Source organism: Roseobacter sp. AzwK-3b (assembly GCF_000170875.1).
GTDB lineage: Bacteria > Pseudomonadota > Alphaproteobacteria > Rhodobacterales > Rhodobacteraceae > Roseovarius > Roseovarius litoreus.
The window spans coordinates 165,377-221,550 of sequence record NZ_ABCR01000003.1; the positions used below are offsets into that span (position 1 = coordinate 165,377).

Annotated in this window: 53 protein-coding genes and 2 pseudogenes (1 of these 55 cut by a window edge); 20 read left to right on the plus strand and 35 right to left on the minus strand. The window is 63.5% G+C overall.

Annotated elements, in window-relative coordinates:
• Positions 1-139: 139 nt before the first annotated feature.
• The 3 genes from RAZWK3B_RS07110 (at position 140) to RAZWK3B_RS07120 (ending at position 2,736) form a co-directional block, all read left to right on the plus strand.
• Entirely contained in the window at positions 140-940 is an 801-nt protein-coding gene (locus RAZWK3B_RS07110) for a hypothetical protein (RefSeq protein WP_157132187.1), read from the plus strand.
• 128 nt (positions 941-1,068) lie between these two features.
• The gene (locus RAZWK3B_RS07115; RefSeq protein ID WP_007813606.1) at positions 1,069-1,875 is read left to right on the plus strand and encodes a lytic murein transglycosylase; all 807 of its coding nucleotides are present in this window, start codon (positions 1,069-1,071) and stop codon (positions 1,873-1,875) included.
• Between the two features lie 114 nt (positions 1,876-1,989).
• The gene (locus RAZWK3B_RS07120) at positions 1,990-2,736 is read left to right on the plus strand and encodes a hypothetical protein (protein WP_007813607.1); all 747 of its coding nucleotides are present in this window, start codon (positions 1,990-1,992) and stop codon (positions 2,734-2,736) included.
• Positions 2,737-2,745: 9 nt separating this feature from the next.
• Here RAZWK3B_RS07120 and RAZWK3B_RS07125 read toward each other — a convergent pair whose 3' ends face one another.
• Together RAZWK3B_RS07125 and RAZWK3B_RS07130 are read right to left on the minus strand one after the other, a co-directional pair.
• Positions 2,746-3,495: a heme-dependent oxidative N-demethylase family protein gene (locus tag RAZWK3B_RS07125; RefSeq protein ID WP_007813608.1), complete on the minus strand. Its 750-nt coding sequence runs from the start codon at positions 3,493-3,495 to the stop codon at positions 2,746-2,748.
• 85 nt (positions 3,496-3,580) lie between these two features.
• Complete coding sequence (locus RAZWK3B_RS07130) at positions 3,581-4,045, minus strand: DUF6314 family protein (RefSeq protein ID WP_007813609.1); 465 nt, start codon at positions 4,043-4,045, stop codon at positions 3,581-3,583.
• A gap of 70 nt (positions 4,046-4,115) precedes the next feature.
• Between RAZWK3B_RS07130 and purB the strand changes: the two genes are divergently transcribed.
• The 8 genes from purB to RAZWK3B_RS07165 all read left to right on the plus strand — a co-directional run bounded on the left by purB (position 4,116) and on the right by RAZWK3B_RS07165 (position 9,906).
• The gene (gene purB, locus RAZWK3B_RS07135; protein ID WP_007813610.1) at positions 4,116-5,423 is read left to right on the plus strand and encodes an adenylosuccinate lyase; all 1,308 of its coding nucleotides are present in this window, start codon (positions 4,116-4,118) and stop codon (positions 5,421-5,423) included.
• A 138-nt stretch (positions 5,424-5,561) separates the two neighbouring features.
• A complete protein-coding gene (locus tag RAZWK3B_RS21415) occupies positions 5,562-5,723 on the plus strand; it encodes a hypothetical protein (RefSeq protein WP_007813611.1) in 162 nt (53 codons plus the stop codon).
• 149 nt (positions 5,724-5,872) lie between these two features.
• A complete protein-coding gene (locus RAZWK3B_RS07140; protein ID WP_007813612.1) occupies positions 5,873-6,958 on the plus strand; it encodes a flagellar motor switch protein FliG in 1,086 nt (361 codons plus the stop codon).
• 55 nt (positions 6,959-7,013) lie between these two features.
• The gene (locus RAZWK3B_RS07145) at positions 7,014-7,535 is read left to right on the plus strand and encodes a CIA30 family protein (protein ID WP_037295325.1); all 522 of its coding nucleotides are present in this window, start codon (positions 7,014-7,016) and stop codon (positions 7,533-7,535) included.
• A gap of 49 nt (positions 7,536-7,584) precedes the next feature.
• Entirely contained in the window at positions 7,585-7,950 is a 366-nt protein-coding gene (locus tag RAZWK3B_RS21795) for an SH3-like domain-containing protein (protein ID WP_286131800.1), read from the plus strand.
• Positions 7,943-8,206, plus strand: coding sequence for an SH3-like domain-containing protein (locus tag RAZWK3B_RS21800; RefSeq protein ID WP_007813618.1), 264 nt, complete (start codon positions 7,943-7,945; stop codon positions 8,204-8,206). The genes RAZWK3B_RS21795 and RAZWK3B_RS21800 overlap by 8 nt, the downstream gene beginning before the upstream one ends.
• A gap of 4 nt (positions 8,207-8,210) precedes the next feature.
• Positions 8,211-8,876, plus strand: a complete 666-nt coding sequence (nthA, locus tag RAZWK3B_RS07160; protein WP_007813619.1) for a nitrile hydratase subunit alpha — start codon at positions 8,211-8,213, stop codon at positions 8,874-8,876.
• 67 nt (positions 8,877-8,943) lie between these two features.
• Positions 8,944-9,906, plus strand: a complete 963-nt coding sequence (locus tag RAZWK3B_RS07165; protein WP_007813621.1) for a lysophospholipid acyltransferase family protein — start codon at positions 8,944-8,946, stop codon at positions 9,904-9,906.
• Between the two features lie 87 nt (positions 9,907-9,993).
• On the opposite strand, the gene hemF is transcribed toward RAZWK3B_RS07165, so the two are convergent.
• The 5 genes from hemF to RAZWK3B_RS07190 all read right to left on the minus strand — a co-directional run bounded on the left by hemF (position 9,994) and on the right by RAZWK3B_RS07190 (position 14,006).
• Positions 9,994-10,884 carry an oxygen-dependent coproporphyrinogen oxidase gene (hemF, locus tag RAZWK3B_RS07170; RefSeq protein ID WP_007813624.1) on the minus strand — a complete coding sequence of 297 codons (891 nt, stop codon included), beginning with the start codon at positions 10,882-10,884 and terminating at the stop codon, positions 9,994-9,996.
• A gap of 28 nt (positions 10,885-10,912) precedes the next feature.
• Positions 10,913-11,713, minus strand: a complete 801-nt coding sequence (locus RAZWK3B_RS07175; protein ID WP_007813626.1) for an SDR family NAD(P)-dependent oxidoreductase — start codon at positions 11,711-11,713, stop codon at positions 10,913-10,915.
• A gap of 45 nt (positions 11,714-11,758) precedes the next feature.
• Positions 11,759-12,754: a class I SAM-dependent methyltransferase gene (locus RAZWK3B_RS07180; RefSeq protein ID WP_037295327.1), complete on the minus strand. Its 996-nt coding sequence runs from the start codon at positions 12,752-12,754 to the stop codon at positions 11,759-11,761.
• Between the two features lie 10 nt (positions 12,755-12,764).
• Positions 12,765-13,088 (minus strand): ATP-dependent Clp protease adapter ClpS, encoded by a 324-nt coding sequence (clpS, locus tag RAZWK3B_RS07185; protein WP_007813631.1) that lies wholly within the window; start codon positions 13,086-13,088, stop codon positions 12,765-12,767.
• Between the two features lie 207 nt (positions 13,089-13,295).
• On the minus strand, positions 13,296-14,006 hold the full coding sequence (locus tag RAZWK3B_RS07190; protein WP_007813633.1) for a DUF1223 domain-containing protein: 711 nt from the start codon (positions 14,004-14,006) through the stop codon (positions 13,296-13,298).
• A gap of 221 nt (positions 14,007-14,227) precedes the next feature.
• Here RAZWK3B_RS07190 and acnA point away from each other — a divergent pair, with 221 nt between their 5' ends.
• On the plus strand, positions 14,228-16,981 hold the full coding sequence (acnA, locus tag RAZWK3B_RS07195) for an aconitate hydratase AcnA (RefSeq protein WP_007813635.1): 2,754 nt from the start codon (positions 14,228-14,230) through the stop codon (positions 16,979-16,981).
• 189 nt (positions 16,982-17,170) lie between these two features.
• Here acnA and RAZWK3B_RS07200 read toward each other — a convergent pair whose 3' ends face one another.
• The 9 genes from RAZWK3B_RS07200 to yajC form a co-directional block, all read right to left on the minus strand.
• The gene (locus tag RAZWK3B_RS07200; RefSeq protein WP_157132188.1) at positions 17,171-17,710 is read right to left on the minus strand and encodes a DsbE family thiol:disulfide interchange protein; all 540 of its coding nucleotides are present in this window, start codon (positions 17,708-17,710) and stop codon (positions 17,171-17,173) included.
• Positions 17,703-17,861 carry a heme exporter protein CcmD gene (ccmD, locus tag RAZWK3B_RS07205; RefSeq protein WP_007813638.1) on the minus strand — a complete coding sequence of 53 codons (159 nt, stop codon included), beginning with the start codon at positions 17,859-17,861 and terminating at the stop codon, positions 17,703-17,705. The genes RAZWK3B_RS07200 and ccmD overlap by 8 nt, the downstream gene beginning before the upstream one ends.
• Positions 17,858-18,595, minus strand: coding sequence for a heme ABC transporter permease (locus tag RAZWK3B_RS07210; protein WP_007813640.1), 738 nt, complete (start codon positions 18,593-18,595; stop codon positions 17,858-17,860). The genes ccmD and RAZWK3B_RS07210 overlap by 4 nt, the downstream gene beginning before the upstream one ends.
• A gap of 16 nt (positions 18,596-18,611) precedes the next feature.
• Positions 18,612-19,268: a heme exporter protein CcmB gene (ccmB, locus tag RAZWK3B_RS07215; protein ID WP_007813642.1), complete on the minus strand. Its 657-nt coding sequence runs from the start codon at positions 19,266-19,268 to the stop codon at positions 18,612-18,614.
• Positions 19,265-19,882 carry a heme ABC exporter ATP-binding protein CcmA gene (gene ccmA, locus RAZWK3B_RS07220; RefSeq protein ID WP_007813644.1) on the minus strand — a complete coding sequence of 206 codons (618 nt, stop codon included), beginning with the start codon at positions 19,880-19,882 and terminating at the stop codon, positions 19,265-19,267. The genes ccmB and ccmA overlap by 4 nt, the downstream gene beginning before the upstream one ends.
• A gap of 66 nt (positions 19,883-19,948) precedes the next feature.
• A complete protein-coding gene (locus RAZWK3B_RS07225) occupies positions 19,949-20,302 on the minus strand; it encodes an Mth938-like domain-containing protein (protein ID WP_007813647.1) in 354 nt (117 codons plus the stop codon).
• A 13-nt stretch (positions 20,303-20,315) separates the two neighbouring features.
• A complete protein-coding gene (locus tag RAZWK3B_RS07230) occupies positions 20,316-21,068 on the minus strand; it encodes a sulfite exporter TauE/SafE family protein (RefSeq protein ID WP_007813649.1) in 753 nt (250 codons plus the stop codon).
• Positions 21,061-23,694: a protein translocase subunit SecD gene (secD, locus tag RAZWK3B_RS07235; protein ID WP_007813651.1), complete on the minus strand. Its 2,634-nt coding sequence runs from the start codon at positions 23,692-23,694 to the stop codon at positions 21,061-21,063. Before secD ends, RAZWK3B_RS07230 begins: the two co-directional genes overlap by 8 nt.
• A gap of 40 nt (positions 23,695-23,734) precedes the next feature.
• Positions 23,735-24,016 (minus strand): preprotein translocase subunit YajC, encoded by a 282-nt coding sequence (gene yajC / locus RAZWK3B_RS07240; RefSeq protein WP_007813654.1) that lies wholly within the window; start codon positions 24,014-24,016, stop codon positions 23,735-23,737.
• Positions 24,017-24,245: 229 nt separating this feature from the next.
• Between yajC and serS the strand changes: the two genes are divergently transcribed.
• Positions 24,246-25,538 carry a serine--tRNA ligase gene (gene serS, locus RAZWK3B_RS07245; RefSeq protein ID WP_007813656.1) on the plus strand — a complete coding sequence of 431 codons (1,293 nt, stop codon included), beginning with the start codon at positions 24,246-24,248 and terminating at the stop codon, positions 25,536-25,538.
• A 103-nt stretch (positions 25,539-25,641) separates the two neighbouring features.
• Here serS and RAZWK3B_RS07250 read toward each other — a convergent pair whose 3' ends face one another.
• Entirely contained in the window at positions 25,642-26,637 is a 996-nt protein-coding gene (locus tag RAZWK3B_RS07250; RefSeq protein WP_007813657.1) for a fatty acid desaturase, read from the minus strand.
• Positions 26,638-26,817: 180 nt separating this feature from the next.
• Here RAZWK3B_RS07250 and RAZWK3B_RS07255 point away from each other — a divergent pair, with 180 nt between their 5' ends.
• Positions 26,818-27,528: a TspO-related membrane protein gene (locus RAZWK3B_RS07255; protein WP_037295332.1), complete on the plus strand. Its 711-nt coding sequence runs from the start codon at positions 26,818-26,820 to the stop codon at positions 27,526-27,528.
• On the opposite strand, the gene der is transcribed toward RAZWK3B_RS07255, so the two are convergent.
• The 3 genes from der to RAZWK3B_RS07270 form a co-directional block, all read right to left on the minus strand.
• Positions 27,525-29,012 (minus strand): ribosome biogenesis GTPase Der, encoded by a 1,488-nt coding sequence (gene der, locus RAZWK3B_RS07260; RefSeq protein WP_007813661.1) that lies wholly within the window; start codon positions 29,010-29,012, stop codon positions 27,525-27,527. The two genes, RAZWK3B_RS07255 and der, sit on opposite strands and share 4 nt — an antisense overlap.
• A gap of 49 nt (positions 29,013-29,061) precedes the next feature.
• Entirely contained in the window at positions 29,062-30,372 is a 1,311-nt protein-coding gene (locus RAZWK3B_RS07265) for a PQQ-like beta-propeller repeat protein (RefSeq protein ID WP_007813663.1), read from the minus strand.
• 79 nt (positions 30,373-30,451) lie between these two features.
• The gene (locus RAZWK3B_RS07270; RefSeq protein ID WP_037295333.1) at positions 30,452-31,117 is read right to left on the minus strand and encodes a tetratricopeptide repeat protein; all 666 of its coding nucleotides are present in this window, start codon (positions 31,115-31,117) and stop codon (positions 30,452-30,454) included.
• A gap of 207 nt (positions 31,118-31,324) precedes the next feature.
• Between RAZWK3B_RS07270 and RAZWK3B_RS07275 the strand changes: the two genes are divergently transcribed.
• Positions 31,325-32,569, plus strand: coding sequence for an efflux RND transporter periplasmic adaptor subunit (locus tag RAZWK3B_RS07275; RefSeq protein WP_007813667.1), 1,245 nt, complete (start codon positions 31,325-31,327; stop codon positions 32,567-32,569).
• A complete protein-coding gene (locus RAZWK3B_RS07280; RefSeq protein WP_007813669.1) occupies positions 32,566-36,357 on the plus strand; it encodes an efflux RND transporter permease subunit in 3,792 nt (1,263 codons plus the stop codon). Before RAZWK3B_RS07275 ends, RAZWK3B_RS07280 begins: the two co-directional genes overlap by 4 nt.
• A gap of 3 nt (positions 36,358-36,360) precedes the next feature.
• Here RAZWK3B_RS07280 and RAZWK3B_RS07285 read toward each other — a convergent pair whose 3' ends face one another.
• The 3 genes from RAZWK3B_RS07285 to RAZWK3B_RS20150 form a co-directional block, all read right to left on the minus strand.
• Complete coding sequence (locus RAZWK3B_RS07285) at positions 36,361-36,717, minus strand: hypothetical protein (protein ID WP_007813671.1); 357 nt, start codon at positions 36,715-36,717, stop codon at positions 36,361-36,363.
• The gene (locus RAZWK3B_RS07290; RefSeq protein WP_007813673.1) at positions 36,714-38,525 is read right to left on the minus strand and encodes an ABCB family ABC transporter ATP-binding protein/permease; all 1,812 of its coding nucleotides are present in this window, start codon (positions 38,523-38,525) and stop codon (positions 36,714-36,716) included. Before RAZWK3B_RS07290 ends, RAZWK3B_RS07285 begins: the two co-directional genes overlap by 4 nt.
• 115 nt (positions 38,526-38,640) lie before the next feature.
• Positions 38,641-40,119 (minus strand): LysM peptidoglycan-binding domain-containing protein, encoded by a 1,479-nt coding sequence (locus RAZWK3B_RS20150; RefSeq protein WP_007813675.1) that lies wholly within the window; start codon positions 40,117-40,119, stop codon positions 38,641-38,643.
• Positions 40,120-40,221: 102 nt separating this feature from the next.
• Here RAZWK3B_RS20150 and RAZWK3B_RS07300 point away from each other — a divergent pair, with 102 nt between their 5' ends.
• The gene (locus tag RAZWK3B_RS07300; RefSeq protein WP_007813677.1) at positions 40,222-40,773 is read left to right on the plus strand and encodes an LOG family protein; all 552 of its coding nucleotides are present in this window, start codon (positions 40,222-40,224) and stop codon (positions 40,771-40,773) included.
• Here the strand turns inward: RAZWK3B_RS07300 and rarD are convergent.
• From rarD to RAZWK3B_RS07335, 7 genes are all read right to left on the minus strand, one after another.
• A complete protein-coding gene (rarD, locus tag RAZWK3B_RS07305; RefSeq protein ID WP_007813679.1) occupies positions 40,734-41,630 on the minus strand; it encodes an EamA family transporter RarD in 897 nt (298 codons plus the stop codon). The two genes, RAZWK3B_RS07300 and rarD, sit on opposite strands and share 40 nt — an antisense overlap.
• Before the next feature lie 87 nt (positions 41,631-41,717).
• Positions 41,718-42,173 carry a host attachment family protein gene (locus RAZWK3B_RS07310; RefSeq protein WP_007813681.1) on the minus strand — a complete coding sequence of 152 codons (456 nt, stop codon included), beginning with the start codon at positions 42,171-42,173 and terminating at the stop codon, positions 41,718-41,720.
• A 145-nt stretch (positions 42,174-42,318) separates the two neighbouring features.
• On the minus strand, positions 42,319-42,918 hold the full coding sequence (locus tag RAZWK3B_RS07315; protein ID WP_007813684.1) for a superoxide dismutase: 600 nt from the start codon (positions 42,916-42,918) through the stop codon (positions 42,319-42,321).
• 99 nt (positions 42,919-43,017) lie between these two features.
• Entirely contained in the window at positions 43,018-43,590 is a 573-nt protein-coding gene (locus tag RAZWK3B_RS07320) for a sarcosine oxidase subunit gamma (RefSeq protein WP_007813685.1), read from the minus strand.
• Positions 43,583-46,594 carry a sarcosine oxidase subunit alpha family protein gene (locus tag RAZWK3B_RS07325; protein WP_007813686.1) on the minus strand — a complete coding sequence of 1,004 codons (3,012 nt, stop codon included), beginning with the start codon at positions 46,592-46,594 and terminating at the stop codon, positions 43,583-43,585. Before RAZWK3B_RS07325 ends, RAZWK3B_RS07320 begins: the two co-directional genes overlap by 8 nt.
• Positions 46,591-46,920 (minus strand): sarcosine oxidase subunit delta, encoded by a 330-nt coding sequence (locus RAZWK3B_RS07330; protein WP_007813687.1) that lies wholly within the window; start codon positions 46,918-46,920, stop codon positions 46,591-46,593. Before RAZWK3B_RS07330 ends, RAZWK3B_RS07325 begins: the two co-directional genes overlap by 4 nt.
• Before the next feature lie 85 nt (positions 46,921-47,005).
• Positions 47,006-48,250: a sarcosine oxidase subunit beta family protein gene (locus tag RAZWK3B_RS07335; protein ID WP_007813688.1), complete on the minus strand. Its 1,245-nt coding sequence runs from the start codon at positions 48,248-48,250 to the stop codon at positions 47,006-47,008.
• 217 nt (positions 48,251-48,467) lie between these two features.
• Between RAZWK3B_RS07335 and ccmI the strand changes: the two genes are divergently transcribed.
• The 3 genes from ccmI to RAZWK3B_RS07350 are packed head-to-tail and all read left to right on the plus strand — an operon-like array spanning position 48,468 to position 50,412.
• Entirely contained in the window at positions 48,468-49,700 is a 1,233-nt protein-coding gene (gene ccmI, locus RAZWK3B_RS07340; protein ID WP_007813689.1) for a c-type cytochrome biogenesis protein CcmI, read from the plus strand.
• Positions 49,697-50,173: a Holliday junction resolvase RuvX gene (gene ruvX / locus RAZWK3B_RS07345; protein ID WP_007813690.1), complete on the plus strand. Its 477-nt coding sequence runs from the start codon at positions 49,697-49,699 to the stop codon at positions 50,171-50,173. Before ccmI ends, ruvX begins: the two co-directional genes overlap by 4 nt.
• A complete protein-coding gene (locus RAZWK3B_RS07350; RefSeq protein WP_007813691.1) occupies positions 50,170-50,412 on the plus strand; it encodes a DUF1289 domain-containing protein in 243 nt (80 codons plus the stop codon). The genes ruvX and RAZWK3B_RS07350 overlap by 4 nt, the downstream gene beginning before the upstream one ends.
• A 30-nt stretch (positions 50,413-50,442) precedes the next feature.
• Here RAZWK3B_RS07350 and RAZWK3B_RS07355 read toward each other — a convergent pair whose 3' ends face one another.
• The 5 genes and pseudogenes from RAZWK3B_RS07355 to RAZWK3B_RS07380 form a co-directional block, all read right to left on the minus strand.
• Positions 50,443-51,231 (minus strand): hypothetical protein, encoded by a 789-nt coding sequence (locus RAZWK3B_RS07355; protein ID WP_007813692.1) that lies wholly within the window; start codon positions 51,229-51,231, stop codon positions 50,443-50,445.
• On the minus strand, positions 51,225-52,049 hold the full coding sequence (locus tag RAZWK3B_RS07360; protein WP_007813693.1) for a sulfite exporter TauE/SafE family protein: 825 nt from the start codon (positions 52,047-52,049) through the stop codon (positions 51,225-51,227). Before RAZWK3B_RS07360 ends, RAZWK3B_RS07355 begins: the two co-directional genes overlap by 7 nt.
• 132 nt (positions 52,050-52,181) lie before the next feature.
• On the minus strand, positions 52,182-53,195 hold the full coding sequence (gene dusA, locus RAZWK3B_RS07365; protein WP_007813696.1) for a tRNA dihydrouridine(20/20a) synthase DusA: 1,014 nt from the start codon (positions 53,193-53,195) through the stop codon (positions 52,182-52,184).
• Positions 53,196-53,610: 415 nt separating this feature from the next.
• A pseudogene (locus tag RAZWK3B_RS07375) lies at positions 53,611-54,927 on the minus strand (FAD-dependent oxidoreductase).
• 2 nt (positions 54,928-54,929) lie between these two features.
• Positions 54,930-56,174 (minus strand): annotated as a pseudogene (locus tag RAZWK3B_RS07380) (FAD-dependent oxidoreductase); it runs 116 nt beyond the window's last position.

Genomic DNA, 56,174 nt, shown 5'->3' on the forward strand with positions numbered 1-56,174 from the left:
CGTGGTGACAATCCCCGGATCGGAAACAATACACGCAAAAAGTGTGCATTGCCCCAATCTCATCCCATTTGAAACAAAACATATCCAATATCGACCTTTAAGAAAGCCTGTGGTGCGCGATGCAAAGATAGGCGATGACATGACGAAGCAGATTTCCCGGCTGACGGCGGGGCTGGTGTTTTCCAGCGATCGCGAGATCGACATGACGCGCAGCGCGCGGCATGCCGCCGCGACGCTCGACAGCCTGGGGCACAAACCCTCCGGCCTGCGCATCCTGCGTGACCGAACGGCGCAAATTGCCACATCCCGGCACGTGATGCGTCTGCGGACAAGGGCCGAAACCGCCCCAGATCAGGCATCCCGGCAGCCGGGCATCTGCCTCGAGCTTTCGTTGACCGCGTCTTGCGCGCCTCTCGGCACCGATCCCTCCGGCTTGAGCCCCGATATGGTGGTGACCCATGTGCTCAAGGCGCTGCACAGCCTGCTTCATGCCGATCACATCCGGTGGGTCGGCGACACCCGCCTGATGTCGCGCGGTGATTTCGATCTCATCACCGCCAATCTGCCCCGGATCAGCACCACCGCCCCGCGCCTCGACCCCGGCCTTCCCCCGCTCGTCACACCGCCCGCGCCCGAGGCGACCCGGCAGGACTTGCGCGATTTCCTGTGCCGCATCGACGCCGAGGACAATGCCCCCGAGGCCCAGCAGGTGATACGACCCATCAGCGACCTGCAACGCCTTTCTGCGTGGCTGATGACCTATGCCGTGGTCCTTCTGGCGCTGCCCGTGGGGCTGGCGCTTCTGCTGATTACCGTCATCAAGGGCGAAAATCCGCGCCTCGCCTCCCAGACAGCGGCTCTCACCGGGACCTTCCTCGCCTTTCAGACCTATGGCACCGCGGCCCAAGCCATGAGCGCGGTGCAATCGCTTCTGTTCTGAAGCGTTTTTGCGTCCGGGCTTCACCACCCTGCGCGCCCCTTCATTTTGGCTTTGTGGACAGCCGATGCTCCGCTAAGCTTTCACTTGGTCCGTTTTGTTCCGAGGATGTCATGCCAACCCGCCCTCTGATGATCCGCCTTCTGGCGCCGCTCGGTCTGTGCAGCCTTGCGCTCTTGCCTCCCCTGCCCGCTCACGCCGCCGCTTGCGGCAATGACGGCGCGGGCTTCGCCGCCTGGAAATCCGCCTTCGCCGCCGAAGCCGCGCGCGCCGGGGTGGGCCAGCCCGGCCTTCGCGCCCTTGCCAATGCCCAATACGCCAGCCGCACCATCGCCGCCGACCGCAACCAGAAAAGCTTTCGCTACACGCTCGAGAAGTTCATGCAGGTCCGCGGCGCCGAGACGATCATCGCCCAAGGGCGCAAACGCAAGGCCCGCGACGCCGCGTTCTATGACGCGCTGGAGCGTCAATACGGCGTGCCTGCGGGCGTGCTGATCGCCATTCACGGCATGGAAACCGGCTTTGGCGGCTTCATGGGCGACAGCGCCGTGGTCTCGGCGATTACCACGCTGGCCTATGATTGCCGCCGCTCCGACTTCTTCATCCCCCATGCCATCGGCGCGCTCAAACTGGTGGATCGCGGCACGATCACCGCCGACACCCGCGGCGCCAAACACGGCGAGCTCGGCCACACCCAGTTCCTGCCCGGCAACGCGCTCACCTACGGGGTCGATGCCAATGGCGACGGGCGTGTTGACCTCTACACTCTTTCCGATGCACTCGCCTCGACCGCCAATTTCCTGCGCCAGAAAGGCTGGCAACCGGGTGCTGGCTATCAGGAGGGCGAACCCAATTTCCGCGTGATCCAGCAATGGAACGCCGCAGGCGTCTACCAGAAGGCGATCGCGATCATGGCCGAGCGGATCGACAGGCCCTGACCCTTCTCCCCCGAAAATCACCTTTCTGCCGCATTTAGATCAATTTAGCAGCATGATTGAGCGCTTAACTCGTAGGTGAACCAATACATCAACGGGCAGGTCGGGGGGATCCTCATGCAGACCCAAGGGTATGTTGTCGGTTTCGAGTATGGCGCATGTCCGCGCATGGACTTCCACGATATCGTCGAGGAGTTCGACCTCGCATTCCACCTCGTCGACGCCCAGACACGGGCTCTGATCTGGGATTGCGACGATATCGCGGTGATCGAACGCGACTACCTGCGCGTGGCCCTTGGCTGGCTGCCGCCCGACGAGGAGGATGGCGCCTGGCACGTGATCGCAGCCGTCGGTCCGACCGATCCGCACCGCCAGCCGCCCTTCATCATCTCGTCCTTCCGCCAGATCGCCGATCAGATCGCCGAGCGGATGCAGGAGGTGCTGCCGCCCCGATCCGTTATACGCGGCGAGGCCCATGCGCAGGTCGGTCCGGACCTGATCGACTCGCTCTTCGATCTGCTGCGCGACACCGCGCACACGCCCTGTGACACCGCGCCTCCGGTCAAGCCCACATCCACCACGGTGCCGGACTGCGACAAGCTGCTGGACACACGGGACATATCGGGACGGGACGACACGATGTACGAATACGACGAGCGCGGGATCGACACGCTGCCCATGCTGCCCATGCTGCCCCCCGCCGCCGCCCTGACGCGCTGGCTGGGCCAGCGTGCGGAGCCCACGAAACCGATGCGCCTGACCATTCATGCGCTGGCGCTCACCATGATGCTCTACGTGCCGCCCGTGGGAGCCTTCATGTTCGTCTACACGATGCTGCGCGACATGGCGCCCCTGTCGGCCTGACCCCTCGGATCAGCCCGGTTCCTCCCCAACCTGCAGCATGTAGGTATGGATCGAGAACACGCAGGCCCGCGTCTCGGGCAGGCGCAACACGCATTGCCGCTCCGAGCGCAGATAGGGATAGCGCGCATCCGCCTCGGCCAGATCCTTTGGCGCGATGCGCGAGCGTGGCTGAAACAGATCGGGCCGCGCATAGCGCAGCGCATTGAACCGCCACAAGGGCCGATCCACCTGCACCCCGTCGAACAGGCGCTGCACCCGCCGCGCGAGACCCTCGTCATATTCCGGCACCGGCACGTGGATGGCGGTGAGCGCCCGGCCGATCTTGTCCGCCAGCCGCCAGCTTGCCGGAAAACACAGCACCGCCGCGGTCAGCACATGCTCATCGCCCCGCTTTTCCATCAGGCACAGATCTTCCTGCACCAGATGCCCCAGCGTACCCATCGGATCATACCGGTCCAGCGGGATCCGCGCGCCATCCGGTCGCGTCACGTCTTTTGCAGAAATACTGTAACCCTCGCCATGTTTTGCCAACCAGTCCAGTACATATTGCAAAAGCTCATCCACCGCCGCGCGCCCCTCGGGGCGCACGGCCAGCACATCATCGCGCCGCTCGCGCAACAGCCGCGCACGCTCGGCCATCTGCGCGGCAAAGGCGTCATCCACCTGCAACCATGTCGCTGAATCAAGCGGCTGGATCCCCGGCAAGGGGCGCGGTGCCATGGCATCATAGGGCAGTCGGGTCTGGAATATGCCTGTCATGCCCGCATGTTTAGAAACACCACCCCCCAAAAGACCAGCCGATTTTTCGCAGAAAAATCGCCCCCCACGAAAATTCGCGAATTTTCTAGCCACCCGTTGCGCGGCGATACTCGGTGCGCATCCGGTAATCCTTGCGCGGGCCTTTCACCTGCCAGACCACCTGCCAGACGGGCCAGGCGTCGAACGCGTAACACCCGTCATACTGATCGGGATCGCACCAATGCCCGGTCTCGCCGCCCCAAAGCGGCACCTGGTGAAAGAACCGCCCATCCTCGAACCACACCGTGAGATCGTCGCGCCACAGATAGCTGCGCCGCGCCTCGACCGCCGGCTGGTCACCGATCTGCAGCCGTCCCGCCTCCTCGCACAAGAGCCCTTCGGGCACCGCGCGCCATGTGGCCATGCCCTCCAGCCGGGCCTCCGGCCCATCCGCCTGCACGATATGGCGCGTCATGTGCCAGCGGCCCTCGAAATCGGCCAGCCTACGCGCGCGGCCCTTCGGCGCTTGATCCGTCATCTGCCCGATCAATCGCTTGCCATCCTCCGCCATCTGCTTGCCGCGTGGCGCCCATCCGTCTAAACCCGCGCCAACCGTTACAGGATACGCAAAGGCCCGTCACATGATTCCCCGCTATTCCCGCCCCGACATGGTCGCCATCTGGTCGCCCGAAACCAAGTTCCGGATCTGGTTCGAGATCGAGGCCCATGCCTGCGACGCCATGGCCGATCTGGGCGTGATCCCCCGTGCCAATGCCGACGCGGTGTGGAAAGCCAAGGACGTGGACTTGGACGTGGCCCGCATCGACGAGATCGAGGCCGAAACCAAGCATGACGTCATCGCCTTCCTGACCCATCTAGCCGAACATGTCGGCAGCGACGAGGCGCGTTTCGTCCATCAGGGCATGACCTCCTCCGATGTGCTCGACACCTGCTTCAACGTGCAGCTCACCCGCGCCGCCGATATCCTGCTGGCCGATATGGACGGGCTTCTGGCCGCCCTCAAGCGCCGCGCGTTCGAGCACAAGGATACCGTGCGCATCGGCCGAAGCCACGGCATCCATGCCGAGCCCACCACCATGGGCCTGACCTTCGCGCGCTTTTACGCCGAGATGGACCGCAACAAGCGCCGCCTGCAACAGGCCCGCGCCGAGATCGCCACCGGCGCCATCTCGGGGGCGGTCGGCACCTTCGCCAATATCGACCCCCGCGTAGAAGAGCATGTCTGCGCCAAGCTCGGGCTCGAGCCCGAACCCATCTCGACGCAAGTGATCCCCCGTGACCGCCACGCCGCCTTCTTCGCCACGCTCGGCGTCATCGCCTCGTCGATCGAGAATGTCGCCACCGAGATTCGCCACATGCAGCGCACCGAAGTGCTCGAAGCGGCGGAATTCTTTTCCATGGGGCAAAAAGGCTCCTCGGCGATGCCGCACAAGAAAAACCCCGTCCTGACCGAAAATCTCACCGGTCTGGCGCGGCTCGTGCGCATGGCGGTGGTGCCCGCGATGGAAAACGTGGCCCTCTGGCACGAGCGCGACATCTCCCATTCCTCGGTCGAGCGCAATATCGGCCCCGACACCACGATCACGCTGGATTTCGCCCTGCACCGCCTGACATCGGTGATCGACAAGCTGCTGGTCTATCCGCAGAACATGCTGGACAACATGAATAAATTCCCCGGCCTCGTGATGTCGCAGCGGGTGCTTCTGGCGCTCACCCAGGCCGGTGTCAGCCGCGAGGATGCCTACCGCCTCGTGCAGCGCAACGCGATGAAGGTCTGGGATCACCGCACCGATTTCCGCGAGGAACTGCTGGCCGACGACGAGGTGCGCGCCGCCCTCTCCGAGGACGAGATCAACGAGAAATTCGACCTTGGATACCACACCAAGCATGTCGACACGATCTTCGCGCGCGTCTTCGGCGAAAGCTGACGATCCCATCCCGTTTGCCCGATTTTCAGGCAGGGCGGCCCGCTTGGGCCGCTCTTGGCGCATCCGGCGCGATTCCGGATTTTGCCGAACGGCAAACCCGTGCTATCCTCTGGTTGAGTGCAACAGGAGAGATGTAAGATGAAAGCGAAGATCGTTCTGACCACCGCCGCCCTCACGCTTGCCTCGGCCATGTCCGTACAGGCCGGATGCGGCAAGCATGAGCAGCAGGCCATGTCCTGCGCCGATGGCGCGACCTGGGACAGCGCAACCAAAACCTGCGTGCCCCAGACCACAAGCTGACCGGCAATCATCAGTTCCGAACCTGTCCGGGGCGCCCTGCGGCGCCCCGTGTCATCTGAGCACATCCTCCCTCGAATTCGGCCTGCCTTAGCCCTTTCTTCATCCCTTGTGTCTAGGCTTCAGCCATTGACCTGAACGGGGACAGGCGGATGACCCAGACACAGCTTGCGCGCCTCTCGCCGCCGCGTGCGACGCGGCCCGCCGCCGCGCGCCTGACCAAGGCGCAGAAGGCCGCGATCATCGTGCGATTCCTGCTCAATGAAGGCGCCGATGTGCCGCTCACCGATCTGCCCGATGCGCTGCAGGCCACATTGACCACCCAGATGGGCACCATGCGCTATGTCGACCGCAGCACGCTCGCCGATGTGGTCGCCGAATTCGCGGCCGAGCTTGAGGCGATGGGCCTGACCTTTCCGCGCGGCGTGGCCGGGGCGCTCTCGGCGCTCGATGGCCGGATCAGCCCGCAAACCGCCGCCCGCCTCAGAAAGGAAGCCGGCGTGCGGCAATTCGGCGACCCTTGGGAACAGGTCCGCGCCGCCAGCCCCGATGATCTGCTGGCCATTCTCGCCCGCGAAAGCACCGAGGTGGCCGCCGTCATGCTGTCGAAACTCGATGTCGAACGCGCCGCCGATCTCTTGGGGCGCCTGCCCGGCGATCAGGCCCGTCGCATCACCTGTGCCGTGTCGCGCACCGGCGCCGTGACGCCCGCCGCCGTGGACCGGATCGGCCTTGCGCTGGCCGCGCAACTGCATGACGTGCCAGAAACCGCCTTCGATGACGGGCCGGTGGAACGGGTCGGCGCGATCCTCAACGTCTCGGCCGCCGCCACGCGCGACAACCTGCTGACCGGGCTGGACGAAACCGATCAGGATTTCGCCCGGCTGGTGCGCAAGGCGATCTTCACCTTCGTGCATATCCCCGAACGGGTCGCCCCGATGGATATCCCCCGCGTCACCCGCGAGGTGGATCAGAAACTGCTGGTCACCGCCCTTTCGGGCGCGCTCAAGGGCGATATGGCCGCCGATCTCTCGGGCGTCGCGGATTTCATCCTCGACAACATGTCCAAACGCATGGCTGACGCCCTGCGCGACGAGATCGAGGAATTGGGCAGCGTCAAACCCCGCGATGCCGAAGCCGCGATGACCCAGGTCATCAACGCCATCCGCCGGCTCGAGGCGGCGGGCGAGCTGACCCTTATCAAACCCTCCGACACCGACGAGGATGCCACCGCCTGACACCGCAGATGATCCGAAGATGGACAGGGGCGCGCCCGGGCCCTACCTTGCCGGCATGACCGCGCACCCCCTTGTTCTCGACGATCTCTCCTGCCCCGCACCCCGCACCCCGCTCGGCACCACATGGGAGCTGGTGTCGGACCGCGTGATGGGCGGCGTCTCGGACGGGACCCTCACCCGCACCACCCTGGCCGGGCGCATGGCCTTGCGCCTCAGCGGATCGGTCAGCCTTGAAAACAACGGCGGCTTTCTGCAAATGGCGCTCGATCTGCGCCCTGATGGCTCTGCGCTCGATGCGCGCGCCTTCACCGGGGTCGAGCTTGATGTTTTCGGCAATGACCAAAGCTACAACCTGCATCTGCGCACCGCCGATGTGATCCGCCCCTGGCAATCCTACCGCCTTGCCTTCACCGCCCCTGCGCAATGGAGCACGCTGCGCCTGCCCTTCTCGGATGTCACCCCCCACCGCGTCGATGCGCCCTTCGATCCCGCCACGCTGCGCCGGATCGGCATCGTCGCCATCGGGCGCGCGTTTCGGGCCGATATCGCCATCGCCCGGATCGCGCTTTATCCCTGACCCAAGCAGCCACTGGACAGCGCCCGCATCCGCGCTTACGCTGCCGCTCATGAGCGATACAACTGGCAAACGCTGGCACGACATGGGCGGTCAATCCGCAGGCCCGATCTGTGCCGATCAACATGATTTCGCCCTTTGGGAAAAGCGCGTCGATGCGCTGATGGTGCTGTGCTCAGGCGCGGGTTTCTTCACCGTCGACGGTCTTCGCCGCGCGCTCGAGGACATGGGCGAAGAGGCCTTCGAAACCATGAGCTATTACGAACGGTGGATTGCCGCCATCAACCAGAACCTGGTTGAAACCGGCGCCTATACACTGGCCGAGCTTGGCCAGCGCATGGACGAGATCGCCGCGCGCGGCCCCACCTATGCCGCCGCCCAGAAAGAGGCCGGCACTGATGGGGCCAGCCATGGCTGAGCGTGTCCGCGTCAAGGCAATGATGCCGCCGGGCCATGTGCGCGCACCCTCTTACCTGCGCGGCAAGACCGGCGTGATCGAACGCGCGCTCGGCCCCTTCCCCAACCCCGAGCAACTGGCCTATGGCCTGCCCGCCCCCGAACAGCCGCTCTACCGCGTGCGCTTCACCATGTCCGAGATCTGGGGCGACGCCGCCGAACGCCCCTCCGATACGCTCGACGCCGAAATCTACGCCCATTGGCTGGAAAGGGTCTGACGCGATGCCGCATGACCATCACGACCACGACCATACCCACGATCACGATCACGGCGGGCTCAGCCCCTCGGGCCATCCCTACCGCGCCGACAACGACGCACCGCTCAGCTATTGGCAGCGCATGGAAATCGCCGTGCGTGAGTTGATGATCGAAAAGGGTCACCTGACCGCCGATCAGGTCTCGGCCCAGATCGACAGGATGGATGCCCGCAGCCCCGCCAATGGCGCCGCCGTCGTGGCCCGTGCATGGGTCGATCCGGACTTTCGCGCGCGCCTTCTGGCCGATGCCGGCGCCGCCAGCCGCGAGATGGGCTTCGATATCGGCCCGCTGCACCTGATCGCCGTCGAAAACACCACCGACGTGCATAACCTCATCGTCTGCACGCTGTGTTCATGCTATCCGCGCAACCTTCTGGGCCTGCCGCCCGACTGGTATAAGACCCGCGAATACCGCTCGCGCGCCGTGCGCGAGCCGCGCGCCGTGCTGCGCGAATTTGGCCTCGACCTGCCCGACAGCACCACCATCCGCGTGCATGACAGCACCGCCGACATGCGCTATATCGTGCTGCCCGCGCGCCCCTCGGGCACGGACGGGCTGGACGAGGACGCCCTCGCCGCCCTCGTCACCCGCGATTCGATGATCGGCACCGGCCTGCCGCGTACACCCTGACCGCCCGAGCGCCTTGTGATTGCGGGGCACTCGGCATATGTCTGCGGCCCGAGGACTTGCCGTGCACATGGACCCGATGACAGATACGCCCCCTCCCCCGTCCCTTGTCAGCCGCTGGCGCGACACCGGGCTTGGCCTCGCGATCTACGCGCCCATCGCCCTGGCCCGGGTGCTGCCCTATCGCTGGCGCGTGCCGGTGATGGGCTGGGTGACCTCCAGGATCATCGCGCCCATTGCGGGCTATGACCGACGGGTGCGCGAAAATCTCGACCATGTGCTGCCCGACCTTCCCGAGGCCGAGGTCAAGCGCCTCGCCCGCGCCGTGGCCGACAATGCCGGGCGCAACATGGTCGAGCTGCATTCCACGCCCGAATTCATCGCCCGCACCCGCGACATTTCCCTCGAAGGCCCCGGCCTTGCGGCGATCCGCGCCGCCCGCGCCGAAGGCCGCCCCGTGATCTTCGTGACCGGGCATTTCGGCAATTTTCACGCGGCCCGCGTGGCGCTGGTGGCGCAGGGCTTCGACATGGGGATCTTCTACCGCCCCATGGCCAATGCCTTCTACAACCGGCGCTACACGCAGTGCATGGAAATGCTCAGCACGCCGATGTTCCAGCAGGGCCGCGGCGGCATGCGCCAGATGGTGCAGCATCTGCGCTCCGGCGGGGTTCTGGCGATCCTGACCGATCTCAACGCGCTGGACGGTGTCCCGCTCAGCTTTTTCGGCAAGCCCGCCCTCTCCTCGCTGGCCACCGCCGAGCTTGCCCTGAAATTCGACGCGCCGCTGGTGCCGGTCTGGGCGATCCGCAATCCCGACGGGCTGAGTTTCCGGGTCATCGTCGAAGAGCCGATCCGCGCCACCGACGCCGTGACCATGACCCAAGAGGTCAATGACCGGCTCGAGGCGCAGGTCCGCCAGAACATGGATCAGTGGTTCTGGATTCACCGCCGCTGGAAAAACGGCACCGGCCCGCTGGCCGATCGGGCCGCCAAACAGCTCGAACGCCAGCAAGGCCGCGACCAACCCTGAGCCTGAACCAGAACCTGGAGCCTCCCGCCCGCGCGCCAGCCCGTCAGGGCTGACAAGCCCTGCCTGTCAGATCCGACAAGCCCGTGCTCAGGTCCACTTCGCCAAGGGCGGCAGGCTCATCAACACCGCATTCGCGTCATGCCCCGTGGCCAGCCCGAACTTGGTGCCCCTGTCATAGACCAGGTTGTATTCCGCATAGAGCCCGCGATGCACAAGCTGCGCGTCCTTATCGGCCTCGCTCCAGTCCTGCACCCGGCGCTGTTCCACCAACGGCACATAGGCCGGCAGGAAGGCCCGCCCGATATCCTGCGTCAGCGCGAAATCCGCCTCCCAGTCGCCGGTGTTGCGGTCATCCATGAAGATGCCGCCGACACCACGCGCCCGGTTGCGATGCGGCACATAGAAATACTCGTCCGCCCAGGCCTTGAGCGCGGGGTAAAGCGCCTCGTCATGCGGGTCCAGATGGGCCTTTTGCGTCGCATGGAAATGCGCCGTGTCCTCGTCATATTCCAGACAGGGGTTCAGGTCGGAGCCGCCACCGAACCACCACGCACCCGGCGTCCAGAACATCCGCGTGTTCATATGCACCGCCGGGCAATGCGGGTTCTGCATATGCGCCACAAGGCTGATGCCGCTGGCCCAGAACCTCGGATCGCTCTCCATCCCCGGCACGCCGCGCGCGGCCATCGCCTGCTGGGCCGCCGCACCAAGGCTGCCATAAACCTCCGAGACGTTCACGCCCACCTTCTCGAACACCCGGCCGCCGCGCATCACGCTCATCAGCCCGCCGCCCGCATCCGATCCATCGTCGCTGCTGCGCTTGGTCTCGGTCACCTCGAAGCGCGCCGCCGGCGCGTCGCTCATCGGACCGGTCGCGTGGCTGTCCTCCAGCCCCTCGAAGGCCGCCACGATCTCGTCGCGCAGCTGGCGAAACCATGCCGCCGCGCGCTGTTTTTCCTCCAGCATCTCGCCACTCATCCCCGTTCCTCCCGCTCTGTCCCTGATCTCAATGCGCCGGCGCCGCCACCGGGTCCAGCAGGCAGCGCCCGCCATCCACCGTCATGATCTGCCCGGTCATGAAACATGACCCGTCGCTTGCCAGATATTGCACCGTCTCGGCAAGCTCCGTCGGCGCCGCGATGCGCCCAAGCGGCGTGTGATCCTCGATATCCGCGCGATAATCGCGATTGTCCCGCAACGTGTCCTGCAGCGAGGCGCTCATCACCGATCCGAAGGCCACCGCATTGACCCGGATGCGGTGCGGCGCCAGCGCCACCGCCAGACTGCGCGTCATCTGATCCAGCGCCGCGGTCGACACCGAATAGGCCAGCAAATTGGGATGCGTGCGCCGCGCGGCAATCGACGACAGGTTGACGATCGTGCCCGCCACGCCCTCGTCCTGCCCTTCGGCCTGCTTTATCATGCGCTTGGCGACCATCTGGCTCAGCCGAAGCGAGATCATCAGGTTTTGCTGCAACAGCACCTCGATCGCCTCGTCATCGGGGTCCAGCGCATCCGAGGGCATGATCTGCCGCGAGGCGTTGATGAGAATATCCACCTGATCGAAGGCATCTATCGTGGCCGACAAAAGATTGGCCAGCGTCAGCCTCTCGCGCAGATCACCGGCGAAATAGCGGATATTGCTGTCCTCGTCATTCTCGCCCAGTTCCTTGATGAGATGCGCCTCGTCGATATCGGCGAACATCACATTGGCGCCCTTGTCCGCGAAATGCCGACCGATCGCCAGCCCGATCCCGTTGGCGCCGCCGGTCACGATGGCGGTCTTGCCGGAGATGGAAAAAGACATCTGCAGACCTTCCCTGATGATTCTGCCCGGCCAATTTAGGCCACATCACGCCCCTTTGCGAGACGACCCTTTCGGCCCTTTCCCATGCAGGATCTTGAACCGCGCATCGCCGGCGATTTCCTCGACACGGGCGAAATGCCTTGCCATCGCGGTCTCGTAGGGCAAATGGCGATTGGCCACCAGCCATAATTGCCCCCCGGGCTTGAGCATCGCCGCCGCCGCCGCGATGAAGGCGCGGCCCAGATCGGGGTCGGCGGCGCGCCCTGCGTGAAACGGCGGGTTGGTGACCACCGCATCCAGTGCCGTCTCGGGCCGCCAGCGGGTCGCGTCCTCCCAATGCAGCACCGCGCGCGCATCCGCGATATTGCGCCGCGCACAGTCCAGCGCGGCGTGATCGGCCTCCACCAGATGCAGCACCCGGATATCGGCCCGTTCCAACAGGCGCGCACTCAGATAGCCCCAGCCGCCCCCCAGATCGGCAATCGACTTGCCCAGCTTCGCAGGCAGGTGATCCGCCAGAAACCGCGAGGCCGGATCGATCCCATCCGCCGAAAACACCCCCGGCGCGGTAACGTACCCGCCCTCGATGGTCTGCGGTCCGGTCTCTGCCCAATCCTCCAGCCCCGGCCCCGCTTGGAGCCAGAACAGCTTGCCATGCGCCTTGGACAGCGGCGCCGAGACCGCCATCCGCTTGCGGCACTCTTTGAGAATGGATTCGACCCCGTCGGTCTTTACCCCGTCCACGATGACCACGCCATCGGTCACCGCCACCGCCTGCGCCACCAGCGCGCGGGCCAGCGCCTTGGCGCGCGGCACAAACACCACCGCCGCGCCATAGCGCCCCTCGGGCGTCACCGCGCAGCGATAGCCTTGTGCGGCGAAATGGTCATGATCGGGCCGGAACCCTGTCAGGATGTCACAGCGCTCGCCGGGCACCGCCGAGAGGTCGTGATCCGCGCGTGGACCGAACACCGCGATCCGGCCCGCGTCCGGCAGGGCGACATCTCCGGCCTCCAAGGCCAGTGCCAGGCGCGATTGCAGACCTGCCACGTTATTCTTTTTCCATGGTGCATTGCAGCGGATGCTGATGACGGCGAGCGAAATCCATCACTTGCGCCACCTTGGTCTCGGCGATCTCGTGGCTGAACACGCCCACAACGGCGACCCCCTTCTTGTGCACCGTCAGCATCACCTCGAAGGCCTGCGCGTGGTTCATGCCGAAGAACCGCTCCAGCACCGCGACCACGAATTCCATCGGGGTGTAGTCGTCATTCAACAAAAGAACCTTGTAGAGCGGCGGTCGCTTGGTCTTGGCGCGCGTCTTGACAACGACCGAGGTATCCCCCTCGTCGCCATTCTCATCGTCGCCGGTCATCCATACTCTGTGCTCGTTCATGATCTTCTTTGCGGTTTGTGACGTGGCATCCCGTGACCCCGCAATATAACCTGTGTGGCGCCCGAGAAAAGGGGCCGTGAACGACAGTCTTGCGTTCATCTGCGTTCATCTGCGTTCATCTGCGCTTGTCCGATCCCTATGGCACGCGCCTGCGCGCCGCAAGGCGGGATCGCGCGGCGCCGCGCGTTACTTCAGCTCGGCCACTGCAAGGATCGGGCCATGCCCGCCGCGCTGCACCATGACAACGACCGGGGCATCGCCTTCGACCGGCATCTGCAGCGCCAGACGCTCGGCAGGGTCCCATTCTCCGGCCACCTGCCAGTCGGTCACGATATTGGAATATTCCAGCATCTTTCCCGCATTCTCGCCGCGGCGCACCTCGACCACATCCATGGGGCGATAGCGCACCACATGCACCACAAGCGGCCCTTCCAGCGATGCATCCGGCGCCTGCGCCGAAATCCGCAGCATGCCCGCCTCGCGCGTCGCGACCAGCACCACCTGTGCAGGCATGGCGCGATGCGCGGCAATCAGATCGACCACCTTCATTTCCTTGGTGCCCATGACCTGATCGCGCCCGCTCACGATCATCTGCGGCGTATAGACCATCGGATTGCCCTGCGCCTTGGCATAGGCTTTCTGCCGCGCGGTGAAGGCCGGATTTGCGAAACTGTCCTTCCAGCCGATGTAATCCCAGTAATCCACATGCAGCGCCAAGGCCACCACATCGCCGCGCTTGGCCAGTTCCCGCATCAGCTCATCCGCCGGCGGACAGGCCGAACAGCCCTGCGAGGTGAACAACTCCACCACCACGCGCCGCTCCTCGCCCGCATGCGCAGCGGGCGCGACGAACGCCGTCACGGCGATCAGGATGAGGCTGAGAACGGATCGGATCATGGGGGGAATCCATGTGCTGTTGGCGGGATATCGCTGATCACCTGTACCTAGTCCAACCTGTAATGACCAATCAAGGTTTCGAGAGACACAAGTGAAGCGTGACTTTCGCATTTTTTTGTGCACAACAGTATACAAATTGCTCCAGACCCCTTGATCGCTCTGTGCAAATGGGTCAGAAGCGAGCCAGCGAATTCCTGCCTTGAGAGTGAAAGGAAGGCCAAATGCCCATCACCGTCGGACACGACACCGCCAAGACACGCCAGACACTCCGCGTGAACGGCAAGTCCTATGCCTATTATTCCATCAAGGCGGCCGAAGCCGCCGGACTCGGCGATTTCTCCCGCCTGCCCGCGTCGCTGCGCGTGGTGCTCGAAAACATGCTGCGCTTCGAGGATGGCAAGACCGTCTCGACCGACGATATCAAGGCCTTCTCCGACTGGGCCAACAATGGCGGCAAGGGCAACCGCGAACTGGCCTACCGCCCGGCCCGCGTGCTGATGCAGGATTTCACCGGCGTTCCCGCCGTCGTGGACCTCGCCGCGATGCGTGACGGGATCAAGGCGCTCGGCGGCGATCCCCAGCAGATCAACCCGCTCAACCCCGTCGATCTGGTGATCGACCACTCGGTGATGATCGACGAATTCGGCAATCCCCGCGCCTTCCAGATGAACGTGGACCGCGAATACGAACGCAACATGGAGCGCTACCAGTTCCTCAAATGGGGTCAGGGCGCGTTCGACAATTTCCGCGTCGTGCCCCCCGGCACCGGCATCTGCCATCAGGTGAACCTCGAATACCTGGCCCAGACCGTCTGGACCGACGTGGATCAGAATGGCGACCAAGTCGCCTATCCCGACACGCTCGTGGGCACCGACAGCCACACCACCATGGTCAACGGCGCAGCCGTTTTGGGCTGGGGTGTCGGCGGGATCGAAGCCGAGGCCGCGATGCTCGGTCAGCCGATCTCCATGCTCATCCCCGAGGTTGTCGGCTTCGAACTGACCGGCGCCATGATGGAAGGCACCACCGGCACCGATCTGGTGCTCAAGGTGGTCGAGCTGCTGCGCGCCAAGGGCGTCGTCGGCAAATTCGTCGAATTCTACGGCACCGGCCTTGATAACCTGCCCCTCGCGGATCGGGCGACCATCGCCAACATGGCCCCCGAATACGGCGCCACCTGCGGCTTCTTCCCGATCGACGACGAAACCCTGCGCTACCTGCGCAACACCGGCCGCGACGAAGACCGCGTGGCGCTTGTCGAAGCCTATGCCAAGGAAAACGGCTTCTGGCGCGACGCCTCCTATGCGCCGGTCTATACCGACACGCTCAGCCTCGACATGGGCACCATCGTTCCGGCCATCTCCGGCCCCAAGCGCCCGCAGGATTACGTCTCGCTCGATCAGGCAGCCACGAAATTCTTCGACGTGGTCGCCGAATACCGTGGCGAGGATGAAACCGCCGCCGCCACCGCCATGGCCAGCGAAGGCCCCGCCCCCGACGCGCTGATCGACCCGCGCAAGACGGTTCAGGTGCCGGGACAGGACTACACCCTGCGTGACGGCTCGGTGGTGATCGCCTCGATCACCTCCTGCACCAACACCTCGAACCCTTACGTGATGATCGGCGCCGGGCTTGTCGCCCGCAAGGCGCGTGCCCTGGGCCTTGATCGCAAGCCTTGGGTCAAGACATCGCTCGCCCCCGGCAGTCAGGTGGTCTCGCACTATCTCGAAGCCGCCGGCCTGCAAGAGGATCTGGACGCCATCGGCTTCAACCTCGTGGGCTACGGCTGCACCACCTGCATCGGCAATTCAGGCCCTCTTCAGGACGAGATTTCCAAGGCAATCAACGACAATGACCTGATCGCCACCTCGGTCCTTTCGGGCAACCGCAACTTCGAGGGGCGCATTTCCCCCGATGTGCGCGCCAACTATCTGGCCTCCCCGCCGCTCGTGGTGGTCTATGCCATCGCGGGCGACATGAATGTCGATCTGGTCAACGACCCCATCGGCACCGACAAGGACGGCAACGATGTCTACATGAAAGACATCTGGCCCACACAGGCCGAAATCGCCGAGCTCGTCGAACGCACCGTCACCCGCGAAGCGTTCCAGTCGAAATATGCCGACGTCTTCAAGGGCGACGAGAAGTGGCAAGAGGTCGAAACCTCCGAGGGCGAGACCTATGACTGGCCCCCGCAATCCACCTATGTGCAGAACCCGCCCTATTTCCGTGGCATGGCCAAAGAGGCCGGGACCATCTCGGACATCAAGGGCGCGCGGATGCTGGCGCTTCTGGGCGACATGGTCACCACCGACCACATCTCGCCCGCAGGCTCCTTCAAGCCCACAACCCCCGCAGGCGAATACCTCACCGAACGTCAGGTGCCGGTGCGGGAATTCAACTCCTACGGCTCGCGGCGCGGCAATCACGAAGTGATGATGCGCGGCACCTTCGCCAATATCCGCATCCGCAACGAGATGCTGGACGGCGTAGAAGGCGGCTACACGCTCGGGCCGGACGGCGCACAGACCTCGATCTTCGACGCCGCGATGGCGTGGCAGGACAAGGACGTGCCGCTGGTCATCGTCGCGGGCGAACAATACGGCGCAGGCTCCAGCCGCGACTGGGCCGCCAAGGGCACCAGCCTTCTGGGCGTCAAGGCCGTGATCGCCGAAAGCTACGAGCGCATCCACCGCTCGAACCTCGTGGGCATGGGCGTCATCCCGTTCGAATTCACCGGCGACGACACCCGCAAGTCCCTCGGCCTCAAGGGCGATGAGAGCTTCGACATCACCGGCCTCGAAGGCGACATGAAACCACAGGCCGAAGTGCCCTGCACCATCACCTATGGCGACGGCACGACCAAAGAGATCACGCTCAAGTCGCGCATCGATACCGCGGTGGAAAAAGAATATGTCGAAAACGGCGGTGTGCTGCATTACGTGCTGCGCAACCTCGCCCGCTCCGCCGCCTGATTTCAGGCTCGGATGCAACGATCAGGGGCGGCCTTCAGGCCGCCCTTTTTCATGTCTGGCTGTCGGGGAAAAGGCGCGCGCCTCGGGGGTGAAAAAGCCATTTGCGTACGGGATGGACACAAATCCCGGGATTGGCTCCGGCTTTCGTCCCAAACGCGTGTAGGTTTCGTACGAACCCTACACAAATCCTCAGCGTGACCGGGCCTCTTCGATGGCTGGCAGGATCGTGCTTTCCAGCACTTTTTCGGTGATCGGCCCGGCAAAGCGCAGCACGATTTGTCCTTTGCCATCAATGACATAGGTTTCCGGCACGCCATAAAGACCCCAATCCAGCGCCATCCGCCCATTGGCATCGGCCCCAAGCGCCGTATACGGATCACCCAATTCATCAAGGAATTTCAAAGCGTTATCCGGCTTGTCCTTGTAATTGACTCCGTAAATCGTGATCCCCTGATCGGCCAAAGTCTCCAGATGCGGATGCTCCGCCCGGCACGGCGCGCACCAGCTGGCCCAGTAGTTGACCAGCTTCACATCACCACTGCGCAAGTCGCTGTCTTTAAACGGATTTTTGTCCGCCAATTGTGTCACCTGGACGGCGGGCGCAGGCCGTCCCTCAAGTGCCGACGGCAGCGCATCGGGGTTTTCCCGCTGCATCCCGAAAAAGAACAGCGCCGCCAGACCGGCGAACAGCACCGGTGGCAGGATCATCAAAGGCGATACTTTAGCCATTGTTTTTTGCTTTCGTTTCAATATCTTCCAGCTGTTTCTTCACCTTGCGCGCACGCCAGATGCTGAGCCAGACAATCGCCGCCAGAAAGACGATCGACACCGCATAGGACGACAAAACCGCATCCGCGTATTTCCCAAGATCCGGCATCATCCCATCCGCTCCCTCGCCAACAGCGCGCGGGTGCGCCGCGCCCGAATTTCTGTCTGCGTCCGAAGAAAGACCAAGGCTATGAAAAGAAACACAAATCCGGCGATACAGACCAGCAGCGGATACCAGAAAACATCCGCCACATTCTCTTCCTTATCAAGGCTCAGCGACGCCCCCTGATGCAATCCTTGGTTCCAGAAATTCACCGCATAGCGGCTCAGAAGCGCAAAAACCGACCCCACCAGACACAGGATCGAGGTCAGATCCGCCGCCGTGTCGTCATTCTCGATCGCCTCCCACAGGGCTATGTACCCGAGATAAAAGAGAAAAAGGATGAGGAAGCTGGTCAGTCGCGGATCCCACGCCCACCAGGTGCCCCACATCGGCTGGCCCCAGATCGCCCCCGTGGCCAGCGCAATCACCGTCATAACCGCCCCCACCGGCGCCGCCGCCCGCGCCGCCAAAGCACTGACATGATGCCGCCGCACGATCCAGATCAGCGACGCCACGAGCATCATCAGCCATGCATTGATCGCCATAAGGGCGCTAGGCACATGAAGATAAATGATTTTTACGGTCGAGCCTTGCCGGAAGTCATCCGGCGTGAAGAAAAATCCCCAGATCAGCCCACCCACCAAGGACACCACAGCCAGCACCGCGACCCATGGCAAGACGCGATCCGTCGTCTGGATGAATTTCTTGGGATTTGCATATTCCCAAAGTGATTTGCCGCTCATTCCCGTTCCCATTTGCTCAGCGCAGGTTGACCTTCAATACCGCAGCAGAGGCGAAAGGCAAAAGCGCGATGGTGCCGCAGGTGATGCCAGCCAGCATCAAAAGCGGCGTCATGATGTCCAGCCCCTCAACCCCACGGCGCGCCATCTCGGCGCCAAAGATCAATGTGGGGACATAAAGCGGCAAGACAAGAAGGCTCAACAAAAGCCCGCCCCGTTTCAGCCCGACAGTCAGCGCCGCCCCGAACGTGCCAATCACGCTAAGCGCGGGGGTGCCGAGAAAAAGGGATAATATCAAGGGTTTGTACCCCGCCTCGGGCAGGCTGAGAAGCAGCGCGAAAAGCGGTGCCGCCAAGATCAGGGGCAAGCCGGTGGTCAGCCAATGCGCCAGAGCCTTGATGGTGACGATCGCCTCCATCGGCAGCGGGGACGTGGCCAGCAGATCAAGGCTGCCATCCTCCCAGTCCAGCGCAAAGATCCTGTCCAGCGAAAGCAGGCATGACAGCAACGCCCCCAACCACAGGATTCCCGCCGCGATCCGCGCCAGCAACTCGCTCTGCGGGCCAACACCGAAAGGCACAAGCGTCACCACGATCAGGAAAAACGCAAGCCCCAGCCCGAAGCCGCCCCCGGCCCGCATCGCCAGCCGCAAATCCCTTGTGAGCAGCGCGATCACAGAAATGCCTCGTCGAAATTATCCAACGCCGCAGCGCGGGCGCGGAACTGTCCGGCATCCAACAGCTCGGCCTCGGGCAGACCCAGATCGATATGCGTGGCGATGAGCGCCGATCCCCCCGTTGCCAGATGCGCGCGCACCGCCGTCGCGAACATCCCCACCGCCTCGACATCCAGAGACACGGTCGGCTCGTCCAGCACCCAGATCGGGCGCCCCGTGACCAGAAGCCGCGCCAGCCCCAGACGGCGTTTCTGCCCCGCCGACAGGGCGCCTGCGGGACGTGATGCCAGTCGCTCCAACTGGAACGCCTTGATTGCATTGGTAATATCTACCTGCCCAAACACCTGCGCCCAGAAGGTCAGGTTTTCGGTAACGGTCAGCGTGGCCTTTATCCCGTCGGCATGCCCGGAATAGACAAGGCTTTCGGGATCCGCCTCGATCCGTCCATCCACGGGCGGCTGCAGCCCGGCCACGGTGCGCAAGAGCGTCGTCTTGCCGATCCCGTTGGGGCCACGCAAAACAATGGCGCTACCGGCACGGAGCGTAAAGCCCACGCCTTCGAGCACCTTTATGCCACCGCGGGCGATCGTGAGGTCGGACACATTCAATCCCATGAACCTGTCCCTACCCCAAAGCAAGGTCCACGGAAAGTGACCTTCATCAAACGGCCTCCGGAAAATTCAGACCGGCAAAAGAGCCGCGGCCACACGCCGCCCCTCGGACAACAGGACATTATATGTCCGGCAGGCGGCGGCGGAATGCATCACCTCGACGCCAAGCCCCGCCTCTTCCAGTTTGCTGCGCAAATCGCGCGGCATATGGGCCGTCTCGGCCCCGGTGCCGATAAAGAGCACATCGACATCGCCCGCGAGGGCCAGGAGGGGCGCTGCGTCATCATACCCGCCCCAGCCCTGTGCGCGGCTGGACGTAACCAGCACCGCGCCCTGCAGGACATCATCGCCGACGCGAAAGAACCCCGGTCCATAGCCGGCGATCGGCGTCGCATCCTTGAAGGTGACTTCGTGCATCTGCATGGGCGTTCCCCCCTCAATTCCAGATCGGCAATCCCGAGATGACCGCAATCGCGATCACCCCATAGGCGGCCCATCGGTAAAGCTGTTCGTGACGCGGGTCAAACAGCGACTGCCCGATCAGCGTGGTGATGAAATAGGGCACCGCCAGCACCAGAGCCAGAACAAGGGTGGACCAGGCGATGCTGTCTTGCCACAGAAGATTGGCCACAATCACCACATCCAGCGCCGCAAGAAACAGGATGGTATTGGCCCTGACCGATGCCACCGCAGCCTGACCGGCCAGATAAAACAGGATGACCGCCGGGCCTGTCAGTCCGGTCAGCCCGCCGATCACCCCGGCAACGCCACCGATTGCAGCCAGCCCGGGGCGGGACATGCGGCCAGAAAACCGCCACCCCGAGACCAGCGATGTCAGAGTGATGACCGCGACAATCGCCACGATCCAGCGCACCATGGACGTATCCAGCCTCGTCAGCAGCCACAGCCCCACCGGAACCGTCACCAGCGCCGCAAGCGCCAGAACCCCCACCTCGCGCCGGTCGGCCTGCCCCCAGGCCTTGGGCAGCAATGCGCTGGTGCTGGCGATGCCTGTAAGGGTGATGACGCCGATTACCGTGGCGGGCGGCAGGAAGATACCCGCCACCGGCACAAAGATCAGTGCCGTGCCGAACCCGGTGAAGCCGCGCACAAGCCCCGCGGCCCCGATGGTCAGCGCAAGCCACAGAATGCCCGGCGTGGCCCAGACCTGGGCCAGCGCATCAGGCATCCACGTTGGCGAACTGATTGCCCTGATTGGCGTCCGGCTTGGACCAATCGCGCTTGACCCCCAGCCAGAGCAACATCGTGCTGGCCACGAAAACCGACGAATAAGTGCCCACGATCACGCCCCAGATCATCGCGAAGACGAAACCACGGATCACATCGCCACCCAGAATGAACAGGGCGATCAACGCAAGAAGCGTGGTCACCGAGGTAATCAACGTACGGCTCAGTGTCTCGTTGATAGAAATGTTCAGCACCTCCGCGAGAGGCTTTTTCTTGTATTTCCGAAGGTTTTCGCGCACCCGATCGAAGACCACGACCGTATCGTTCAACGAATAGCCCACGATGGTCAGCAGCGCCGCGATGATCGCCAGATCGAACTGGATCTGAAGCTCGGAGAAGATACCGATGGTCAGCACAACGTCATGCACGAGCGCGATCACTGCCCCAAGGGCAAACTGCCATTCGAACCGCAGCCAGATATAGATCAGCACCGCTCCGATCGCGAGGGCGACGGCGATCATGGCCGTCGTTATCAGCTCTCCCGAGACTTTGGGGCCGACGCTTTCCACCGACGTGAATTTGAGATCCGGCGACACGGCCTGCAGCGCGGTCTCCACCTGGGCGATGACATCGGAGGACACGGCCTCTTCGCCTTCCTGCGCCTGCACGCGGATCATGGCCACGTTCTGATCCTCTGCGAAAGTCGGATCGAAGACTTCCGTGATGCTCACATCGCCCAGTTGCAGCGGCTGAATCGCATCCCGGTACAGGCCTATATCCACGGGTTGCGGCGCCTCGGTGCGGATCGTGGTGCCCCCTCGGAAGTCGATCCCGTAATTGAGCCCCTGCAGCAGGAAAGACCCCCCTGCGATCACGATGAGAACGGCCGAGAGGCCAAGCGACAAACGCCAGCGTTTGAAGAAATCCCAGTTGGTGATTTGCGGCACAAGCCGGATAGAGCGGCCTTGCAGCACCGATTTGGGGCGCTTGCGCTCGAACCAGATGATCACGATCAGACGCGTCACGAAGAGCGCGGTAAAGACCGACGTGATGATCCCCAGACCAAGCGTGATGGCAAACCCACGCACCGGTCCGGACCCCATCGCATAAAGGATCAGCGCCGTGATGAAGGTGGTGATGTTGGCGTCGGTGATTGCACTCAGCGCCTTTTCATAACCCAGTTCAATGGCCCGCGCCGGGCCCTTGGCGGATTTCATTTCCTCGCGGATACGCTCGAACACCAGCACGTTGGCATCGACCGCCATACCGATGGTGAGCACGATCCCGGCAATGCCCGGCAGCGTCAGCGTGGCACCGATCAAGCTCAGAAGACCGAAAATCAGGCCAACATTGATAATCAGCGCGATATTGGCGAAAATCCCGAATGTGCCATAGGCCATGAACATGAACACAAGCACCATGACAAAGGCCACGATACAGGCAATCTGCCCTGCCTCGATACTGTCTGCGCCCAGTTCCGGACCGATGGTCCGTTCTTCGAGGAATTCCAGCCCCGCCGGCAAGGCGCCCGCACGCAGGAGAACCGCAAGACTGGTGCTCTCCTCGACCGTGAAATTGCCCGTGATGATGCCGGATCCGCCGGGAATATGGCTTTGGATGACCGGCGCGCTGATCACCTCACCATCCAGCACGATGGCAAAGGGGCTGCCGATATTCTCGGCGGTGTAGTCGCCGAATTTCCGCGCCCCCGTCGGATCGAAGCGGAAGGACACGGCGGGACGACCGTTCTGATCGAAATCAGGCTGGGCATCGACAAGCTCATCGCCCGTGACCACCGGGGCCCGTTCAAGGATGTAGAACGTCCCCTCCTGATCCATCGAGGGCAGGATTTCGTTGCCGGCACCGAGGGTGTCATCGGCGTTCTGCGTGCGGCTGACCACCGGCTGGAAGGTCAACTGCGCGGTCGTTCCGATGATCTCCTTGAGTTCCGCAGCGCTCCCGACGCCCGGCACCTGGATCAGGATCCTGTCCGCGCCCTGCCGCTGGATCGTCGGCTCACGCGGGCCCACTTCGTCGATACGACGGCGAATGATTTCAAGGGCTTGGCGAACGGTCCTGTCATCCGTGGCACGCTGTTCCGCCTCGCTCAGGCGCACGACAATCTCATCGCCCTCGGTGCTGACCTCGATATCCGAGGCCCCCGCGCCGGTCAGGCTGGTGACCGGCCGCGCCAGCCCTCGCACCAGTCCCGCAGCATACTCGACCTCGTCGGGCCGGTCCATCAGACGCACCCGCAGTTCGGCCGCCTGCGTCGGCTGCAGCCGGATCGGCCCCACGCGGTCGCGTTCTTCGCGCAGCAGGTCCCGGATTTCCGGCCACATGCTTTCGATGCGCGACTGGTAGACATCCGCCACCTGCACTTCAGCCAGCAAATGCGCGCCGCCTCTCAGGTCCAGCCCCAGATTGACCAGCCCAGAGGGTAGAAAATCGGGCCAAAGCCCTGCATCTTCAACAAGTTGCGGGGTCGGTGACCCTGCTTCGATCGCCTTGACCGCGTCGTTATGCGTCTCCACCCTGCTGTAGAAGGCATTGGGAAGGGCCAGCAGCAAACCAAGGGCCACCAAAGCCCATATCACCGCGCGTTTCCACAGATCGATTTGCAGCATTATCCCGCCTTTTCAGAAGGTTGCAGGGTGGTCTTGACGCTCAGCTTTCGGCGGGTTCGGTCTTGCTCAGCACTTGCGCGATCGTGGATTTGACAACCCGCACCCGGACCGTATCGGACAGATCAAGCTCGATCTCATCCCCATCCTTGACCTTGGCCACCTTGCCGATCAGCCCGCCTTGCGTGACCACCTGATCGCCGCGGCGCAGGGCGTCGACCATCGCCCTGTGTTCTTTGAGTTTTTTCTGCTGCGGACGGATCAGCAAAAGATACATGATCGCAAAGATAAGGATGAGCGGAATGAACTGTCCTATGGCTTCCATCGGGGGTTTTTCCTCTGTTTCAAGGGCCCGAGGGCCCGGCCGAATTGCGCCGGAACCTATGACCGGCGCAGGGCTTTTGCAAGGCGACAAATCCGCGTCGGTATCACGTCGGCATCGCGTCGGTATCATGTCGGTGCGCGCAGAGAGCCATTCGCACCCTACACCCCGGCCCAATTCTGGTGCATAACCGCGCCCAGACCGATTCAACCACGTCCAAGGACCCCAGCCCATGCACGACATCCGCGCGATCCGTGAAAACCCCGCCGCTTTCGACGCCGCCATGGCGCGCCGCGGACTGGAGCAGGCCTCGGACGAGATCCTGGCCCTCGACGAGGCGCGCCGCGCCTGCATCCATGCCGCCGAAACCGCCCAGGCCGAGCAGAACAGCGCCAGCAAGGATGTCGGTGCCGCCAAGGCCCGGGGCGACGAGGCGGAATTCGACCGACTGCGCGCTCTGGTCAGCGACAAGAAATCTGAAGTCGCCCGGATGCAGGCCGAAGCCAAGGACCTCGACCAGCGCCTGACCGACCTGCTGATGGGCCTGCCCAACCTGCCGCTGGACGAGATCCCCGACGGTCAGGACGAGGCCGACAATGTGGAAATCCACCGCTGGGGCACGCCCGCCAGCTTCGATTTCCCCCCGAAAGAGCATTTCGAGATCCCCGGCGTCATTCCGGGGATGGATTTCGAAGCCGGCGCCAAACTGTCTGGCGCGCGCTTTGTCGTCATGCAGGGGGCTGTCGCGCGCATCCACCGGGCGCTGGCGCAGTTCATGCTCGACACCCATATCGAGGAGAACGGCCTGCTTGAGACCTGGACGCCCGTGCTGGTGCGCGAGGACATGATGTATGGCACCGGCAATCTGCCGAAATTCGGCGAAGACAGCTACCAGACCACGAATGGCTGGTGGCTGGTCCCCACCGCCGAGGTGACGCTGACCAATCTCGTGCATGGCGACACCGTCGAAGAGGCCACATTGCCGCGCCGCTATGCCGCACATACCCAGTGCTTCCGCTCCGAGGCCGGCAGCGCCGGCAAGGACACCGCGGGCATGTTGCGCCAGCACCAGTTCGAAAAGGTCGAGATGGTCTCGATCACCCATCCCGACCACTCCCGCGCCGAGCTCGACCGCATGACCGGCTGCGCGCAGGGCATCCTGGAACGTCTCGGCCTGCCCTATCGCACGGTCGTGCTCTGTACGGGCGACATGGGGTTCGGCGCGCGCCGCACCCATGACATCGAAGTGTGGCTGCCCGGACAGAACACCTATCGCGAGATCAGCTCGGTCTCGCTCTGCGGCGAATTTCAGGCCCGCCGGATGACTGCCCGCTTCCGCCCTGCGGGCGGCGGCAAGCCGCAATTCGTGCACACGCTCAATGGCTCGGGGCTGGCGGTCGGGCGCTGCCTGATCGCGGTTCTGGAAAACGGCCAGCAGGCGGATGGCTCGGTGGCGCTGCCTGCCGTGCTGCACCCCTATCTCGGGGGCCGCTCGGTGCTGCAAGCCGACGGCACCCTCGTCTGATCCGGTGCTTTCTTCTGGCTGATAATATCCTCGGGGGGCGTTGAAAATCCATGATTTTCAACGAAGGGGGGCAGACAGCCCCCCTGCCCGGCCCGTCACGGGGTCACTCTGCCGGAACAGTGTCCTGCGCCAGGGCCGCCCGCGGAAACGGCACCAGCTTTTCCTGGCGCTCGTCCCACAGCTTGAGCCGGAAACTGGCGATCGCCTCGGGCCAGCGGATCACGTCATGGCATTTCAGCGCCTCGGGCAGCTCGCGCTGGCAGCGCCGCAGCCGGTAGGACGGAATGCCGGGATTGAAGTGATGCAGATCGTGATAGGCGATATTGCCGGTCCCCAGATCCCACAGCCAGCCCAGATCGAGCGAGCTTGATCCTTCGAGCGTGGCGCGGCGGAAATCAAGATCGGGTTTGCGATCCCAATAGGTGTCCTCGAAATTATGCTGCAGATAGACCAGAAACACCCCGATCACGCCCGCCAGCACGGCGCTCAGCGTCCAGACCAGCAGCCCGTCCCAGCCCAATCCCCACCAGATTATCGTCAGGAAGCCCGCCAGCGCGATGTTATGCGCGACCACGCCCCAAGGCCCCACCTTCATCGTGTTGCGCGGCCAGCGATAGGCGATGAAATAGGCATAGATCCCGCCAAGCGTCAGCATGATCGCGGGGTTGCGATAGAGCCGGTACCACGCCCGCTTCCAGACGGGTGCCGCGTGCCACTCGGCCAGGGTCATGGTGTAGACCTCGGTGGTTTCGCGGTGATCGAGATTGCCCAGATAGGCGTGGTGCAGGTTGTGATTGTACTGCATCACCCGGTAGGGCGTGAGTGACGGCACAGACAGGACATACCCGGCCAGATCGTTGAGCCTGCGCGCGCGAAACAGCGCATGATGCCCGCAATCATGCTGCAGCACGTAAAGCCGCACCGAGGCGAAGGCGAGGATCACCACCAGCCCCGCACAGATCAGCGGCGCCTCAAGGCTTGCCGAGGCAAGCCAGAGCGATGCGGCATAGACCGCGAAGCTGGCGAGGAAGGAGAGGGCTCCCAGAAGATCGCTCTTGCCGCAATAGGCGCGCGTATGGTCCCGAATCGTCATTGCCATGGACAGTCCCCCTAATTGAGACAGTGTCAGATGATCTTGAAAACAAGCGTTTCGCAATGACGCATGATGTGAAATTTCCATGACACTTGGCAAGCCCGAGATGGGCGCCGGACGCGACCCTCGGCCAGAACCTGCCCGCACCCCATTGACCATAGCCGCACACCGGGTCACATGAAGGGCATGGAACGTATGAAAGCCATTCTGACCCTGACCGCCGCGCTGGCCTTTGCGCTCTCGCCGCTGGTCAGTGAAGGGTTCAACGGGTTTCGGCCCGATCAGTTTCCCGTTCCGCAGATCGATCCGCCCGGCCAGCCCGCAGGATATGCCTTTGCCATCTGGGGGCTGATCTATCTGTGGTTGGTGGCGGGGGCGCTGTTCGGGTTGCTCAGGCGCGATGTGGCGCCGGGGTGGGACCGGGCGCGCTGGCCGCTGATCGCGAGCCTCGTGATCGGGGCGGCGTGGATTCCGGTGGCGCAGGTTTCGCCGTTCTGGGCCACGGTGCTGATCTGGGCGATGCTGCTCAGCGCGGTTTGGGCGCTGCTGGTGGCGGGCAGCGCGGATCGTGCGTGGCTCCGCACACCGATCGCCCTTTATGCCGGCTGGCTGACGGCGGCCAGTTGCGTGGCCTTGGCGCTGATGCTGGCGGGGCATGGGATCATGGGCGCGCAGGCGGCGGCACTGGCGATGATCGCGCTGGCGCTGGTGATTGCGTTGATCGTTCTCAGGCTGCGGCCCGACAGTCCGGAATATGCCGGAGCGGTGATCTGGGCGCTGGTCGGGATCGTCGTGGCCAATGCGACCCCGCCCAACCTGCCGGTTCTGGCGCTGGCGGGCACAGGGATCGCGGCCTTGGCCGTGAGCGCCTTGCGCGGCCGCGCAGGACGGGTTTAGCCCGGCTGCGAGCCGCGCCCGTGGATATGCTTGCGCAGACGCGACGGCGTTGATTTCTTCTTGGATTTATAGGGGTTACGGTCGGATTGCGAGCGCATGTGCAGGCGGATCGGCGTGCCCGGCATGTCGAAATCCTGACGCAAGGCATTGACCAGATAGCGCGAATAGCTTTCCGGCAGCTTGTCGGGATGCGAGCACATCACCACGAAATGCGGCGGGCGCGTCTTGGCTTGCGTCATGTAGCGCAGCTTGATCCGGCGGCCGCCCGGCGCGGGGGGCGGATGCGCCTCGACCATGCCGGCCAGCCAGCGGTTCAGTTGGGCGGTGGGCACACGGCGGTTCCAAACGTCATAGGCTTTGGCCACGGCGTCGCGCAGCCGGTCCAGCCCCTTGCCGGTCTTGGCCGACACGGTGACCAGGGGTGCGCCCCGAAGCTGCGGCAGGAGCCGTTCGAACGATTCGCGCAGGTCACGCAGCTTTTGCTGCTTGTCGTCCTCGATATCCCATTTGTTCACCGCCACCACGACCGCGCGGCCCTCGCGCTCGGCCAGATCGGCGATCCGCAGATCCTGTTGCTCGAAGGGAATCGCGGCATCGAGCAGAACCACCACCACTTCGGCGAATTTCACCGCGCGCAGACCGTCGGAGACCGAGAGTTTCTCGACCTTGTCCTGAACACGGGCCTTCTTGCGCATCCCGGCGGTGTCGAAGATCCGCACCGGCAGCCCGTCCCAGTCGATCTGCAGCGAAATGGCGTCGCGGGTGATCCCGGCCTCGGGACCGGTCAACAGGCGGTCTTCACCCAGAATGGTGTTGATCAGCGTGGATTTGCCCGCATTGGGGCGTCCGACAACGGCCACCTGCATCGGGCGTTCAGGCGTCGGAATGCGGGCGGCGGTGGGACCGGCCACATCATCGGGTTCATCTTCGATATCTTCGTCAAGGATCACGTCGGTTTCGGGCGCATCGGCGCGGGCGCGGTCCTCGAATTCGTCGGAAATCGGCTGGAGCAGCGAATACAGCTCGTTCATCCCCTCGCCATGTTCCGCCGACAGGCGCACAGGTTCGCCCAGTCCCAGACCATAGGCCTCGTATATTCCGGCATCGGCGGCCGAGCCTTCGGCCTTGTTCGCGCCCAGGATCACCCGGTCGGCGCGCTTGCGCAGGATCTCGGCGAGCACCTCGTCGGTGGGGGTCACGCCGGCGCGCGCGTCGATCAGGAAGAGACAGACGTCGGCCATGTCCACGGCGCGTTCCGTGAGCTTGCGCATCCGGCCTTGCAGCGACTCGTCGGTGGCTTCTTCGAGACCGGCGGTGTCGATCACCGTAAAGCGCAGATCGCCAAGCTTGGCCTCGCCCTCGCGCAGGTCGCGCGTCACGCCCGGCTGGTCATCGACCAGCGCAAGGCGCTTGCCCACAAGGCGGTTGAACAGCGTGGACTTGCCCACATTCGGGCGGCCCACGATGGCTAGGGTGAAACTCATGTCTCAGGCTCCGGGACGGATCAAGCCGCCGTATTACAGTATCGCGGGCCTAACGGAAAGCGTGCAATTGTCCATTGGTCGACACGACATAAAGCACGCCTCCCGCCACCACGGGGTTGGTCGTGGCACCGCCCGGCAGATCGACCGTGCGGATCAGCGTGCCGTCCCGCGGATCGAAAAACCGCAGCAAACCGTCGCCCGAGGCCACAACCAGCTGTCCACCGGCCATGACCGGGCCGTGATGCGCCACGATCTCGGACTGGCGCCGGGGGCGGTCCTTGGTGAAGAGCTGCAGCTTGACCGACCAGACCTGCGCGCCATCTTCGGCCTGCAGGCGGACCAGTTCGTTGCGATCCGAGATCATGTAGACCGAATCGCCCGAAGGCCATACCCGGTTCAGCGGGCCTTGATTGGCCGTCCAAAGCCGCTCGCCATTGGCCAGACCAAGCGCGACCATCCGCCCCGAGTGGCTGCCGACAAAGACCCGGTCACCGTAGATCACCGGATCGCCGGTGATATCGGCGACGCGCGCACCGGCATAGCCCTCGCGCTGACCGGCGATCTGGGCATCCCAGAGCCGCAATCCACCCTGACGAAACGCGCCCTGAACCTCGGCGGCACCGAAGGCGAAGACCACGTATTTGTCTGACACGGCAGGCGCCGGACCGCCCATCACGTTGTTGATATCGGGTGTCCCTGTAAGCTGCCAACGGATGCGCCCATTCTGCGTATCGAGCGCCCAGGCGACATCGTCACCGGCGACCAGATACACCAGATCGCCCATAACGGTCGGGTTGCCCGTTCCGGTAGCGCGCAGGTTCTGTTGCCAGAGCTCTGCGCCGGTTTCGGCATCAAGCGCCGTCATCAGCCCAAAGCCCGAGGACACGAAGAGTTGCCCGTCGCCAAACGCGAGACCTCCGCCCGACGCATCGCTTGCGGAATCGTTGGGAGGCACGAGATCGCGACGCCACAGCACCTCGCCGGAGGTGGAGACCGCGCTGACCTGGGATTGCGCATCGAGCGTGAAGATGCGCCCGCCCGCCACGACGGGATCGGCGGTGATGCGCACCTTGCGACCATCGCCCGCGCCGATCGAGGTCGACCACATGCGCTGAGGGGCCGCCGACAGGGCGGGGTGATCGGTGCGGGTGGATGGTGTGCCGATGGCCTGCATCCAGTTTGCATTGGACACGGCTGCCGGCAGGGTTACCGGCTGCGACCTGTTGACCTGAGCGCTTTCATCCACGGGTGCGGGCGACTCTGTCAGGATATTGCGGATGCCTTCACGCTCTCCCTGAAGAAGCGCTTCTTCTCTGGAACAGGCCGTGACGGCCAGCAAGGCCGCAAGCCCCAGAAACATCGCGTTTGGTTTCAAAGCCGAAGCCCCCTCACTTGTCGCGCCCCTCTGGGCCGTAAAGACCCGGCGGCGGCGTGTTGCTCTACTCGCCCTGACCGGGACCAGGCAGGTCGCCCCCCAGTGCCACAATCACTTGTGATGCGCGGCGACGCAAGCCCGGCGTGGACTGCGCATCGCCGACGATCGCGACGAGACGCTCGAGCGCCGCCCCGGTGTCACCGGTTTCGATGTCGATCATGGCCAATTGTTCTTCGGCAAGAAGCCGCGTCAGCCCCTCGGCCAGCGCCAGCCCTTCGAGACGGGTGCGGCGATCCTCGACCGACAGGCCCGAGTCCGGCATCGCCACGGCCTTGAGCGTTGCGATCTGGCGATAAACCGGTTCGATCCCGCTGCTTTCGGCAAGCGCCATCAGGCGGCTTGCCGCTTCTTGCGGGGTTGCGTCCGAGGCTTCGGCTGCGGCCAGAAGATCGCGCATGACGGCGGCACCGGGATTTGGCGCCTCGACCCCTGAGAGGGCCGCGGCGCGGGCATCGCGGCTGTCGGCCTCGAGCGCGGCGAGCACGGCATCGCCGAACACTTGGGCTGTCTGACGCTCCTGCGCCTTGCGCCATTCGTTCCAGGCTGTGCCGCCGACCAGAAGCAACACAAGCAAGACAGCAATCCAGCCATAGCGCCGCATCAGCCCGAACAGCCGGTCGCGGCGGACCTCTTCGGAGACTTCGTCGATGAAACTGTCTGTGTCGCTCACGCCCTGCACCCCTTGCGTTTGCGCCCCTCTTAGCGCGTAGACCCGGCCCTGCCAAGGGGCCGGAGATCCGGGACATATCGGCCATCTTGCGACGACACACGGAAACGTTTAATCTGAACAGGATAGTTTAGCGTATCTTCACCATGTCCGGCGATTCCGTGCTGGTGTATGCGACATGTGCTGTCGACCGTTGATAGGGTATCAAAGATGCGACTGTTTCCGATTATCGCCGCGATTGTGGTCACAGCGCTCGTTTACGCTTTCGTGTTCGAGCGTGACAAGCTTGTGGCGGTGCTCACGGGTGGCGTGGAGTCGCAGACATCCCAGACCGCCGAGGCCCCCGCTGAGGAGATGGCCGACGATACCGACAGCACGGCAGACCCGGTGCGTGTGGTGGCGGTAAAGTCAACGGCGCGCATGATCGACAGCGCGGTGATCTTGCGCGGCCAGACCGAGGCGTTCCGGCAGGTCGACCTGCGGGCCGAGACCACGGGACAGGTCGTTTCGGAGCCGCTGCGCAAGGGTGCCTTTGTCGACACCGGCCAGACGCTGTGCGAACTCGATCCCGGAACCCGAGAGGCGGCCCTTGCCGAGACGCGCGCACGGCTGGCGGCGGCCCGCGCCCGTGTGCCCGAAACACAGGCCCGCGTGGCCGAGGCGCGCTCGCGGCTGGATGAGGCGCGGATCAACGACAATGCCGCGCGGCAATTGCAGGTCGAGGGCTTCGCCTCGCAGAGCCGGGCGGCCTCGACCAATGCGGCGTTGAGATCAGCGGAGGCGGCTGTCGAGTCGGCCACCAGCGGGCTGGAAACCGCCCGCGCCGAGATCGAATCGGCTCAAGCTGCCGTGGCGGCGGCGCAGAAGGAAATCGAGCGCCTGACGATCAGCGCGCCATTTGCGGGGTTGCTGGAAAGCGACACGGCCGAATTGGGCAGCCTGCTGCAGCCCGGTGCGCTGTGTGCGACGGTGATCCAGCTCGATCCGATCATGCTGGTGGGGTTCGTGCCCGAAACGGATGTCGAGCGTGTGCAGCCGGGGGCGCTGGCGGTGGCGAAGTTGGCCTCGGGCGGGCAAGTCGAGGGCGAGGTGACGTTCCTGTCGCGGCGAGCCGATGAGACGACCCGCACCTTTCGCGTGGAAATACGGGTGGAGAACCCGGACCTGACGTTGCGCGATGGCCAGACCGCCGAGATCGTGATTTCGGCCGATGGCAAGACGGCGCATCTTCTGCCGCAATCGGCGCTGACCTTGAATGACGAAGGCACCTTGGGCGTGCGTCTGGTCACCGCGGAGAACACGGCCGAATTCGCGGCGGTCAGCCTGCTGCGCGACACGACGACCGGCGTCTGGCTGGCCGGGTTGCCCGAGACCGCCAACGTTATCGTGATCGGACAGGAATATGTCACAGACGGCGTTCCGGTGGCCCCCAGCTATCAGGAGCTTGGTCAATGACCGGCATCGTCGACTGGGCCGCAGAACGGGCGCGGATGGTCCTGACCTTCATCGTCGTGTCCATTCTTGCGGGGGCGGTGGCCTATGTCGGCCTGCCCAAGGAGGGCGAGCCGGATATCGAGATCCCTGCGCTCTTCGTGTCGGTGGCGTTCCCGGGCATTTCCGCCGAAGACAGCGAAAAGCTGCTGGTCAAGGTCATGGAAACCGAGCTGAGCGATCTGGACGGGCTCAAGACGATGACCGGCACCGCCGCCGAGAATTATGCCGGCGTGGCGCTGGAGTTCGAATTCGGCTGGGACAAGACCAAGATCATGGCCGATGTGCGCGACGCGATGAGCGCCGCCGAGGCCAAATTTCCCGATGGCGCCGAGAAATACTCGATCAACGAGATCAATTTCAGCGAATTTCCCATCATCATCGTCAACCTGACGGGCGATGTGCCCGAACGCATGATGGCGCAGCTGGCCAAGGACCTGCAGGACCGGCTGGAGGGGCTGGAGCCAATTCTGGAGGCCGGGATCGCGGGCAATCGCGACGAGATGGTCGAGGTGGTTCTCGATCCGCTGCGGCTTGAGGCTTATAATGTCACGGCTGGCGAGTTGATCAATGTGGTGCGCAACAACAACCTGCTGATCGCCGCGGGCGAGGTGGAAACGGCCAGCGGCACCTTCTCGGTCAAGATACCGTCTTCGTTCGATGAGACGCGCGACATCTATGATCTGCCGGTCAAGACCAATGGCGACCGGGTCATCACGCTTGGCGATCTGGCCGAGATCAACCTGACCTTCGAGGACCGGATCGGCACCGCACGGTTCAACGCCGAGAAGACCGTCGCTTTGCAGGTCATCAAGCGCAAGGGCTACAACATCATCGAGACATCGGACCTTGTGCGCCAGACCGTCGCCGAGGCCGAGACAGAATGGCCCGACCAGCTGCGGGCGGTTGTCGAAGTCGGCACCTCGAACGATCAGTCGAGCACGGTGGAGTCGATGGTCAAGCAGCTGGAAGGTTCGGTTCTGACGGCCATCGCGCTGGTGATGATCGTGACGCTGGCCGCCCTTGGCATCCGCCCTGCCCTGCTGGTGGGATTTGCCATTCCCACCTCCTTCCTGCTGTGTTTCGCGCTGCTGGCGATGATGGGGATCGCAATTTCGAATATCGTGATGTTCGGGCTGATCCTCGCGGTGGGTATGCTGGTGGACGGCGCGATCGTGGTTGTCGAATACGCCGACAAGCGCATCGCCGAAGGCGAAGGCCCGATGCATGCCTATGTCGCCTCGGCAAAGCGGATGTTCTGGCCTGTGGTCAGTTCCACCGCGACAACGCTCTGCGCCTTTCTGCCGATGCTGTTCTGGCCGGGCGTGCCGGGGCAGTTCATGGGCATGTTGCCTGTCACGCTGATTTTCGTGCTGTCGGCATCGCTTCTGGTGGCGCTGGTCTATCTGCCGGTGATGGGCGGTGTCACGGGGCGGACGGAGCGGTGGTTCGACCAGCGGATCGCACAGATTGCGGGAGGGCACTGGCTGTGGCACCTGCTGCTTTTCCCGGTGGCTCTTGCCGGGCTGGCGCTGGCAGGCTGGTTGGCGCCGGTGCTGCTGAATGATGTCAGCGCGCAATTCGCCATGATGGAGTCGAGCCGCATCTTTGCCTCGGTCATTCCGGTTCTGGCCTCGGTCTTTGTGCTGTGCCTTGGCGTGGTGGTTCTGGCGGCGGTCGGAATAACGGGGATCATTGCCGCGATGCTTGGTGCCATGGCGATCACACGGCGCATCCGCAACGGCACCGGACGCCTGAAGTCAAAACTCTGGCCGCAACGCGACAAGCCGATCAAGGCGGGATATCAAAGATCGCCCTTTGGCCGGGTGATCCATTTCATCGCCGGAAACCCGATCATGCCGATCGTCAGTTTCGGGATGGTCTTCGTGCTCGTCGGCTCAGTGCTGATCTTTTATGTCAACAACAACAAGGGCACGGAATTCTTCGTCGAATCCGAGCCTGAACAGGCCATCGTCTATGTGCGGGCGCGCGGCAACCTTTCGATCGAACAAAAAGATGAGCTGGTGGCGACGGTCGAGGACATCGTGCTGCAGCATCCCGGTGTGCAAACCGCCTTTGCCTTTGCCGGCGAGGGCGGGCTGAACAACAATACCGGCGGGGCGGAGGCGCCTTTGGACACGATCGGTCAGGTCCAGCTTGAGACAATTCCCTGGGACGAGCGCCCGCAAACCCGTGAGACATGGTTCACCATTCCGCTGCTGGACATCGATGTGCACCGCTCGGTCAGTGCCGAGGCGTTCGACGGTGACACGATCATCAACGAGCTCACGGCCCAGTTGCAGCAGCTTCCCGGCATCCAGATCGAGATATTGGCGCAGGCGCGCGGGCCGGCCTCGGCCAAGCCGGTGCAGCTTCGTCTCAAGGGTGACAATTGGACCGAATTGCAGGAGGCGACGCGCCTCGCGCGGCAGAAATTCGAAGAGACCCAGGGCCTGCAGCAAATCGAGGATACGCTGCCGCTGCCGGGGATCGACTGGCAGATCGACGTCGATGTGGAAAAGGCGGGCCGTTATGGCGCGGATGTGGCCACGGTGGGCGCGATGGTGCAGCTGGTCACACGGGGTATCCTGTTGGATACGATGCGCGTGCCGTCCTCGGACGAGGAGATCGACATTCGCGTGCGCCTGCCCGAACAGGACCGGGTGCTGAGCACGCTCGACACGCTGAAAGTGCGCACCGAGGATGGGCTGGTGCCGCTGTCGAATTTCATCACGCGCAAGCCGGTGCAGAAACTGGCGCAGATCGACCGGGTCGATCAGACGCGGTATTTCGATATCAAGGCCGGTGTCGCGGATGGCCTCACCCGCACCGTACGAGCTGAAGATGGCCGCGAAACCGTCGTGCCGATCACCGCCAACGAGCGGATCGCAGTGCTGACCGAGTGGCTGGACAGCGACGTTCTGCCGAACAGCGTGGCGTATGAATGGACCGGCGATCAGGAGGATCAGGCGGAATCCGGTGCCTTCCTGCAAAAGGCCTTTGCGGGGGCGCTGGCGCTGATGTTCATCATCCTGCTGGCGCAGTTCAACAGCGTCTATAACGCCATTCTGGTGCTGCTGGCGGTGGTTCTGTCGACCACGGGCGTGCTGATCGGCATGCTGGTTATGAACCAGCCGTTTTCGATCATCATGACCGGCACCGGGATCGTCGCCTTGGCGGGGATCGTGGTGAACAACAATATCGTGCTGATCGACACCTATCAGGAATACAGCCGCTACATGCCCCGGGTCGAGGCGATCACCCGCACCGCCGAGGCGCGCATCCGGCCCGTGCTGCTGACGACGATCACGACCATGGCGGGGCTTGCGCCGATGATGTTCGGGCTGAGCCTTGATTTTGTGAATGGCGGCTATGCGTTCAACTCGCCGACCGCGCTGTGGTGGAAACAGCTGGCCACGGCGGTGGTCTTCGGTCTGGGGATCGCGACCGTGCTGACACTGATCTTTACCCCATCGATGCTGGCGCTGCGGATCTGGGCGGGCACCTATGTGAACTGGGGTGCACAGGGGCTGGCGGCGCTGTCATTGGGCCGCGCCAGCCGCGCGGCAAAGGATTGGGCGCTCGAGGCCAGCGCACGGCAAGTGCGGGCGCCCGAGCTTCTTTGGCCCGAAGAGCATCCCGGCGATAAGGGCTATGTCGACGAGGATGCCGCACGCCCGGTCGTCGAGGATATCAAGCGGGTGATCGAGGCGCGCGACGCCGAGGGAAATCCGCTGAGGGCAGCGGAATAAGCCTCAGTCGCCGCGCGGATCATGCTCGCCGCGGGCACGGGCCGCGGCATCGAGCGAGAACCACCAGTCACGATAACGGCTGTCGGCGGGGTGCTGACCGCTCTCGTCGGGGGCGCCATCGTCCCACCAGACGGGGCCGGCTTCGCCCAAATGGCGCTTGGCCGCCTGAATCGCATCACGCGCCGCGCGGCGTTCCGCGTCATCCCCGGCCCGCCGTTCGGCAAGGCGCGCCTGCATGAGCGCCTTGATCGCCGCGCGGCGGGCCGTGTCGCAAAGAGAGGGATCACCCTTGCGCCAGAGACGTCCGCGCGCCACGAAATAGCGCCCATCGGGTGTTTCGGGACCCGCCTTGCGGCTCATGCGGCCTCTTCGGATTGCTGGCGCTGCCACAGGCTGGCATAGCGGCCCTGCTGCGCGAGAAGCTCGGTATGGGTGCCCTCTTCGACGATCTGGCCGTCTTCCAGCACCACGATCAGGTCGGCATCAGCCACGGTGGACAGACGATGCGCGATGGTGATGACCGTGCGCCCCTGCCCTGCCCGTTGCAACGCGCCCTGAATGTCGCGCTCGGTTTCGGTGTCGAGCGCGCTCGTCGCCTCATCCAGAAGAAGGATCGGCGGGTTCTTGAGAAGGGTGCGCGCGATGCCGACCCGCTGCTTTTCACCGCCCGAGAGTTTCAGACCGCGTTCGCCCACCTGCGTGTCATACCCATCGGGCAGGCTCATGATGAAATCGTGGATCTGCGCGGCCCGGGCGGCCTCTTCGATCTCGTCACGGGTGGCGCCATCGCGCCCATAGGCGATGTTGTAGCCCACTGTGTCGTTGAACAGCACTGTGTCCTGCGGCACGACGCCGATCGCCGCATGAAGGCTTTCCAGCGTCAGATCGCGCAGGTCCTGCCCGTCGATCTTTACCGCGCCCTTCTGCACATCATAGAAGCGAAAGAGCAGCCGCCCGATCGTGGATTTGCCCGAGCCAGAGGGGCCGACAACGGCGAGTGTCTGACCGGGCTTCACATGCAGGCTCACGCCCTTGAGGATCGGTCTTGCCGGGTCGTAGCCGAAGAAAACCGCGTCGAAGGTCACTTCGCCGCCTTGCACATTCAGAACCTTTGCATCTGTTTTTTCGGTTATATCCGGCGCCTGCTCCAACAATCCGAACATTTCGCCCATGTCCACGAGGGACTGCCTGATCTCGCGATAGACGGTGCCGAGAAAGTTCAAAGGCATGGTGATCTGGATCATGTAGGCGTTGACCATGACGAAATCACCCACCGTCATGGCGCCGTTCTGAACGCCGATCGCGGCCATCACCATGACCGCCACCAACCCGCCCGTAATCAGAAGCGATTGCCCGAAATTCAAGAAGGCCAATGAATAGGAAGTCTGCAGCGCGGCCTTTTCATAGCCGGCCATCGCCGCGTCATAGCGGGCCGCTTCGCGGCGTTCGGCGCCGAAATACTTGACCGTCTCGAAATTCAACAGGCTGTCGATCGCTTTCTGGTTGGCGTCGGTGTCCTGATCGTTCATTTCCTTGCGCAGCTTCACCCGCCATTCGGTGACCTTGAAGGTGAAGGCGACATAGGCCGCGATGACCCCCACCACCACGACGAGATACCAGAAATCGAAAAGCGTCCAGAGGACCAGCCCGATCATAACAAGTTCGAGCACCAGCGGCCCAATGGAGAACAGCAGGAAGCGGAGCAGGAATTCGACACCCTTGACCCCGCGTTCGATGATCCGGCTCAGGCCACCTGTCTTGCGGGTGATGTGATAGCGCAGCGACATCTGGTGGATATGGGTGAAGGTCTCGAGCGCAAGCTGGCGCAGGGCGCGCTGCGCGACACGCGCGAAGATCACATCGCGCAGCTGCTGAAAGCCCACATTCATCAGCCTTGCCATGCCATAGGCCACGGTCAGGCCCACGGCGCCGTACCCCAGCATCCAGGCCGCATTGTCGCTCTCGCCCGCCAGCGCATCGACCGCCGCCTTGTAGAAAAACGGCGTGCCCACCGCGACCAGCTTGGCCACGAAGAGCGCGATCAGCGCAAAGACGACCCGGCGTTTGACCCATCCCTGCCCCTCGGGCCAGAGATAAGGTGCAACACGGCGGATCGTGGACCAGCCGTCGGCAGGAATCTCGGTTGAGGTGTGGGTGGAGTGGCGCATCTGACAAGCAGTCCTTTGTTCTTTCAGGCAAACCTAGAGCGACGCGCAACCGAAGGCCAGCCGGTGTTTCACGGCGGCACGACTGACGAGATCGGATGCTCGGATGCCTGTGGTCTCACTCGTCCACAGGCACGGTGAAGACCTGACCGGGATAGATCAGGTCGGGGTCGCGGATGCGGTCGCGGTTGGCTTCGAAGATGCGGACATACATCGTGCCCTCGCCGTAATTGCTTCGCGAGATCGCCCATAGCGTATTGCCGGGCTGCACCGTTATGGCGCGCACGGTAGGGCGATCATTCTCGGGTTCTGCGACCAATTGTTGCTCTTCGCGCTGGAACGGGGTTTCAAGCCGCGAGGTGACGTTCCCTTCACTGTCGGTTTCGTCGATCCGCAGCGTGTAGACGCCGCTTTCCACCCGAGGCAATCCGGTGCGCCATGTTCCATCCGAGGCGATGCGCGACGATGTCACCGGCTGATTATCGATATAAATCCGCACAAAGCCATCCATGCGGCCACGACCGGACAGCGACACCTCGCCCGCATCAGAATAGGTGATCGCATCCAGAGCCACGCTGGACATGACCTCGGGCGCGGTGCTGGCGGGTTCTGGAGGCTGCAGGACACGCACGCCGCTTTCGTCTGACAGAAGCACGGCCTGAGGTGTGGGCGCATCTTGGGTCGTCTGATCGGCTTGGGTCGAGGCGGTTTGCGGCGCGACAGGCTCGGGTGCGGCGGCTTCCGCGACAGGAGCGTCGGATGCACCGGTCGTGTCGGCAGAGGCGCCGCTCGGGTCGGCAGCGGCGGTCGAGTCGCTGGAGGCTTCCGGCGCGTTGGCAGAGGCTTCGGGCGTGTCGGCAGAGGCGGTCGCGGTCTCCGTCTCGGCAAGGGCCTGGACCGTCGGCTCGGGTGCGGTCTCCGGGGCTGGCGCCGGTTCGGCAACCGGGGCGGCTGCGATCGTCTCGGGGTCGGCACTCTCGTCAAGGGGCTCATCCCGTGGCGCGGTTTGGATTTCGGCCAGCGCCTTGGGTTGCGGCTCGGGACGCTGCATCGGCGCGATGATGATTTCATCCCGCGAGGCGATCTGATCGCCGGTTTCGGGCGAGCGCATGGTCAGCGACAGAACGCGGGGCTGGTCACTGCTTTCGACCGACAGGAATTCGACGAAATCCCCACGCCCTTCGGGGCGCAGAACTCGCAGCGGCTCTCCATCCAGCAGGATCGACGTCTCCCATCCCGGCTGCGCGCGGCCTGCGACGAGCATTGTGCCATCGGGCTCGAGCCGGAAGGTGCTGATACGCGGCGGGTCGGGTGTGACTGCAGGTGTGGCGGGCTGCTGATCTTCGGTGGCGGTGACGGTTTCTGGCGCTGTTTCAGGGGCTTGGGCCGGCTCGGGCGATGTCTGCACCTCGGGCGCCTGCGCGGATTCCTCGGCTGCGGGGGCTGGGGTGGCGGGCTGCGGAGCTTGGGCCACGGGCTGCGGCACCTCCTCGGGGGTATCGGCATCCGACAGGACGAGCGCGACACCGGCAACCACCACGGCCACAACCGCACCGGCGATGAAGGACGTCTTTGGTGTCCCCAGTGAACTGCTCATGCCATCTCCTTTTGGCGGAACACCGCCTTGAGGCGGTTGTGGGACCATAGCAACGCCGGTATCACTGGTCAAAGCAACCCTTTGATGAGCGGAGATAAAGTGATGGCGGCAAGATCCGTGTGTGTCTTTTGCGGCTCACGCAAGGGCGCGCGCCCGGCTTATGAGGCCGCAGCGACGGAATTGGGGCGGGCCCTGGCCGAGGGCGGGTGGCGGCTGGTTTATGGCGCGGGCGATGTGGGGCTGATGGGCGCCACGGCCCGCGCCGCCCAAGCCGCGGGCGGCGACACCTTCGGCGTGATCCCGGTGCATCTGATGCAGCTCGAGGTCGGCAAGAGCGATCTCACGCGCTTTGTGGTGACCGAGACCATGCATGAGCGCAAGAAGGTGATGTTCATGAATTGCGACGCGATCGTCGTGCTGCCGGGCGGGGCGGGATCGCTGGACGAGTTCTTCGAGGTGCTGACATGGCGTCAGCTCGGTTTGCATGGCAAGCCGATTTACCTTTTGAACACGGAAGGTTACTGGGATCCGTTGACCGGGCTGATCGAGCATGTGATCGCCGAGGGCTTCGCCGATGCCAGCCTGCGCGGCTTCATCGAGGTCGTGGCCGATGTTCAGGAACTTTCGAGCGCCCTGCGGGCGGCCCTGTCCTGACGCCACGCGGCAGTGGTATAGAGTGCAAGCGCCGTCCAGATCATTGCGAAAGCGATGGCATGCCAGAAGCTGAACGCCTCGCGGAAAATAAACGTGGCGACAAGGAATTGCAGTGTCGGGTTGAGATACTGCACCAGACCCACCGTGGCATAGGTGATGCGGCGCGTGGCGTAGCTGAAGAGGATCAGCGGCGTCGCGGTCAACGGGCCTGAAAAGGCCAGAAGCGCGCTGTCGCGCCATGTCGTGCCGAACGCTCCCTGCCCCCCTGAATGCACCACCCAGAGCACCACCAGAGCGATCGGCGACAGGATCAGCACCTCGGTCGTCACTGACACCACGGGGCCGACGCTGAGACCTTTCTTGGCCAATCCGTAAAGACCGAATGAGCTTGCAAGGACCAAGGCGATCCACGGCGCCACACCAAGCCCCACGGTCAGGGTGATCACCGCCGCAGCCGCCAGCGCGACCGCAAGCTGCTGCGCCCGCACAAGGCGTTCGCGAAACACAATGGCCCCCAGAAGAACCGCGACCAGAGGAAAGGTGTAATAGCCAAGCGAGGCCTCCATCGCCTTTTCGATCTGGATCGAGGTGATGAAAACGAACCAGTTGAGCGATATCATGAACGCCGCAAAAACGATGACCCACGCGGAACGGCGATTGCCGAGGGCTTGACCGACGAGCGCAATCCGTCCCTGAATCAACAGCACTGCCGCGAAGAAGATCAGTGACCACAGCGTGCGGTGCGCAAGGATTTCGATGGGCGGGATATGCGACAAGAGCTTGTAGTAAATGCCCGACAGCCCCCAGACCGTACAGACGGCCACCATTGCCGTCACGCCCTTCACTGCCTCGCTCATGCCTGCCTCGTCCTGCTGGTTTGGGCACAAGTGCTGGCGCAGCCTGCGCGGGAAGGCAAGCAGGAAATCCCGCGCGCCGGGCAGGCATCAGCCCTTGGCCAGTTCGGCCTTGAGCAGGGTTTCGATCCGGTCGACGGGATGGTTGGTCATGTCCTTGGGCACCTCGGCCACGACGCGCGCCGCGACCTGCTTGTGTAATTTGTCACGCAATGTGCCAAGCGTGCGCGGCGGTGCCACCAGAACGATCTGTTCGAACGCGTTGCGATGCGCCAGCCTATAGAGAATGTCGGACATGTCTGAGGCGAAACGCTCCTTGGCGATCATATGCCAGTCCACCTCTTCCATCGCAGAACGTTGCCCCACACTGTCATCCGGCATCCGACCGGGCCTGTCGCTGACCTGTTGGCCATGCGGCGGGTTGTCCTGACTTTCGATGCGGACAACCTTGAGATAAGGGTCCTGCCCGTCGGTCATGTTTTCCAGAAACAGGGCTTTTTCACCATCGGCCACCAAGACCCAAGCGCCATGTGCCAGTTCCGTCATTCTGCAACTCCTTTTCTCATGGTCCATCCCTGACCTAAGCATGACCTCTGCCATGGAAAAGGCGATGACCGGCATCAATCGGCGCAAATGAAAACCCCGCGCCGGAGACCGGCACGGGGTTGAAGCGGTTCGGGGTTGGCGCGGTTTACATGCGCGACGCGACGTTTTCCCAGTTCACCAGATTGTCGAGGAAGTTCTGGATATAGGCAGGACGCTTGTTGCGGAAGTCGATGTAGTAGGAATGCTCCCAGACATCGCAACCCAGCAAGGCGGTCTGTCCGAAGCACAGCGGGTTTACGCCGTTTTCGGTCTTGGTGACCTTGAGGCTGCCATCGGTATCCTTGACCAGCCACGCCCAGCCCGAGCCGAACTGACCTGCACCCGCCGCGGCGAACTGTTCTTTGAACGTGTCGACCGAGCCGAAGCTTTCGACCAATGCCTTTTCCAGCTCACCCGGCATGCCCGTGCCGCCCGGCGCCATCATTTCCCAAAACTGGTTGTGGTTCCAGAACTGAGAGGCGTTGTTGAAGATGCCGTTCTGGGCAACGGCCTTGGGGTCGTAGGTGCCCTTGATGATCTCTTCGACAGATTTGCCTTCCCACTCGGTGCCGGCAACAGCCTTGTTGCCGTTGTCGACATAGGCCTTGTGGTGGATGTCGTGGTGGTATTCCAGCGTTTCGCGCGACATGCCGTGATCGGCCAGCGCGTCATGCGAATAGGGAAGATCGGGAAGTTCAAAAGCCATTTCGGGCCCCCTGTTCGTTATCAGAAGTCATGTGGCACTACATGGTAACCTCTGCGCCACGAGGTCAAGGGGCAGACCGGCTTTTTCCCGGCAAAACGCTCAGGAAAAGAGGCCCACCTCACTGCCCGGCGTTGCGGCGTTTTTCAGCAGATCGAACGCATATTGCGCCACCGAGCGGAAGCAGACGACCTGCATCACCCCCTCTTCGGGCATCCAGATCGCCGCCGGAATTTGCGCCAGCCGGGTGCGCCGGAACTGACCGGGACCGAATGCAGAAGCGGTCATGTCGACCGGACAGAGCTTGGCGATTACCTCGCGGACAGCGTCACCGCCCGAGAGACGGAACACGGCCCGGGCATCCGAGACATTGACCGCAAGGGCGTGTTCGCCCGCCAGAGCCTGATCGAGATTGGCACAAAGGTCATCGGCCTGCGCATAAGGCACCATCAGCAACAATTCGTCCGGCGACATCCACGCGACCGCCGTATCACCCGCCATAGCGACATGCCCACGGGCCGGCGGCTCGACGCCGCACAGCGCCTTGACGGCCTTCTGGAGCTTGGCCGCGCCAAGATCGCCGCGCAGCGTGATCATTCCGGTCAGGCCCCATTCCGCGACCCGCACGAAGCCTTCATCGGTTGCGCCATTGAGCGCGCTGACTGCTTCAGACATTCTGCTTTTCCCCGTCCTTGTCATAGAAGATGGGATCGACGATCTTCGCCTTGATCACCGTGCCGTCCACCTTTGGAAAATCCAGCACATCGCCCATCCGAGCCGGTCCGTTCAGAACCACCCCCATGGCGATGCCCCGGCCAAGCGTCGGCGAATGATAGCTCGAGGTGACGCGCCCCTGCACATTGCGCTGGCCATTGGCATTGGTGCCATCTGCCGTGGCATATGCGCCGTCCGGCAGCGTGCTGCCATCCAGCGTCTGCAGGCCGACCAGCTTCCAACGGGTGGGATCGGTCATGTGGCTGCGCTCTTGCGCGCGCTTGCCCAGGTAATCCTCTTTCTTCTTCGAGATCGCCCAGTCGAGACCCAGATCCTGCGGGATAACCGTCCCGTCGGTCTCGTCCCCGATCATGATGAAGCCCTTTTCGGCGCGCATGATGTGCAACGCCTCGGTTCCATAGGGGGTCACGCCGAACTCTTTGCCTTCGGCCAGTAGCGCATCCCAAAGGGCGCGCCCCTGACTGGCGGGCACCGCGACCTCGTAGCTCAGCTCACCCGAGAACGAAATACGGTACGCCCGCGCCTTGATGCCATGAAGCGTGATGTCCTTCCATCCCATGAAACTCAGCGCATCGGCGCTGATGTCATCATCGGTCAGCTTTTCCAGAACCTTGCGCGCCTTGGGGCCGACCACGGCGATCTGGGCATATTGCTCGGTCACGTTGGCGGTATAGACCTTCCAGTCCCACCATTCCGTCTGCAGCCACTCTTCCATATGGGCATGGATCGAATCCGCGCCGCCGGTTGTGGTGTGGCACAGGAACGTATCGTCATCCAGACGCGCCACCACACCGTCATCCATCAGGAAGCCGTTTTCGTTGCACATCAGACCATAGCGGCAACGCCCCGGCTTCAGATTGGACATCATGTTGGTATAGAGCATGTCGAGGAAGCGCCCGGCATCCGGCCCCTTGACGATGATCTTGCCAAGCGTCGAGGCATCCAGAAGCCCGACACTGTCACGGGTGGCCTTTACCTCGCGTTGGACGGCATCGGTGATGGATTCGCCCGATTTTTGGAAACAATACGGTCTGCGCCAGGCGCCCACCGGCTCGAAATAGGCGCCGTTGGCCTCGTGCCAGCCATGCATCGGCGTCCGACGCAACGGCTGGAACGTCGCGTCCCGTGCAGGGCCCGCAATCGACGCAAGCGAGATCGGCGTATAGGGCGGGCGGAACGTGGTGGTGCCGGTCTGCGGGATCGCTTGACCAAGCGTGTCCGACAGGATCGCAAGCCCGTTGATGTTGCTCAACTTGCCCTGATCGGTCGCCATGCCGAGCGTGGTGTAGCGTTTGGCATGCTCCACCGATTCGAAGCCTTCACGCGCGGCAAGCTGAACATCGCTGACCTTGACGTCGTTCTGGTAATCCAGCCACGCCTTCATGCGCAGCTTGATGCCAGCGCCCTGGGGCATCATCCAGACCGGAGTCATGGGCGCCTCCTCCTGCGTCTCACGGACGGGCAACGTGCCGGGTTTGGACGCATGGCCTGCCGCCTGTGCCGCCGCACGTCCCGCGGCATCGGCATTTTCCAGAACGCGGGCCAGATGCATCTCGCCATCGGCCGCCCCCGCAGGCAGCACGAAGCGCGCCCCATCGGCGCCTGTCGGCGGGTTGTCCACATCCGGACGGAACATCGCTTTTTCGTCGTCCCACAACAGCTTACCGCCGCAGTGCGACCACAGATGAACCACCGGTGACCAGCCGCCCGACATGGCGACCACGTCACATTTGATCTCTTCCAGCACGGCACCTTCACCGGCCTGCAGACAGATCGCGACACCTTCGACGCGTTTGCCGCCCTTGACCTTGGCGATCGCCTTGCCGTTTTCGATGCGAATGCCAAGCGCGCGCGCCTCGTCAGCCAGCGCCCCACCGCCCGACGCGCGGGCATCGAGGATCACCGGCACTTCCAGACCCTGTTTTTTCAGGGTGATCGCCGTCCGGTAAGCATCGTCGTTATTGGTGACGATCACGGTGCGGTCACCGATGGACACGCCGTAATTGACCACGTAATCGCGCACCGCCGAGGCCAGCATGACACCGGGGATGTCGTTTCCGGCAAAGCTCAGCGGGCGTTCGATCGCGCCGGTGGCAGTCACGATCTGAGCCGTCCGGATGCGCCACAGGCGGTGACGCGGGCCGGCAGCATCGGGCCGATGATCGTTCAGACGCTCATAACCCAGCATGTAGCCGTGGTCATAGACGCCCGCGCCCATCATCCGGGTGCGCAGCGTGACATTGCCCATTGTTTCAAGTTCGGAAACAATTTCATCCACGAACTTGTCCACAGGCTGACCATCGACCGTGCCGCCATCGACAGGGGCGCGCCCCCCCCAATGCGGCGTCTGCTCCATCAAGAGCACCTTGGCGCCTGCGGCCCCTGCGGCGCGTGCCGCCTGCAGCCCGGCCACGCCACCGCCGATCACAACCACGTCATAGAAGGCGTAGAAATGCTCGTAGCTGTCCTGATCGCGGTCGCGCGGCGCCTTGCCGAGGCCAGCCGACTGGCGGATGATCGGCTCGTAGACATGTTTCCAGAACGGGCGCGGATGGATGAACATCTTGTAGTAGAAGCCCGCCGGCAGGAAGCGCGACAGCTTGGCGTTGACCGCGCCCACGTCGAATTCCAGACTGGGCCAGTGGTTCTGGCTCGCACAGGTGAGACCGTCGAAAAGCTCGGTCGTGGTGACCCGCTGGTTCGGCTCGAACCGGCCGTTTTCGCCCAGACCGACCAGCGCATTCGGCTCTTCCCCGCCCGAAGCGACAATGCCGCGCGGACGGTGATACTTGAAGGACCGGCCCACCAGCATCTGATCATTGGCCAGCAGCGCGGAGGCGAGCGTGTCGCCCTCGACCCCGCGCAGATGTTTGCCATTGAAGGTGAACTCGAGCGGCTTGCCCCGATTGAGAAGGCGGCCGCCATTGGCCAGACGTGTGCTCATGCGAACTCTCTCCAGCTCCAGCCCGGCCGCTTGGCCGAGATCTTGTCCTTGATGTCTTGCGGCGGCTCGGTGGTCTGCGCGGAATATGTCCCGAACACCTCGAGGGTCACGGTGCAGCGCGCCGCGTTGAACCACTTGCCGCAGCCATTGGCATGGCGCCAGCGTTCGAAATGCACGCCCTTCGGGTTCACCTTTTCGAACAGATAGCTGTGAAACTCGTCATCGTTCGATCCGGGGCCGAAGCGCTTCACATGGGCTTCGCCACCTGGGTGGAACTCGGTTTCCTCGGCGGTCACGCCGCAGCAGGGGCAGGTCAGGATCAGCATGTCGTGCCTCCGGTGATCTGGGTGCCAAGGCTTTTCGAAAAGCCTTGGCGAAATTCGTCGAAGAATTTTGCGCGTGGGGCTGTCATCAGTGCGCGACCCCCGCGGCCACGCTTTCGTCGATGAAGCGGCCCTCACGGAACCGGTTCAGGCTGAATTCATCGCAGAGCGGCGCATGGCCCTTGGCCATCAGCTCGGCAAAGCCCCAGCCCGATCCGGGAATCGCCTTGAAGCCCCCCGTCCCCCAGCCACAATTGATGAACACGCCTTCGACCGGGGTGCGCGACAGGATCGGCGAGCGGTCGCCGGTCATGTCCACGATCCCGCCCCACTGTCGCAGCATCTTGAGCCGGCTGATCATCGGGAAAGTTTCGACCAGCGCGCGCACGGTTTCTTCGATGTGATGGAAGCTGCCGCGCTGCGTGAAGTTGTTGTAGCCATCTGCGCCGCCGCCGATCACCATCTCGCCCTTGTCGGACTGGCTCATGTAGCCATGGACGGTGTTGGCCATCACGACCACATCCATGCAGGGCTTGATCGGTTCGCTGACCAGGGCCTGAAGGGCCACCGATTCCACCGGCAGGCGGAAGCCCGCCATGTCGGCCAGATGCCCCGAATGGCCCGCAACCACGATGCCCAGCTTGTCACAGGCGATATCGCCGCGATTTGTGGTTACGCCGGTCACCTTGCCACCCTCGCGACTGATGCCGGTCACTTCGCATTTCTGGATGATGTGCATCCCCATGGCACTGCAGGCCCGTGCATAGCCCCAGGCCACCGCGTCATGGCGCGCCGTACCCGCGCGCGGCTGCCACAAGGCCCCCAGCACCGGATAGCGCGGGCCATCGATATTGATGATCGGCACCAGTTCCTTCACGCGCGAGGGCGAGATGAACTCGGTCGAGACACCCTGCAGCGCATTTGCATGCGCGGTCCGCTCGTAGCCGCGGATCTCGTGCTGGGTCTGGGCCAGCATCATGACCCCACGGGGGCTGTACATGACGTTGTAGTTCAGATCCTGACTCATCGTCTCGTACAGGCTGCGCGACTTTTCGTAGATCGCCGCCGACGGATCCTGGAGATAGTTCGAGCGGATGATCGTGGTGTTGCGGCCCGTATTGCCGCCGCCAAGCCAGCCCTTCTCGAGAACGGCCACATTGGTGATCCCGAAATTTCGGCCGAGGTAATAGGCCGTGGCAAGACCATGCCCGCCTGCACCAACGATGATGACATCGTATTTCTTCTTCGGCTCGGGCGAGGCCCAGGCCCGTTCCCAGCCCATATGGTAGCGCAGGGCTTCGCGGGCGACGGCAAAGGCGGAATAACGTTTCATGCGCGCTCTCTGAACAAGGTTGGAATCGCAGGCGATCTTCTCTGTCAGGGTAATGCGCCACAAGCGTCGCTTAAAGGATACTCCGCGCGGCATAAAACACCCGAATAGCGACATTGCGACATCAACGCGCAAGGCGCTGGTCGCCCTGCGCCGCTTTGCCCCTTTTTTCCGCGGGCCGGCGTCGTTAACTAGGGCGCAGATTTACCGGAGGGGACGCATGGTTTTCTGGATCGTCAGTGGCGCGCTTGCGCTCGTGGTCAGTGTCATAATCGGCCTGACCTTGATGCGTGGACGCGTGGGCGACAAGCCTCCGGCCGCTTATGACTTGCAGGTCTATCGCGATCAGCTCAAGGAAGTGGACCGTGATCTGGCCCGCGGTGTGATCGGCACCGAGGATGCCGAGCGGATGCGCGCTGAAATCTCGCGACGCGTGCTGGCGGCAGATGCGCAATTGCAGGATGGCGGCGAGACAGGGGGGCAGCCGGGCCGTGGCGGGCTCATCGTGGCGGTGGCGCTTGGTGCGGTGCTCGCGGCGGGATCGGTCTGGGTCTATACCGAGATTGGCGCGCCGGGCTATCGCGACCTGCCACTGAAGACGCGGATCGCGGAATCCGACGCAGCAAGGGCCAACCGCCTGAGCCAGTCCGAGGCGGAAAGCCGCATGCCGCCCGCGCCGGTCAACCCGAACGCCACCGAACAATTCCTTACGCTGATGGATCAGTTGCGCGAGACCGTGAAGAACCGCCCCGACGATCTGCGCGGCTTGACCCTTTTGGCGCGCAACGAGGCCGGTCTTGGCGACTATATCGCTGCCTATGACGCACAGAACCGCATCATCGAGGTCAAGGGCGACGAGGCGAGCGCCTCGGATTACGCCTATCTGGCGGAGTTGATGATTTCCGCCACGGGCGGCTATGTCTCGAGCGAAGCTGAATCGGCGCTGCGCTCAGCGCTTGAGCGTGATCCGCGCAACCCGCCCGCGCGCTATTATCTGGGTCTCTACCTCATGCAGGTGGACCGGCCGGATTCTGCCTTCCGCACATGGGATGCCTTGCTGCGCGAGAGCCGCCCCGATGCGCCTTGGGTGGCCCCGATCCGCGAGCGGATTGAGGAAGTTGCTTGGCGTGCGGGCGAAACGGAATACACCCTGCCGCCGCTGGAAGGCATCGCCCCCGGCCCGACCGTCGAAGACATGGCTGCGGCCGAGGACATGACCCCAGAGGAGCGTCAGCAGATGATCCGCGGCATGGTCACGGGCCTGTCCGAACGGCTAGCGACCGAAGGCGGTACAGCCGAAGAATGGGCGCGGCTTATCCGGGCGCTCGGTGTTCTGGGCGATACCGATCAGGCGCGCGCCATCTGGTCCGAGGCGCAAACCCTGTTCTCCGAAACGCCGGAGGATATGGCGATCTTGCAAGAAGCCGCCGAAGCCGCAGGTATCGCGGAATGATCTGTGAGACGATCGGCGCCTTCGCCATGACCCTACCCAAAGGCCATCCGATCATGGGGCTGGATCTGGGCACCAAGACCATCGGCGTGGCGATATCCGACAGGCTATTGTCGGTGGCCACTCCAACCGAGACGATCAAGCGCAAGAAATTCTCCGTCGATGCCGCCCGCCTGCTGGAGATCGCGACACAGCGCGAGGTGGCCGGGCTCGTTCTGGGCCTGCCGCGCAACATGGACGGATCGGAAGGCCCCCGCTGTCAGTCGACACGGGCCTTTGCCCGCAATCTCGAGCCATTGACGGAATTGCCGATCACCTTCTGGGACGAGCGGTTGTCGACAGTCGCAGCGGAACGCGCCCTGCTTGAGGCGGATACGTCACGAAAGCGTCGCGCCGAAGTCATCGACAATGTCGCCGCATCCTATATCCTGCAAGGCGTGTTGGATCGGTTGACGCATATGAGGGCGGCGCAGTGAAAGACGACAAGATCTGGACCCGGAACGAGATCGAAAGCCCATGCGTCCGCATCTGCGTGGTGCATCCCGAGGCGCGGATATGCACCGGCTGTTATCGCACCATGGATGAAATTGCCCGCTGGTCCCGAATGGAGAGTACCGAACGGCGCGAGATCATGGCCGCCCTGCCCGACCGTGCCCCAAGCCTAGCCAAGCGGCGTGGCGGCCGCGCCGCCCGCGTGAAACCGACGCAACACTGACGGCAACAGCCTGTCACAGCCGCAGCTCGTCTATGGCAGTTCGAGCCAGTCTCGATTTCCAGAGGGCAGTTCCGGCCTGAAATAGGCGATCATCCGGCCTTCCGGCGGTGCGCTGGCCCCTTCGGCCCATGGCGCCACGCCATGCAGCGCGAAGCGGTGCACCAGATAGGCTTCGCCCGGAGACGCGACGATTTCCACGCGCGTGCAGGTCTCGAACACCTGGCGGCGGGTGGCCTGATAGATCTCCGTCAGGTCGATATCGGCCCAGTCGGCCTCGGGCCTCTGGGCAAGTGCTTTGGCGAACATGTCGCGCATGATGTGATGGCTGCCCTCCCAGACCACCATCGGGCTTGCGCCGGGGCCGGTTTCGGTCAATGGCAGACCAAGGATATAGGCGTGGCGCTCTTTCAGCATCCGGCGGCGCTCAGCGCCCACCGCCAAAAGCCCGTCCACATGCGCGGAATCGCGATTGCGCCTGTAGCGAAACGCCGCCTCACTCTCGTCCTGTGATGGGCGCGGATAGCCGGGATAGGTGACCGAAACCTGCCCACGATGCAGCGCCAGATCCCCATAGAGACCACGCGCCGCTTCCAGCGCGCGGCCCTGCACCGGCCCACTTTGCGCGACTGCGCCATCCGGGCCATTCGGCAAGGTGTCGACACCGACGAACCATGTCCCGCCACAGCGCAGCCAACGGGCCTGCTCGGCGGGGTCGCGCATCGCGTCTTGGGCGATGACACGGGCTGCGGCGGCCCATTCGGCAACCGCCCGTTCGGCTGGAAACCGGCTCCAGCCATTCTGCAACAGCGCCTCTACCATCCCAGGGATTTACGCAGCATGTTGAGCGCCACGAGCGTCAGGAATACCGCAAAAATGCGTTTCAGGGGCTTCGCATCCATCGCATGTGCCAGGCGCACCCCCCAAGGTGTCGTGATCAGCGTCATCGCGATAACCGTGACGAACGCCACCAGATTGACGGCGCCAAAGGTCAACGGGGGACGGTTCTCGGGAGCGATGTCCAGAAACAGGAAGGCCGCGACCGAGGGGACTGCAATGGTGATCCCGAACCCCGCAGCCGTGGCCACCGCGCGGTGTATCGCAACACCATAAAGGCTCATGATAGGCACCCCGAAACTGCCCCCGCCAATGCCCATAAGGACCGACAGGAAACCGAGCACGGGCGACATGAGCGCCCGTGTGAGACCGGAGGGCATCTGGGGTCCCAAACGCCAATGGGCACGGCCCAGACCAAGGTAGAGGCCCACAATGATCCCCAGAACGCCGAAAACCCCCTGCAGCGTGGTGGATTTGAGGCTGGCTGCCACCAGCACTCCGACAACGGCGCCAATCGCGATCCCGGGCGCCCAGGTCTTGAGAATATCCCAATCCACGGCGCCTTTCTTGTGATGGCTCAGGACCGAGCGCAGCGATGTCACGATGATCGTCGCCAGAGAGGTGGCAAGACAGATCTGCATCAATTGCGGACCAGCATACCCAAGTGTCTGAAAGGCGTAGAAAAAAGACGGGACAAGAACGATACCGCCGCCCACGCCCAGAAGCCCGGCCAGCACTCCGGCGAAAGCCCCGATTACCATCAGCATGACAAGCATCTGTATCAACAGCATCGTATCGGGCATGAACTGTGGCCTTTTTGATTATGGTCAGCCCCGCCTTACACCTCTGCGCCGGGCAGGAAAAGCCGGATACGGGCGATGCCGGGTGAACTTAGCCTGCGCACTCGCGGCGATCTCAGATCATGTCAGACCATGTCAGCCCGTGGCTTCGGCAGGCGGCGATTGCGACACTTCGGCCAACGCATCGAGCACCAGATCCGGCCCGGCATCGGGTCTTGTCGCACCCTCGGACAGGATGCGTCGCCACGCCCGCGCGCCCGGACGCCCGGCAAAAAGCCCAAGCATATGGCGGGTGATCTGATGCAGTCGTCCGCCTTGCGCCAGATGCGCCTCGATATATGGCAACATCTTCAGAACGGCGTCATCCGGCGTCGTATCCGGCCCTTCCTCGCCAAAGATCAGACGGTCGGCCGCGCACAGGATATCGGCCGGCTGGTGGTAGGCCGCGCGCCCCACCATGACGCCATCAAGACCCGCCTCCAGAAAATCGCGCACCTGGTCAAGCGTGGTGATCCCACCATTGATCGACAGGTGAAGCCCAGGGAACAGCGCCTTCATCCGCAGAACCAGGTCATAGTCCAGCGGCGGTATGTCCCTGTTCTGCTTCGGAGAAAGCCCCTGCAGCCACGCCTTGCGCGCATGAATGGTAAAGCGCTGTACGCCGGCTGCACTGACGCGGGCCAGAAATTCCGGCAGCACCGTTTCGGGGTCCTGGTCATCCACGCCGATCCGGCATTTGACCGTCACCTCGACAGCGCTGGCCTCTATCATCGCGGCACAGCATTCCGAAACCAGCCCCGGATCCTTCATCAGAACCGCACCGAATGTGCCCGATTGCACCCGGTCGCTCGGGCAACCCACATTGAGGTTTATCTCATCATAACCCGCTTCGGCCCCCATCCGGGCAGCCTGCGCCAACTCTTGTGGATCGGATCCCCCGAGTTGCAGCGCCACGGGATGCTCTTGCGGCGAATAGTCCAGCAGGTGCAATGCACCACCCCGCACCAGAGCCGCCGCAGTGACCATTTCGCTATACAGCAAGGCCCGACGAGACAAAAGCCGATGCAGATAACGGCAATGACGGTCCGTCCAATCCATCATAGGGGCACAGGATAATGTCGCTGCCGCTGTGGCTGCGTTGTTGGGCATTCCTAATTCTCCTATGGCCCGCGATCCGGCCTTTGGAACCATATTGCACACATACGGCACACGAATTGGGGCAGTCTAGCCCCCCAAGGGTGAAGACAAGCAAACGGCGTTGTTTGAGTGGGGCTGTTATCCCGGGCCCCTAATCGATAGCTGATATACGTCTCTATTGAATTTCCAAGAAGGCTCCAAACAGCCGGTCAATCCCGTATGCTCTTCACCTGCACACCATACCTCCAACATAATGTTGAGAAGCCCGTTTCGCTCCGCTCCTCCATTAGCGAGGATGTGTATGGAGGTTTCCAACGTACCGCCGCAAACGATGCTTGCTTCAGGCTCTTTTGACAAGACACTTGCCGGCGCCCAAACTACGAAGAGTCCTAATTATGTTTAAGAATTACTGGAATTCCCTGGATCATCAGTAAGCCACCAGTTTCCGATCGGCGATTCCGGCAAGCCCTTGCCGGAACAGTTCGGCAGCCAGTGCCGCGCCATTCACTTCCAGGACCTGCAAAGCGCCCTCTAGTGCCATCGCGGCAGCTACACCTGTTGCCTGCCCCATCGCCATGCATTGCGGCATGCCGCGGATCGAGGCAAAGGCGAACGGATCGGCACAGATGAGACGACCGGCGAACAGCAGATTCTCGATAGTTTCGGGCACCAGCGCGCGGAATGGGATGGTGTAATACTCGCCCTAACGGACCGCCGCTTCATGGGTCATCTCGGCGCTTGCGCGCATTACGTTGTCAATCGGATTGTCGCAGGCGGCAATGCCGTCGTCGAACTTGCCCCCCCGGGCAATGTCGTCGCTCGTGATGAGATAGATCGCTTGCAATCGCCGGGTTTCCCGCACACCGACGGATGGCCCCAGCCCCCACATGCGCGCGTCCCGGAAACCAGGCACGTCCCCGGCCAGAAAGCGCGCGACCTGGTGGCAACGACGTCGGCCTTCCTGCGTTGCGCGGCTGACGGAAGTCGGGTCGGTGCCGTCGACGCCACGGATAATCACGGTGTTGCAAAACACGGTGCCGGCGTGAAAACCGCGCATTAGATACAGCTTGTGTAGATCGGGATGCAGCCGACCTTCGGCGATGCCGCGGGCGGCAAAGCGGCGGAAATAGGGGTCACCTTCGGCAAAGACTGCATCGGTATCGGCGCCGACCATGTGAAAGGTCAGGCTGACGGCCATCATGTTGCCCTTGCCGTCGCCAAGCGTGTGCGGCACGCTCGCCCAGGCCGATAGGTCGCCGTCACCGGAACAGTCGATCACCATGCGCGGTTGAAAGCGGAGCGGGCCGAGCCAGTCATGAGCCGAAACCGCGCTGATCCGGTTGCCGTCCATCTCGGGTTCGCCTGCGATGGTGTTGAGATGCAGGGTCGCACCCGCTTCGTCGAGCATTTCGCACATCAGGAGTGTTGCGGCCTCGTGGTCGTATTGAACCTCGGGGTCGAAGTTTTCCAGCGTGCAGGGACGAACCTCGGCACAGGGTGGCGACGTGGCCGACAACCTGTCGGTCAGTTCCCCGAAGATGCCACCAATGCTGTGGCCCAGCGGATGGCCGCCGCCCCAGGGCATGCCTGGTCAGGATGCCATGACGCCGCCGACCGTAGACCCTGCCTCCACCAGCCGCACGCGCAGCCCGCCGCGCGCCGCCGACAGCGCCGCCGCGAACTCGGCGATTCCACCACCCACAACCAGCACATCGGTTTCGATCTCGCGTGTCCGCTCTGTCATGATCAGGCGATCCTTACGCCCTGGCGGACCAGTTCAGCCTGAAAGCCCGCCATGTCGACCTCTGCCAATTTGCGGCCCGACCGGACGGCCAGCGCCGCGGCCACGCCTGCGCCCTGCCCCACAACCGCGCAGCAGGCCATGTTGCGCGTCGCGGCATGGGCGATGTGGTCGCCACCAATGGCGCGACCCGCTACCAGCAGGCCCTTGACCTTGCCGGGCAGCATCGCCCGGTAGGGTATCTGCATGTAGCGTCCAGTAATCGGTATGATCAGCACGCTATAGCCGTCAATGAATTCAGGGGAGATGCCGATGTAATCTTGGCACCGTCCCTGCTGGCGCAGGTCGGTTTCGGTCATGTTGTAGGCAGCGTCGATCTTGCGCGTGTCGCGGATGCCGATGGTCATACCGAAATTCCGTAAACGCACGCCGCCGCAGCCTGGCATGAAGCGGCGCAGCGCCTCGATAGCCATGATGGCCTGGCGGCGGCCTTCGATTTCTCCCTGCGTCAGGCTGTCAGGGTCAGTGCCGTCCACCCCCGCCAAATGCACAAGGTTCATATAGGTCAGTTCACCCGTGTCATGGATCGCGCCCCATGTCCCGGCGATAATGTTCAAATGCGGCGGGATCACACCCTGTTCAATAGCCTTGTCAAAGGGTTTCTTGAGGAAGGGAGAGAACAAGTCGTCCTATTTCCCATCGGTTTCCACCGTCCATTCGCCGGTGGACCAGTCCTTGTAGGTCTGTGGGTCGCGGCGCACCTCGGCCATGAAGGCGGCCTTGTCGACCCCGGCCAAGTGGAACATCACTCTGGCGGCCTGCATGTGTTCGGCGGGTGTCTTGTGGGTGGGTGCACCGGCCCGGTGCGCCACGTCGGCGTCACCCGTCGCGTTGATCGCGACACGGGCCAGGATCGCCTCGCGCCCCGCCTTCAACTCGACGATTATCCCGGCGATGCGGTCGCCCTCCATCACCGGGGCCACGAACTGGAGGGCAGCATGCCGTGGACACCAGCTTCTTCGACCAGCCGATCGGCGACGAGCTTGAAGCCCTCGCTGTCGATCTCATAGCTGAGCGACTGGCTTAAGGGCACGGCGGCGCCCATGTCGCACGCGCGGTCCGCAAATTCGCGTCCGACACCGCCCACCTCGACAGTGGCCTCGTGACGATACCAGGCAAAACCCTCGACCCCGACAACGGTAATGTTGCCGCCGAAACAGCCAAACCGTTCCACCAGACAGACCTCGACC

Bases quoted from the DNA above. Each gene is read 5' to 3' on its own strand.
- RAZWK3B_RS07110 (WP_157132187.1), top strand. From the start codon at position 140: ATGACGAAGCAGATTTCCCGGCTGACGGCGGGGCTGGTGTTTTCCAGC.
- RAZWK3B_RS07115 (WP_007813606.1), top strand. From the start codon at position 1,069: ATGATCCGCCTTCTGGCGCCGCTCGGTCTGTGCAGCCTTGCGCTCTTG.
- RAZWK3B_RS07120 (WP_007813607.1), top strand. From the start codon at position 1,990: ATGCAGACCCAAGGGTATGTTGTCGGTTTCGAGTATGGCGCATGTCCG.
- RAZWK3B_RS07125 (WP_007813608.1), bottom strand. From the start codon at position 3,495: ATGACAGGCATATTCCAGACCCGACTGCCCTATGATGCCATGGCACCG.
- RAZWK3B_RS07130 (WP_007813609.1), bottom strand. From the start codon at position 4,045: ATGGCGGAGGATGGCAAGCGATTGATCGGGCAGATGACGGATCAAGCG.
- purB (WP_007813610.1), top strand. From the start codon at position 4,116: ATGATTCCCCGCTATTCCCGCCCCGACATGGTCGCCATCTGGTCGCCC.
- RAZWK3B_RS21415 (WP_007813611.1), top strand. From the start codon at position 5,562: ATGAAAGCGAAGATCGTTCTGACCACCGCCGCCCTCACGCTTGCCTCG.
- RAZWK3B_RS07140 (WP_007813612.1), top strand. From the start codon at position 5,873: ATGACCCAGACACAGCTTGCGCGCCTCTCGCCGCCGCGTGCGACGCGG.
- RAZWK3B_RS07145 (WP_037295325.1), top strand. From the start codon at position 7,014: ATGACCGCGCACCCCCTTGTTCTCGACGATCTCTCCTGCCCCGCACCC.
- RAZWK3B_RS21795 (WP_286131800.1), top strand. From the start codon at position 7,585: ATGAGCGATACAACTGGCAAACGCTGGCACGACATGGGCGGTCAATCC.
- RAZWK3B_RS21800 (WP_007813618.1), top strand. From the start codon at position 7,943: ATGGCTGAGCGTGTCCGCGTCAAGGCAATGATGCCGCCGGGCCATGTG.
- nthA (WP_007813619.1), top strand. From the start codon at position 8,211: ATGCCGCATGACCATCACGACCACGACCATACCCACGATCACGATCAC.
- RAZWK3B_RS07165 (WP_007813621.1), top strand. From the start codon at position 8,944: ATGGACCCGATGACAGATACGCCCCCTCCCCCGTCCCTTGTCAGCCGC.
- hemF (WP_007813624.1), bottom strand. From the start codon at position 10,884: ATGAGTGGCGAGATGCTGGAGGAAAAACAGCGCGCGGCGGCATGGTTT.
- RAZWK3B_RS07175 (WP_007813626.1), bottom strand. From the start codon at position 11,713: ATGTCTTTTTCCATCTCCGGCAAGACCGCCATCGTGACCGGCGGCGCC.
- clpS (WP_007813631.1), bottom strand. From the start codon at position 13,088: ATGACCGGCGACGATGAGAATGGCGACGAGGGGGATACCTCGGTCGTT.
- RAZWK3B_RS07190 (WP_007813633.1), bottom strand. From the start codon at position 14,006: ATGATCCGATCCGTTCTCAGCCTCATCCTGATCGCCGTGACGGCGTTC.
- acnA (WP_007813635.1), top strand. From the start codon at position 14,228: ATGCCCATCACCGTCGGACACGACACCGCCAAGACACGCCAGACACTC.
- RAZWK3B_RS07200 (WP_157132188.1), bottom strand. From the start codon at position 17,710: ATGGCTAAAGTATCGCCTTTGATGATCCTGCCACCGGTGCTGTTCGCC.
- ccmD (WP_007813638.1), bottom strand. From the start codon at position 17,861: ATGATGCCGGATCTTGGGAAATACGCGGATGCGGTTTTGTCGTCCTAT.
- RAZWK3B_RS07210 (WP_007813640.1), bottom strand. From the start codon at position 18,595: ATGAGCGGCAAATCACTTTGGGAATATGCAAATCCCAAGAAATTCATC.
- ccmA (WP_007813644.1), bottom strand. From the start codon at position 19,882: ATGGGATTGAATGTGTCCGACCTCACGATCGCCCGCGGTGGCATAAAG.
- RAZWK3B_RS07225 (WP_007813647.1), bottom strand. From the start codon at position 20,302: ATGCAGATGCACGAAGTCACCTTCAAGGATGCGACGCCGATCGCCGGC.
- RAZWK3B_RS07230 (WP_007813649.1), bottom strand. From the start codon at position 21,068: ATGCCTGATGCGCTGGCCCAGGTCTGGGCCACGCCGGGCATTCTGTGG.
- secD (WP_007813651.1), bottom strand. From the start codon at position 23,694: ATGCTGCAAATCGATCTGTGGAAACGCGCGGTGATATGGGCTTTGGTG.
- yajC (WP_007813654.1), bottom strand. From the start codon at position 24,016: ATGGAAGCCATAGGACAGTTCATTCCGCTCATCCTTATCTTTGCGATC.
- serS (WP_007813656.1), top strand. From the start codon at position 24,246: ATGCACGACATCCGCGCGATCCGTGAAAACCCCGCCGCTTTCGACGCC.
- RAZWK3B_RS07250 (WP_007813657.1), bottom strand. From the start codon at position 26,637: ATGGCAATGACGATTCGGGACCATACGCGCGCCTATTGCGGCAAGAGC.
- RAZWK3B_RS07255 (WP_037295332.1), top strand. From the start codon at position 26,818: ATGGAACGTATGAAAGCCATTCTGACCCTGACCGCCGCGCTGGCCTTT.
- der (WP_007813661.1), bottom strand. From the start codon at position 29,012: ATGAGTTTCACCCTAGCCATCGTGGGCCGCCCGAATGTGGGCAAGTCC.
- RAZWK3B_RS07265 (WP_007813663.1), bottom strand. From the start codon at position 30,372: ATGTTTCTGGGGCTTGCGGCCTTGCTGGCCGTCACGGCCTGTTCCAGA.
- RAZWK3B_RS07275 (WP_007813667.1), top strand. From the start codon at position 31,325: ATGCGACTGTTTCCGATTATCGCCGCGATTGTGGTCACAGCGCTCGTT.
- RAZWK3B_RS07280 (WP_007813669.1), top strand. From the start codon at position 32,566: ATGACCGGCATCGTCGACTGGGCCGCAGAACGGGCGCGGATGGTCCTG.
- RAZWK3B_RS07285 (WP_007813671.1), bottom strand. From the start codon at position 36,717: ATGAGCCGCAAGGCGGGTCCCGAAACACCCGATGGGCGCTATTTCGTG.
- RAZWK3B_RS07290 (WP_007813673.1), bottom strand. From the start codon at position 38,525: ATGCGCCACTCCACCCACACCTCAACCGAGATTCCTGCCGACGGCTGG.
- RAZWK3B_RS20150 (WP_007813675.1), bottom strand. From the start codon at position 40,119: ATGAGCAGTTCACTGGGGACACCAAAGACGTCCTTCATCGCCGGTGCG.
- RAZWK3B_RS07300 (WP_007813677.1), top strand. From the start codon at position 40,222: ATGGCGGCAAGATCCGTGTGTGTCTTTTGCGGCTCACGCAAGGGCGCG.
- rarD (WP_007813679.1), bottom strand. From the start codon at position 41,630: ATGAGCGAGGCAGTGAAGGGCGTGACGGCAATGGTGGCCGTCTGTACG.
- RAZWK3B_RS07310 (WP_007813681.1), bottom strand. From the start codon at position 42,173: ATGACGGAACTGGCACATGGCGCTTGGGTCTTGGTGGCCGATGGTGAA.
- RAZWK3B_RS07315 (WP_007813684.1), bottom strand. From the start codon at position 42,918: ATGGCTTTTGAACTTCCCGATCTTCCCTATTCGCATGACGCGCTGGCC.
- RAZWK3B_RS07320 (WP_007813685.1), bottom strand. From the start codon at position 43,590: ATGTCTGAAGCAGTCAGCGCGCTCAATGGCGCAACCGATGAAGGCTTC.
- RAZWK3B_RS07325 (WP_007813686.1), bottom strand. From the start codon at position 46,594: ATGAGCACACGTCTGGCCAATGGCGGCCGCCTTCTCAATCGGGGCAAG.
- RAZWK3B_RS07330 (WP_007813687.1), bottom strand. From the start codon at position 46,920: ATGCTGATCCTGACCTGCCCCTGCTGCGGCGTGACCGCCGAGGAAACC.
- RAZWK3B_RS07335 (WP_007813688.1), bottom strand. From the start codon at position 48,250: ATGAAACGTTATTCCGCCTTTGCCGTCGCCCGCGAAGCCCTGCGCTAC.
- ccmI (WP_007813689.1), top strand. From the start codon at position 48,468: ATGGTTTTCTGGATCGTCAGTGGCGCGCTTGCGCTCGTGGTCAGTGTC.
- ruvX (WP_007813690.1), top strand. From the start codon at position 49,697: ATGATCTGTGAGACGATCGGCGCCTTCGCCATGACCCTACCCAAAGGC.
- RAZWK3B_RS07355 (WP_007813692.1), bottom strand. From the start codon at position 51,231: ATGGTAGAGGCGCTGTTGCAGAATGGCTGGAGCCGGTTTCCAGCCGAA.
- RAZWK3B_RS07360 (WP_007813693.1), bottom strand. From the start codon at position 52,049: ATGCCCGATACGATGCTGTTGATACAGATGCTTGTCATGCTGATGGTA.
- dusA (WP_007813696.1), bottom strand. From the start codon at position 53,195: ATGCCCAACAACGCAGCCACAGCGGCAGCGACATTATCCTGTGCCCCT.